Source organism: Rhizobium sp. 01T417 (assembly GCF_056398905.1).
This window is the reverse complement of sequence record NZ_JBFTQH010000039.1, coordinates 56703-112923: the sequence shown is the minus strand read 5'-3', so window position 1 is coordinate 112923 and position 56221 is coordinate 56703. Positions and strand designations below refer to the sequence as shown.

58 protein-coding genes and 4 pseudogenes (1 of these 62 running past the window's edge) are annotated in these 56221 nt (G+C 57.6%); 17 read left to right on the top strand and 45 right to left on the bottom strand.

What is annotated here, in order from left to right; all coding sequences use genetic code 11:
* The 3 genes in view from AC1DPR_RS26445 to AC1DPR_RS26435 are tightly spaced (at most 9 nt apart) and all read right to left on the bottom strand, a layout consistent with a single transcriptional unit that may run on beyond the window.
* Nucleotides 1–376, bottom strand: partial view of an ABC transporter ATP-binding protein gene (locus tag AC1DPR_RS26445; protein WP_477817501.1) — the 5' portion only. The gene continues 296 nt to the left of window position 1, outside the view; the window shows 376 of its 672 coding nt (coding positions 1–376); it begins with the start codon at nt 374–376; the stop codon falls past the left edge of the window.
* On the bottom strand, nt 369–1031 hold the full coding sequence (locus tag AC1DPR_RS26440) for an ABC transporter ATP-binding protein (protein WP_477817500.1): 663 nt from the start codon (nt 1029–1031) through the stop codon (nt 369–371). The genes AC1DPR_RS26445 and AC1DPR_RS26440 overlap by 8 nt, the downstream gene beginning before the upstream one ends.
* Before the next feature lie 9 nt (nt 1032–1040).
* Complete coding sequence (locus AC1DPR_RS26435; protein ID WP_477817499.1) at nt 1041–1643, bottom strand: hypothetical protein; 603 nt, start codon at nt 1641–1643, stop codon at nt 1041–1043.
* Nucleotides 1644–2226: 583 nt separating this feature from the next.
* On the opposite strand from AC1DPR_RS26435, the gene AC1DPR_RS26430 reads away from it, so the two are divergent.
* On the top strand, nt 2227–3072 hold the full coding sequence (locus tag AC1DPR_RS26430; RefSeq protein WP_477817498.1) for a MipA/OmpV family protein: 846 nt from the start codon (nt 2227–2229) through the stop codon (nt 3070–3072).
* Between the two features lie 18 nt (nt 3073–3090).
* On the opposite strand, the gene AC1DPR_RS26425 is transcribed toward AC1DPR_RS26430, so the two are convergent.
* The 10 genes from AC1DPR_RS26425 to AC1DPR_RS26380 all read right to left on the bottom strand — a co-directional run bounded on the left by AC1DPR_RS26425 (nt 3091) and on the right by AC1DPR_RS26380 (nt 11838).
* Nucleotides 3091–3411, bottom strand: coding sequence for an EamA family transporter (locus AC1DPR_RS26425; RefSeq protein WP_477817497.1), 321 nt, complete (start codon nt 3409–3411; stop codon nt 3091–3093).
* Nucleotides 3412–3452: 41 nt separating this feature from the next.
* Entirely contained in the window at nt 3453–4607 is a 1155-nt protein-coding gene (locus tag AC1DPR_RS26420) for a peptidogalycan biosysnthesis protein (RefSeq protein WP_477817496.1), read from the bottom strand.
* Nucleotides 4594–5403 (bottom strand): alpha/beta hydrolase, encoded by an 810-nt coding sequence (locus tag AC1DPR_RS26415; RefSeq protein ID WP_025659640.1) that lies wholly within the window; start codon nt 5401–5403, stop codon nt 4594–4596. Before AC1DPR_RS26415 ends, AC1DPR_RS26420 begins: the two co-directional genes overlap by 14 nt.
* Complete coding sequence (locus AC1DPR_RS26410) at nt 5393–6265, bottom strand: fatty acid desaturase family protein (RefSeq protein ID WP_477817495.1); 873 nt, start codon at nt 6263–6265, stop codon at nt 5393–5395. Before AC1DPR_RS26410 ends, AC1DPR_RS26415 begins: the two co-directional genes overlap by 11 nt.
* Nucleotides 6262–6612 (bottom strand): DMT family transporter, encoded by a 351-nt coding sequence (locus AC1DPR_RS26405; protein WP_477817494.1) that lies wholly within the window; start codon nt 6610–6612, stop codon nt 6262–6264. The genes AC1DPR_RS26410 and AC1DPR_RS26405 overlap by 4 nt, the downstream gene beginning before the upstream one ends.
* Nucleotides 6609–7562 carry an arginase gene (locus AC1DPR_RS26400; protein ID WP_477817493.1) on the bottom strand — a complete coding sequence of 318 codons (954 nt, stop codon included), beginning with the start codon at nt 7560–7562 and terminating at the stop codon, nt 6609–6611. Before AC1DPR_RS26400 ends, AC1DPR_RS26405 begins: the two co-directional genes overlap by 4 nt.
* Before the next feature lie 4 nt (nt 7563–7566).
* Nucleotides 7567–8979, bottom strand: coding sequence for an aspartate aminotransferase family protein (locus tag AC1DPR_RS26395; protein ID WP_477817492.1), 1413 nt, complete (start codon nt 8977–8979; stop codon nt 7567–7569).
* Between the two features lie 13 nt (nt 8980–8992).
* Complete coding sequence (locus AC1DPR_RS26390) at nt 8993–9676, bottom strand: MtnX-like HAD-IB family phosphatase (protein WP_477817491.1); 684 nt, start codon at nt 9674–9676, stop codon at nt 8993–8995.
* A 132-nt stretch (nt 9677–9808) separates the two neighbouring features.
* Nucleotides 9809–11176 (bottom strand): ATP-binding protein, encoded by a 1368-nt coding sequence (locus tag AC1DPR_RS26385; protein ID WP_477817490.1) that lies wholly within the window; start codon nt 11174–11176, stop codon nt 9809–9811.
* Nucleotides 11173–11838, bottom strand: a complete 666-nt coding sequence (locus tag AC1DPR_RS26380; protein ID WP_477817489.1) for a response regulator transcription factor — start codon at nt 11836–11838, stop codon at nt 11173–11175. The genes AC1DPR_RS26385 and AC1DPR_RS26380 overlap by 4 nt, the downstream gene beginning before the upstream one ends.
* A gap of 12 nt (nt 11839–11850) precedes the next feature.
* Between AC1DPR_RS26380 and AC1DPR_RS26375 the strand changes: the two genes are divergently transcribed.
* Together AC1DPR_RS26375 and AC1DPR_RS26370 are read left to right on the top strand one after the other, a co-directional pair.
* Nucleotides 11851–12312 (top strand): aldo/keto reductase, encoded by a 462-nt coding sequence (locus tag AC1DPR_RS26375; protein ID WP_477817488.1) that lies wholly within the window; start codon nt 11851–11853, stop codon nt 12310–12312.
* A 249-nt stretch (nt 12313–12561) separates the two neighbouring features.
* Nucleotides 12562–13572, top strand: coding sequence for an iron ABC transporter substrate-binding protein (locus tag AC1DPR_RS26370; RefSeq protein WP_477817487.1), 1011 nt, complete (start codon nt 12562–12564; stop codon nt 13570–13572).
* Between the two features lie 52 nt (nt 13573–13624).
* Here the strand turns inward: AC1DPR_RS26370 and AC1DPR_RS26365 are convergent, their stop codons facing one another.
* From AC1DPR_RS26365 to AC1DPR_RS26305, 13 genes are all read right to left on the bottom strand, one after another.
* Nucleotides 13625–13921 (bottom strand): hypothetical protein, encoded by a 297-nt coding sequence (locus tag AC1DPR_RS26365; RefSeq protein ID WP_477817486.1) that lies wholly within the window; start codon nt 13919–13921, stop codon nt 13625–13627.
* Between the two features lie 203 nt (nt 13922–14124).
* Nucleotides 14125–15483, bottom strand: coding sequence for an IS5-like element ISRsp18 family transposase (locus AC1DPR_RS26360; RefSeq protein WP_018860159.1), 1359 nt, complete (start codon nt 15481–15483; stop codon nt 14125–14127).
* 246 nt (nt 15484–15729) lie between these two features.
* The gene (locus tag AC1DPR_RS26355) at nt 15730–15948 is read right to left on the bottom strand and encodes a hypothetical protein (RefSeq protein ID WP_477817485.1); all 219 of its coding nucleotides are present in this window, start codon (nt 15946–15948) and stop codon (nt 15730–15732) included.
* Nucleotides 15945–16700, bottom strand: coding sequence for a COG4280 domain-containing protein (locus AC1DPR_RS26350; RefSeq protein WP_477817484.1), 756 nt, complete (start codon nt 16698–16700; stop codon nt 15945–15947). Before AC1DPR_RS26350 ends, AC1DPR_RS26355 begins: the two co-directional genes overlap by 4 nt.
* A gap of 28 nt (nt 16701–16728) precedes the next feature.
* Nucleotides 16729–17772 (bottom strand): ABC transporter ATP-binding protein, encoded by a 1044-nt coding sequence (locus tag AC1DPR_RS26345; protein ID WP_477817483.1) that lies wholly within the window; start codon nt 17770–17772, stop codon nt 16729–16731.
* On the bottom strand, nt 17753–19483 hold the full coding sequence (locus tag AC1DPR_RS26340; protein WP_477817482.1) for an ABC transporter permease: 1731 nt from the start codon (nt 19481–19483) through the stop codon (nt 17753–17755). The genes AC1DPR_RS26345 and AC1DPR_RS26340 overlap by 20 nt, the downstream gene beginning before the upstream one ends.
* A gap of 63 nt (nt 19484–19546) precedes the next feature.
* Complete coding sequence (locus AC1DPR_RS26335) at nt 19547–20548, bottom strand: ABC transporter substrate-binding protein (RefSeq protein ID WP_477817481.1); 1002 nt, start codon at nt 20546–20548, stop codon at nt 19547–19549.
* 92 nt (nt 20549–20640) lie between these two features.
* Nucleotides 20641–21549 (bottom strand): MurR/RpiR family transcriptional regulator, encoded by a 909-nt coding sequence (locus tag AC1DPR_RS26330; protein ID WP_477817480.1) that lies wholly within the window; start codon nt 21547–21549, stop codon nt 20641–20643.
* A 125-nt stretch (nt 21550–21674) separates the two neighbouring features.
* Entirely contained in the window at nt 21675–22463 is a 789-nt protein-coding gene (locus AC1DPR_RS26325) for an ABC transporter ATP-binding protein (protein WP_477817511.1), read from the bottom strand.
* 5 nt (nt 22464–22468) lie between these two features.
* A complete protein-coding gene (locus tag AC1DPR_RS26320; protein ID WP_477817479.1) occupies nt 22469–23506 on the bottom strand; it encodes a FecCD family ABC transporter permease in 1038 nt (345 codons plus the stop codon).
* Nucleotides 23503–24501: a FecCD family ABC transporter permease gene (locus AC1DPR_RS26315; protein WP_477817478.1), complete on the bottom strand. Its 999-nt coding sequence runs from the start codon at nt 24499–24501 to the stop codon at nt 23503–23505. The genes AC1DPR_RS26320 and AC1DPR_RS26315 overlap by 4 nt, the downstream gene beginning before the upstream one ends.
* A complete protein-coding gene (locus AC1DPR_RS26310) occupies nt 24498–25847 on the bottom strand; it encodes an MATE family efflux transporter (RefSeq protein ID WP_477817477.1) in 1350 nt (449 codons plus the stop codon). Before AC1DPR_RS26310 ends, AC1DPR_RS26315 begins: the two co-directional genes overlap by 4 nt.
* A 60-nt stretch (nt 25848–25907) precedes the next feature.
* Nucleotides 25908–26903: an ABC transporter substrate-binding protein gene (locus AC1DPR_RS26305; RefSeq protein ID WP_477817476.1), complete on the bottom strand. Its 996-nt coding sequence runs from the start codon at nt 26901–26903 to the stop codon at nt 25908–25910.
* Between the two features lie 185 nt (nt 26904–27088).
* On the opposite strand from AC1DPR_RS26305, the gene AC1DPR_RS26300 reads away from it, so the two are divergent.
* The 4 genes from AC1DPR_RS26300 (at nt 27089) to AC1DPR_RS26285 (ending at nt 31443) form a co-directional block, all read left to right on the top strand.
* Entirely contained in the window at nt 27089–28003 is a 915-nt protein-coding gene (locus AC1DPR_RS26300; RefSeq protein ID WP_477817475.1) for a LysR family transcriptional regulator, read from the top strand.
* 622 nt (nt 28004–28625) lie between these two features.
* Nucleotides 28626–29639: an ABC transporter substrate-binding protein gene (locus AC1DPR_RS26295; protein ID WP_477817474.1), complete on the top strand. Its 1014-nt coding sequence runs from the start codon at nt 28626–28628 to the stop codon at nt 29637–29639.
* Nucleotides 29640–29727: 88 nt separating this feature from the next.
* Complete coding sequence (locus AC1DPR_RS26290) at nt 29728–30546, top strand: ABC transporter ATP-binding protein (protein ID WP_477817473.1); 819 nt, start codon at nt 29728–29730, stop codon at nt 30544–30546.
* A 15-nt stretch (nt 30547–30561) separates the two neighbouring features.
* Entirely contained in the window at nt 30562–31443 is an 882-nt protein-coding gene (locus AC1DPR_RS26285; protein ID WP_477817472.1) for an ABC transporter permease, read from the top strand.
* Between the two features lie 552 nt (nt 31444–31995).
* On the opposite strand, the gene AC1DPR_RS26280 is transcribed toward AC1DPR_RS26285, so the two are convergent.
* The 4 genes from AC1DPR_RS26280 to AC1DPR_RS26265 all read right to left on the bottom strand — a co-directional run bounded on the left by AC1DPR_RS26280 (nt 31996) and on the right by AC1DPR_RS26265 (nt 35284).
* The gene (locus tag AC1DPR_RS26280; RefSeq protein WP_477817471.1) at nt 31996–33417 is read right to left on the bottom strand and encodes a sensor histidine kinase; all 1422 of its coding nucleotides are present in this window, start codon (nt 33415–33417) and stop codon (nt 31996–31998) included.
* The gene (locus AC1DPR_RS26275) at nt 33407–34075 is read right to left on the bottom strand and encodes a response regulator (RefSeq protein WP_477817470.1); all 669 of its coding nucleotides are present in this window, start codon (nt 34073–34075) and stop codon (nt 33407–33409) included. The genes AC1DPR_RS26280 and AC1DPR_RS26275 overlap by 11 nt, the downstream gene beginning before the upstream one ends.
* Before the next feature lie 176 nt (nt 34076–34251).
* Entirely contained in the window at nt 34252–35007 is a 756-nt protein-coding gene (locus tag AC1DPR_RS26270; RefSeq protein ID WP_477817469.1) for a phosphatase PAP2 family protein, read from the bottom strand.
* 103 nt (nt 35008–35110) lie between these two features.
* Nucleotides 35111–35284, bottom strand: coding sequence for a hypothetical protein (locus AC1DPR_RS26265; RefSeq protein ID WP_477817468.1), 174 nt, complete (start codon nt 35282–35284; stop codon nt 35111–35113).
* A gap of 165 nt (nt 35285–35449) precedes the next feature.
* Here AC1DPR_RS26265 and AC1DPR_RS26260 point away from each other — a divergent pair, with 165 nt between their 5' ends.
* Nucleotides 35450–36223, top strand: coding sequence for a 2OG-Fe(II) oxygenase (locus AC1DPR_RS26260; protein ID WP_477817467.1), 774 nt, complete (start codon nt 35450–35452; stop codon nt 36221–36223).
* Between the two features lie 77 nt (nt 36224–36300).
* On the opposite strand, the gene AC1DPR_RS26255 is transcribed toward AC1DPR_RS26260, so the two are convergent.
* The 10 genes and pseudogenes from AC1DPR_RS26255 to speB form a co-directional block, all read right to left on the bottom strand.
* Nucleotides 36301–36984 carry a methyltransferase family protein gene (locus AC1DPR_RS26255; protein ID WP_477817466.1) on the bottom strand — a complete coding sequence of 228 codons (684 nt, stop codon included), beginning with the start codon at nt 36982–36984 and terminating at the stop codon, nt 36301–36303.
* A gap of 11 nt (nt 36985–36995) precedes the next feature.
* Nucleotides 36996–37286 (bottom strand): class I SAM-dependent methyltransferase, encoded by a 291-nt coding sequence (locus AC1DPR_RS26250; RefSeq protein ID WP_477817465.1) that lies wholly within the window; start codon nt 37284–37286, stop codon nt 36996–36998.
* 50 nt (nt 37287–37336) lie between these two features.
* Nucleotides 37337–37579, bottom strand: coding sequence for a hypothetical protein (locus AC1DPR_RS26245; RefSeq protein ID WP_477817464.1), 243 nt, complete (start codon nt 37577–37579; stop codon nt 37337–37339).
* Between the two features lie 217 nt (nt 37580–37796).
* A complete protein-coding gene (locus tag AC1DPR_RS26240; RefSeq protein ID WP_477817463.1) occupies nt 37797–38060 on the bottom strand; it encodes a response regulator in 264 nt (87 codons plus the stop codon).
* Nucleotides 38061–38209: 149 nt separating this feature from the next.
* A complete protein-coding gene (locus tag AC1DPR_RS26235) occupies nt 38210–39175 on the bottom strand; it encodes a phosphoethanolamine transferase (protein WP_477817510.1) in 966 nt (321 codons plus the stop codon).
* A gap of 60 nt (nt 39176–39235) precedes the next feature.
* Nucleotides 39236–39561: pseudogene (locus AC1DPR_RS26230) on the bottom strand (phosphoethanolamine transferase domain-containing protein); the annotation flags it as partial.
* A gap of 584 nt (nt 39562–40145) precedes the next feature.
* Nucleotides 40146–40793: an amino acid ABC transporter permease gene (locus AC1DPR_RS26225; protein WP_112648713.1), complete on the bottom strand. Its 648-nt coding sequence runs from the start codon at nt 40791–40793 to the stop codon at nt 40146–40148.
* Entirely contained in the window at nt 40790–41458 is a 669-nt protein-coding gene (locus tag AC1DPR_RS26220) for an amino acid ABC transporter permease (protein ID WP_477817462.1), read from the bottom strand. The genes AC1DPR_RS26225 and AC1DPR_RS26220 overlap by 4 nt, the downstream gene beginning before the upstream one ends.
* A gap of 36 nt (nt 41459–41494) precedes the next feature.
* Nucleotides 41495–42280 carry a transporter substrate-binding domain-containing protein gene (locus AC1DPR_RS26215; RefSeq protein ID WP_425349797.1) on the bottom strand — a complete coding sequence of 262 codons (786 nt, stop codon included), beginning with the start codon at nt 42278–42280 and terminating at the stop codon, nt 41495–41497.
* Nucleotides 42281–42338: 58 nt separating this feature from the next.
* Nucleotides 42339–43400 carry an agmatinase gene (speB, locus tag AC1DPR_RS26210; protein ID WP_477817461.1) on the bottom strand — a complete coding sequence of 354 codons (1062 nt, stop codon included), beginning with the start codon at nt 43398–43400 and terminating at the stop codon, nt 42339–42341.
* 300 nt (nt 43401–43700) lie between these two features.
* Between speB and AC1DPR_RS26205 the strand changes: the two genes are divergently transcribed.
* The 5 genes and pseudogenes from AC1DPR_RS26205 to AC1DPR_RS26185 all read left to right on the top strand — a co-directional run.
* Nucleotides 43701–44561 carry a LysR family transcriptional regulator gene (locus AC1DPR_RS26205; protein ID WP_477817460.1) on the top strand — a complete coding sequence of 287 codons (861 nt, stop codon included), beginning with the start codon at nt 43701–43703 and terminating at the stop codon, nt 44559–44561.
* 109 nt (nt 44562–44670) lie between these two features.
* Nucleotides 44671–45030, top strand: coding sequence for a RidA family protein (locus tag AC1DPR_RS26200; protein ID WP_477817459.1), 360 nt, complete (start codon nt 44671–44673; stop codon nt 45028–45030).
* A gap of 1159 nt (nt 45031–46189) precedes the next feature.
* Nucleotides 46190–46663, top strand: coding sequence for a nucleoside deaminase (locus AC1DPR_RS26195; protein ID WP_477817509.1), 474 nt, complete (start codon nt 46190–46192; stop codon nt 46661–46663).
* A 491-nt stretch (nt 46664–47154) separates the two neighbouring features.
* Nucleotides 47155–47442, top strand: a complete 288-nt coding sequence (locus tag AC1DPR_RS26190) for a hypothetical protein (protein ID WP_477817458.1) — start codon at nt 47155–47157, stop codon at nt 47440–47442.
* Between the two features lie 379 nt (nt 47443–47821).
* A pseudogene (locus AC1DPR_RS26185) lies at nt 47822–48088 on the top strand (hypothetical protein); the annotation flags it as partial.
* A 73-nt stretch (nt 48089–48161) separates the two neighbouring features.
* On the opposite strand, the gene AC1DPR_RS26180 reads toward AC1DPR_RS26185, so the two are convergent.
* Entirely contained in the window at nt 48162–48605 is a 444-nt protein-coding gene (locus AC1DPR_RS26180) for a YybH family protein (RefSeq protein ID WP_477817457.1), read from the bottom strand.
* A 443-nt stretch (nt 48606–49048) separates the two neighbouring features.
* Nucleotides 49049–49987 (bottom strand): MBL fold metallo-hydrolase, encoded by a 939-nt coding sequence (locus AC1DPR_RS26175; protein ID WP_477817456.1) that lies wholly within the window; start codon nt 49985–49987, stop codon nt 49049–49051.
* A gap of 321 nt (nt 49988–50308) precedes the next feature.
* Here AC1DPR_RS26175 and AC1DPR_RS26170 point away from each other — a divergent pair, with 321 nt between their 5' ends.
* From AC1DPR_RS26170 to AC1DPR_RS26160, 3 genes and pseudogenes are all read left to right on the top strand, one after another.
* Nucleotides 50309–50728, top strand: a complete 420-nt coding sequence (locus AC1DPR_RS26170; protein WP_477817455.1) for a cupin domain-containing protein — start codon at nt 50309–50311, stop codon at nt 50726–50728.
* Nucleotides 50729–50822: 94 nt separating this feature from the next.
* A pseudogene (locus tag AC1DPR_RS26165) lies at nt 50823–51512 on the top strand (SDR family oxidoreductase).
* A gap of 49 nt (nt 51513–51561) precedes the next feature.
* Nucleotides 51562–51838: pseudogene (locus AC1DPR_RS26160) on the top strand (EmrB/QacA family drug resistance transporter); the annotation flags it as partial.
* A 20-nt stretch (nt 51839–51858) separates the two neighbouring features.
* On the opposite strand, the gene AC1DPR_RS26155 reads toward AC1DPR_RS26160, so the two are convergent.
* Together AC1DPR_RS26155 and AC1DPR_RS26150 are read right to left on the bottom strand one after the other, a co-directional pair.
* On the bottom strand, nt 51859–52302 hold the full coding sequence (locus tag AC1DPR_RS26155) for a Rid family hydrolase (protein WP_477817454.1): 444 nt from the start codon (nt 52300–52302) through the stop codon (nt 51859–51861).
* 45 nt (nt 52303–52347) lie between these two features.
* A complete protein-coding gene (locus AC1DPR_RS26150) occupies nt 52348–52872 on the bottom strand; it encodes an ATP-binding protein (protein ID WP_477817453.1) in 525 nt (174 codons plus the stop codon).
* Nucleotides 52873–53152: 280 nt separating this feature from the next.
* On the opposite strand from AC1DPR_RS26150, the gene AC1DPR_RS26145 reads away from it, so the two are divergent.
* Nucleotides 53153–54661, top strand: coding sequence for a PAS domain-containing sensor histidine kinase (locus tag AC1DPR_RS26145; protein WP_477817452.1), 1509 nt, complete (start codon nt 53153–53155; stop codon nt 54659–54661).
* On the opposite strand, the gene AC1DPR_RS26140 is transcribed toward AC1DPR_RS26145, so the two are convergent.
* A complete protein-coding gene (locus tag AC1DPR_RS26140; protein WP_477817451.1) occupies nt 54633–55862 on the bottom strand; it encodes an MFS transporter in 1230 nt (409 codons plus the stop codon). The two genes, AC1DPR_RS26145 and AC1DPR_RS26140, sit on opposite strands and share 29 nt — an antisense overlap.
* Nucleotides 55863–56221 lie beyond the last annotated feature (359 nt).

Below are 56221 nucleotides of genomic sequence, written 5' to 3'. Positions count from 1 at the left end.
GACCGAAGAAGGACAAAAGCGCGTCGCTGCGGTCGGATACGGAACGCTGTCCGGCGAGGATCGCCGGCAGGTCGAGATTCTGTGCCACCGTCAAGGCCGGAAAAAGGCTGGGCGACTGGAACACGACGCCAATCCGGCGTGGACGAAGCTGTTCGATAGTGCCTAAGCCCGGCCATTCAATCTCGCCACTCGTCGGGTGGTCCAGTCCGCCAAGAATATGCAGCAAGGTGGTCTTGCCTGAACCCGAAGGGCCCGCCAGGACGATACGATCACCTTCCCGGATCTCGCAGTCCACATCGCGCAACACGGACAGGCGCTCGTCGCCGCTTGAAAAGGTCCGGCAGATTTTCCGGCAGATCGTCAGGATGTCAGTCACCCTCCACCCTCCCATCGTGCAACCGGATGATCCTGTCAGCCTTTCGTGCCAATGCGCTGCTATGGGTCGCAAGCAAGGTAGTGAGGCCGTTGCGGCGTCTGGTTTCGAAATGTTCGATCAGTCGCGATTCCGTGTCGGCGTCGACTTCGGCCGTGGGCTCGTCGGCGACAAGGATCGGCGGATTGGCGGCTAGCGCAACGGCAAGACCGGCCCGCGCCGTTTCACCGCCGGAAAGCTGCGTGACGTAGGAATGCGCGCGATGCTGCAGCCCTACCATCTCGACCAACTGACCAACGCGCGCACGATCGGCCTTATCGGCCAATTGCATCTGTAGGTGAATGTTTTGCGACACGTTGAGGTGCGCGAATAGATTGCCCGACTGAAGCAAGATTCCGAAACTCGTGGCGCGGATGCGCGCCCGTACGGCCTCGGATTGCCGGGTCAGGCGCATGCCGCACACCTCAACATGCCCTCCATCGGGCTCGTCCAATCCCGTGAGACATGACAGTAGCGTGGACTTGCCGCTGCCGGAGGGCCCCATCAAGGCTACAAACTCGCCCGGTGACAGGCATAGGGAAACGCCGCGCAGCGCAAACGTCTCGTCCTCGCCTGTGTGGAAGAAGCGGTAAAGTTCATGCGCAACCAGCAAGGACATCCAGGCTCCCTACTTCCACTGGAACGACTGGGACATCAATTGCCACTGATCGACATTGTCCGCGCCCTTCGGTGCGTAGAGTTCGAGTGTGACCAGCTTTCCGTCCTTGAAGTAGAGATAGCGCTCGTTCTCCAGCCGAATCTGCTTGTTGGTCACGGCGTTGGGTTCCGAGTTCGACGTATAGACGATGCGGATCGCTGAGCCCGCCGGCAGCTTCACGGCATTGACCGATGCTACCGTCACAGCTCGCTCGGTGGTCTTGAGATTGGGCACTTCATTTGCCTTGACGTTCTCGACAGTCGGCGCGACGGCGGCCTTCGAAACCTTGACGATCACACCATCCAGCTTATCGACGAAACTCGCGCCGTCGGCGCGATCGGAACGCGCCCAACCTTCAGGGACCTTCATAGCGAAGCCTTGGGACGACGCGTAGTCGATGAAAACCTGCGTATCGGGAATGTCACCCGGGGGGTTCTTTTCCGCCTGAACGGCCTTTTCGGCGGACAAGGCTTGCGAACCGGTGGCAAAGGGTGGAACAAAGCCAAGGCAAGCAGCCGAGAAAAGCACGGCCGCAAGGATCGTCCGGGCCCTATTGGTAGCGATGTTGCTCATGGATGCGATCTTTCATATCAAGGGACGCCCCATTTTAGGATCGCTAGTTTACGGACGGTTCGCTGTATTTATACGAATCTGTAAGCTCTCGTGATAACGCCCCGCGGCTTGATACGCCGCCTGCCTTCGCAGCGCCGGGAAATTGTTACGACCTCAAACCAGCTCTGCCTTCCTCCGGTCCTGTCGCTACGCAATTCATCTAAGCAATGGAAGAGCAAGGTCATGTTCGCTTCACGACGTCGCACGATCGGTGATGCCGGTCAAAATTTACTAATCCGTATAGTTGCCGACAGCTTATCGAAAGGTCTGGGATCCAATATCACGAAACCATGATAACTCGGAGCCACGGTGGAATGCCTACTGCCGCCTTTCACTGAGATTACGAATTTGTAAGCTTGAGGGCATTGAGAGCGCCGCGCAAGCTTCGCGGCGAGCCCTCTTCGCCAACGATATCAACAAGCTCCGCGACGAATAATCCGCCGATAGAGAGCCACAGGCAACCAATGCGCAAACGCAGGCCGTGGCGCGGCTTATGATTGCGCTTGTGAACAGCACCCTTGCGGCAATATGCTGAAACTAAACGATGAAGCGGGTCACAGTTTTGCGTAAGACAGCCACCGGCTTATTCACGGGTGCAACGGCCTTTTGGGCAGTCGTCTCGCAAAATGCCTTTGCCGCCGATGCTTCAGCACCAACAGCCTCGTCTCCATCGACCTTTGTCATCACGCTTGGTGGCGCGGTCGAATATGGCCCCAAGTTTCCGGGTTCTGGTCACGACGCCTTCAGCGCCCTTCCTTCCTTCGACATAAGGCGGTTCGACGAGCCGGACGAAAACAGTGCTCCCGACGACAGCATCAGCTATGGACTCATCGATCTCGGCGGCATTGAAATCGGCCCTGCCCTCGGTTTTCGCGACGGTCGCTCTCAATCCGACGACAGAAGACTTGCCGGACTTCATGATGTTCGTTGGGACGTAGATCTTGGGCTCTTTGCGCAGTATTGGGCGGTGCCCGACCAGTTGCGTTTCAGGACGGAAGCGCGGCAGGCGGTTTCGAACGGAAGCGGCCTAGAGCTCGACCTTGGGGTGGACTGGTTCCAGCCGCTGAACGAAAAATGGACACTGTCGGTCGGCCCACGCGTCTCCTATGGCAACGGGGCGTTCATGCGAAAGTACTTCTCTGTCACCTCCGACGAAGCGGCGCGAAACGGCAGTTTGGCATCGTTTGATGCAAGCAGTGGCTTCAAGTCCGTAGGGCTGTCTGTCTCGGCAACCTACGACTTCAGCCCCACGTGGAGCCTCCAGGTCTACGACCGCTTCGATCGGCTTGTAGGCGATGCGGCGGCAAGCCCGATCACGTCGGATTTGGGCAGCCGCAACCAAAACATCATTGGCGTTTCTCTCAGCAAGTCGTTCAGTGTGAGTTTCTGACAGCGCCGGTGAGTGCTTTCACCGAACGCGACCTGGGTGCGCAACAATGCACCATATTCCCGACAATACAAGACAACTTCCGATGAGTTGCATCGAAGAAACATTCTCCGAGAAAACAAAGAAAGCAACGGCCATGATCAGGACGTAGCTCAAGGCCGAAAGCGGAAATGCCTTGCTGAGCTCCAACTCTGCCAAGACCCGCAGCCACACGAAAAAACACAGAGCTTCAGCGATGACTGCTGCGACAAGCCAGTGCGAAGACAGCATTCCGATGATCCAGTTTGAGGTTGACGCCTGCAAATCTTCGGCCGCTCGCTTGATGAAAAGCTGCTGAAGCACGTTCAGGATCGGAACGACAAGCCAGATGGGCCGAACGCTCTTCAACCGCCACCTCCCTCTTCGCCCGGACTAAGAAGCGCAGCAGCAAGCTGAAGGATCGATTGAACGGCCCGGTTGCGGTGGCGAAACAGCATGACGTTGGACGTTAGCTTGCTGCCCAAACGAACTTTGTTTGCATAATAGGCCTGACCGCTTTGATACCGCCGGATTCCGTGGCGAAGGCAGTATTCGATATTGGTGAACCAGCTCAGATAATAGAGATTGAACGACCTTCCCCGATCCGCATCCATGCAGAAGAACTTGTCCACGAGGGCGTATCCATTGTGGATCAGGAGATTAGCGGCCAGTAGTTCGTCGCCGACAAAATACAGTGCGCAGAATGAGCGTCCTCTCATCTTTGTCAGAACCCCCCGGAAGTAATCCGGCGTAAGCTCTTCGAATTGCCATTCGCTTCGCTCGCGCGTCTGTCGATAAAGGGTAGCCACTCGTTCCAGCACGCCGTCGAGCTCGCTGCGATATTCGATCCGGACGTGTTCGCGCATGCGCAGCTTTCGGCGCATGTCCTTGCGTGTCCCCGAGGAAAGCCGCGCGAGATAGACATCGGTACTGTCGAAATCGATATCGAGGTGTGCCGTTGCCATCCCGCCGGCCATCGCGTAGCCGTGCCCCTTGAGCACATCGTCGACAACAGGATCGAGTGGTTTGGGAATGTCTTTCAGCGCGGTCAAGGAACACCGCTGGGACGCCGCATGGTCATGGAAAGCCTTGAGCAATCGTTGGAGCAGCTCTTCGCGCCCGCCTGTCGGGACGCGCGGGCTGAATCCAATGGCACCCGTCTCCGTGCAGGGTGAACCGAGGCAGGCAAGGCGCAATTTCAGGAAGCCGGGGTAGACCTTGCGGACACGCTCGATAACTGCATGGAAGACACCCGCCGGCAACGTCGTTTCCATGCCGTAATTGCATAGGAACGCCGGCATCGTGGCCATGACATCCGGCCCGTCGTAAACAACGACATAGCACCACGAGAAGCCCTCGATACCAGCGTTCTCGACCGCCTCAAGATAGTCGTATGTTTCGACCTCGTGGGGAAAGCAGGCATTCCAGGCGTCGCGCCCGATTTCGCGAATGCTGTGCGCAACAGTCGCTTTGTATGGATCGCCAGGGTTCGCAGCCACGATTGGGTTAGACGCCAGCATGATTGGCCTCGAAGAAATCAGCGGTCATGGTCACGACCTCGCGGTGTTGGCGATCGACATGAATCATGTGGTAGCTGTCATCAAGCCAGCGCAGCTCGGATGGCCCTCCAAGATGAGCTGCGATGTAGCGCGCGTGATCCGGGCCGCTTAGATCGTCCTGCAGCGAATGAAGGACGAGTGTGGGCGTTTTCATCTTGGGCAGCCTTGCCTTGAGGCTTCGCCCAAGCTCATGCATTTCGATGAGCCCGCGGCCGGGAAATGTTTCCAGCATCCCCTCGCCGATCATGTTGGAGACCATTCGACGCATGCGCTCGTCCTTAATGCCGAGCGACGTGGTTTCACGGAAATTCAGACGATCGATAAACGGAATCAGCGAGATCCACCTGATATGCGGGGAAAAGAGCGCGTAGTAGCGCGGAACATCCCAACCGTCGTAGTGAAAGCAGGGCGAATAAACCGCGACTGCGTCGATCGATCCAGGGTTACGATCCGCAGCCATCATGGCCAGTTTTCCGCCTACGCAGATACCTGCAGCGAAAACCGTGTCCACGGTGGACGCGAGCCAACTTGCGCTTGCCTGGACACTTTCCAGCCAATCTTCCCATCGCGACCGGCGCAGTGCGGCTTCGCTGTCGCCGTGACCGGCCAGCAAAGGTGCAAAGACGCTGTAGCCTTTCTTGTGGAACTGACGGGCCACGAGCCGCATCTCGGCGGGTGCGCCGGTCAATCCATGGATCAGCAACACCCCCTTGCCGTTGGTGCCTTCGAGATGAAAGCTTAACCGATCAGCTGACATGCGTTGTCTCCACGCGGCGATTTTCCCGGGCCATGAAGCCGAGCGCATGACAGGTCCCGATTACGTGCGTTCCCGCCGCGACCTGTTCTGCTCTGATCCGCTCGTGCAGCTCTTTCAGCTTCGTCCAATGTGTCTTGGGCCGATAGTGATGCTCGGCGTGATAACCGTTCCCGAACCAGAGCCAGTTATAGAAGCCCTTGTGGCTACTGACCCCCCAGGCGATCGGCTCGTCGGGATCACCATTCAGATGCTCGTAATAGCCGTTCAGAGCCGAAAGGCAGTTGCCGAAATAGTAGAAGGGCACGAAGAAGAATGTCGCCCGCCAGTCGTAAATCAGCGCGAGCACTACCATCAAGACGAATGCTGCTAATTCAAACCTAGCCCATCGGGCAAACCCCGGCCGTTTGCTGGCAATGGCTCGGTGGATCTCACCGAGATCGTCCCGAAAGAAGCTCAGGAATGTATAGGAAAGCACGTTTTCGGGCTGACCATTCTTGCCGTATTTGTAGATCGAAAGCAGGTCGACAGTGTTGCCCGCATGGTCCGGCCTATCGCTGTTGCCGGAATGATGACGCATGTGTACCCAGTGATAATAGGATTGGGAGAAGCCGATCGTGACCGACTCCAGCAGACTGAAACCATAGTTTATCCATTTAGGCTTGAAGTACGGGGTATGGATGAAGTTGTGCGATATGCTGTTGATGTTCCAGGAAATGGAGACGGCATAAAGCACACCCAGCACAGCGGACATCCACAACATGCGACTTTCAAAACCAATAATGAGATAGAGGTTGAATGCCAGGTGAGCGATTGCCGCGAGAACCGGCATCAGGTCCCACTTCGAATGCGCAAAAATCTTCATAGCCCAGTCACTCCAACGCAAATCACGCCGGCGGTCACAAGAGCGAGCCCAACCGCGCGATGACTATTGATCGGTTCCTTGAAGATGAGCGCCCCCGCCAAGGCAATCGATGCGTAGCTGGACGCCATCAGGGGGAACGCAGTGGACAACGACACATGTCCAAGCACGATCGTCCACATGCCGAGCTCAACGGACCACAACACGAGGCCAAGCCATATGACCGGCTTCTTCAAGGCAGTCGTCAGTTCAGCTGCCGCACCGCATTTGAAGCAGATTTCCCTGCCCGTCTCCGCCACGACGCAGAATGCGATGGCACCGGCCATTGGTAGGCTTAGATCGCCCTTCATTGCATTCCCTCCTCTAGGACTTCCATCAGAGCAAGGTTAGCCGAGCTGTTGATATTCCTGCTTGACTGAAGGTTAGAACGCTGGAGGGGTTGATCAATCAGCGCTTCGGCGCGTTTGATCGCTCTTGCCCACAGGCCACCCCCGTATTTGGGCGCCGAGTAGTCCCCGGTAACGTCCGCGCCAATGATGCGATGGCGCTCAGCAATGTTGCTTATCAACCAGAGGACATACGGCAGCCGCATGGAGCCCTGGTCCCAATTTGTCACCGCGTCGGCCGCGGAAAGAACGTCCTTGTCGATCGTCACATACACGGCCTCGGTCTTGATACGGGCGAGCAACCGATCAAGGAAGTTGGCCTCGCCAAACTCGACGATCGACTTCCAGTGCAGTGAACCACATAGCTGTTCGAAGCTTGGTCCCGATCCATATACGGCTCTCACGCGGCTTGGCGGGTGCGCAAATGGGTAGAGCTCGAGACGCCCATTTGCCAACGGCAAGAGGTTGGCTCCCTTTCGCTCCGGTGAGCGAAGATCGCTGCTGCAGACACCGACCGTTATGACCTTGGCGACCAACGGGTTAGCCAGAGCGCTGTTGACCCACGAACCACAATGGATGCCGCCTTCGAAACGAACCCAATCCGGATGGTTGTCGAGATGAATGACCGTAACCGGCTTTGATTGCTGCTCAAGCGCAAGCCCGAGCAACAATGCCGACACATGATGGAAATCACCCGACCCCATCAAACACAGCCGCGGTTTTCTGCGGCTGTGCGGGTGCGCTATGGCGATGTCACGCCACAGCGCGTCAAGCGATGACTGGCGCCCCCAAAGCCGGACTTCACGCCCGATGGCCTTGTCGTTGAATTCGCGCGCTCCCGCACTCACGCAGCAATCGACAAAATCCGGTTGCAACTCCAGGGCATCGTCGAGATGAAGGAGGAGGAGTTGCAAGACGCTATCTCCGCTCCGCACGTGAGAGGAGCTGTCCCAGCAATTCGATTGCCAGTTCAATTTCCTCATGTGAGATCAGCAAGCTCGGTGCGAGCGTGATGACGTTCTTGTGGTAACCACCGACATCAAGAACGAGCCCGTATTTCCTTCCGTTGGTGATGAGGTCTCCCTTCATGCCCTCGTCGCACATCCAGTCGAGGGTGGCCTTGTCGGGAGTGAACCCATCGGGTCTGCAGATCTCCAAACGCAACGCAAGGCCAAGTCCGTCGACTTCACCGACGATCGAGTGCTGCGACTGGAGATCCTTCAGCCCCTCCAGGAAATGAGCGCCCTTTTGCATCACACTCGTACCGAAATCGGTCTCTTCGACCATCTTCAGTGTTTCCAATGCGACGGACGTTCCCATAGGATTGCTTGCAAAGGTCGAATGAGTGGATCCCGGCGGGAAGATTGTGGGATTGATCAACGCCTCCTTTGCCCAGATTCCAGACAATGGGTTCAGACCATTCGTAATGGCCTTGCCAAAAACCAGAACATCTGGCGCGACGTCAAAATGCTCGATCGACCAGAGCTTACCGGTTCGGTAAACGCCCATCTGAATTTCATCGACCACCAGCAGAATGCCATGTTCGTCCAGAACCTTCTTCAATTCGCTAAAAAAGTTCATCGGTGGAATGACGTAACCGCCAGTGCCCTGAATCGGCTCTATGTAGAACGCCGCATACTCGGACTTACCCGCCTTCGGATCCCACACACCATTGTATTCGCTCTCAAAAAGGCGTGCGAACTTGCGCACGCAATAATGTCCGTACTCCTCCTTCGACATCCCCTTCGGGCCCCGAAAGTGATATGGAAACTCGATGAACTGCGCACGTTCGCCAAAGTGGCCATACCGGCGGCGATAGCGGTAGCTTGATGTGATCGAAGTCGCCCCCAACGTCCGACCGTGATATCCGCCTTCGAAAGCGAACATAAGGCTCTTGCCGCCCGTGAAATTGCGAACGATCTTCAGCGAATCCTCTACCGCTTGCGAGCCACCAACGTTGAAATGGACGCGGCCCTTGTGCCCGAATTTTCGTTCGGCATCCTGAGCAATGAGTGTCGCCAGTTCGACCTTTTCGCGATGCAGATATTGAGAGGCGACCTGCGGCAGGCGATCAAGCTGCCGATGTGCCACTGTATTGAGGCGTTCGTTGCGGTATCCAAAATTGACCGCCGAATACCACATTTGAAGATCAAGAAACGGCGTTTCAGCCGCGTCGAAGACAAACGACCCCTCACAGGATTCGAAGAACTTGGGCTTGTCCGTGTAATGTACGGTATCGCCGTGGGAGCAATATGTTGCCTCCAGTTCCCTTAGCTGTTCCTCTGATGAAACGGCATCGGAATTGGCGGCGAGCTTCAGAGATGAGCGCATAGGTATCCTCTTGTCATGCAGATTGCGTCATCGGCATCCAGAATGGCTGCCTTGACGGGTTTTTGACGATGGCTTCGACAGCGGTGAGAATGTCAGCGAAGTTGTCGTAGGAGGTAAAGGGAATGCGGTTCTGTTCGCAGTAGGTGGCAAGTTTCGCCTTGGCGAAGACGAGGGGCGTTTCTTGCACCGCACAGAAATCGCTGCGGCCATCGCCCACGTAAAAACAGCTGTCGGCCCCATCCAGAACGGCGCATTTGCATACGCCCGCACCGGCTTCACAGCGCGGGCTTGCAAACGGTGTGGCAAGGGAAAAGGACGCCGGTCCCGCTTCGGCGTGGATGACCAGTCGGTTTGCCACAACCTTGACGTCGGACAGACCGTTGTTGGCCAAGACACGCTTGATGAAGTAATCGACGCCGTCGCTCACGATCGTGAGGCGAATGCCGTTAGCGTCGCAGAAGTGTTTGAATGAAGCAAAGTCCGGGTCGACTTCCACGTCGTCGAGTAGCCTGTTGAGACCACTGATTGTCGTACGGACCAGCGCGATCTGGCGGCGCATGCACTCGGCGGAGCTTATGTGCCCCTCTACCCACTCCTTCTCGATGTCCCGCCACTGGGGAGGCGCAAAGCGCTCAAGTACTAAGTCTGTTACGTCTTCACTCGAAATGGTCCCGTCGAAATCGCAGAATGCCTGCATCAGGCTCTCCTTCTATCGTGTGAAGGAGCGTGTAGCGTCGCAAGCTGAAGGCAGGATTAGACCAAGATGAAGCCAAACTGAAATCTGCAGAATTTGCGATTCCCGTAAGATTTTTACGCTTATACTGTGTGCCTAGGGCTTTGGGATCGCCATCTCGAATCGTAATCCGGCACCCCAGGTGGGGACCAGCAGGCTGATCTCAATTTCCAGCCTGCGTGCGATATCGGCGACAATAGGTAGTCCGAGTCCCGTGCCATCTCGATCGCTGGCATGCAGGCGGTTGAAGCGCTGGAATGCCGCCTGGCGTTGCTCGGGGGCAATCCCCGGGCCCTGGTCGCTTACGGAAAGAAGCCAGCGCTTTGGTCGGTCCTCGATCCTTATGTCGATCTTGCTGCCCGTGGGCGAATACTTGATGGCATTGTCGAGCACGTTGTCGATCATCACGCGAAGCAGCGACGCATCGGTGTGAACGAGGGCATGATCGTTGCCGTCCAACTCGAGCGCGAAGCCGCGACTGTCGAGGACACCTCCGAAGTCCGCGACTGAGGAGGCGGTGACGTTTTGAAGGTTGACCGTTTCCAATTGGACCGGCTGATGGCTTACACGCGCGAGCCCCAGCAGTTGCTCGGTCATATGCATGGCGCGCTCATTGCTGGACGTCAGGTCCTTCAGCAGCGCTTGCCGCTCTTCGCTCGAGTCGGCACGCGCAAGCAGCTGAAGCAGCAGCTTGATGCCTGCCTGCGGGGTTCGGAGCTGGTGAGCGGCAAGGTCAGAGAACCTACGTTCCATGGTGAGCGACCGACCGAGCTTCTCCAGGAGGTTGTTCAAGGCCGTTGCCAGTGGCACAAGGTCCTTTGGAAGACGCTGCGTCGAAATGGTGGAAAGATCGTCCGGCGTGCGAGATCTGATCTGACGGACAAGACCGCGAATATTGCTCAGTCCGCTGGCAATACCCAACCAAATCAGAACCGCGATGACGGGGATCAGAACCAGCAGCGGAAACGAGAGGTTCAACAGGATTTTTTCGACGAGCCCTTGCCTGAGACCAATCTTCTCCGCGACCTCGATCGTGATTTTCGCGTCTGGAATTGGCAATGAATAGACGCGCCACAGCTCATTATCGTACTGGTAGTCTGAGAACCCCTCCTCGAACCGCTTGACGGTCTTGGGGAAGGCATTGCTGCTGACAATAGCCAGATCATCCCCCCTCCATGAGCGAAAGGAATGAGCATCGGCGTAATCGTCCGCATCCTCATTCAGCGCGAGCTGATTATCCATGTTGAAATCAAGATCAGGGATCTGGAACGTCGGCTTCTGAGCCGATCGCGTTAACGGACGATTGAGCAGCGACCAGATGACATTGGCGTCATTGATCAGTTGTGCGTCATAGATGTTGCTGATTTCGCGTGTGGCGCTTCTGTATGCAAATACCCCGACAATAGCGATCGTTATGATCACGGTGGGTAGAATTCTCAGGAAAAGTCTTAGGCTTAGCGTCACGGCGTCGTCCGCTCGATCATATAACCCACGCCGCGGATCGATTTGATAAAATCTGTGCCGAGTTTCTTTCGAAGACTGTAGATAGTCACCTCGATCGTGTTGCTCTCCACCGCCGATTCGGCGTCATAGAGCGCGTATTCGATATCGGCCTTCGTGACATATCGACCGCTGCGCTCCATAAGAAGGCGAAGCAGATGAAATTCCTTCGCCGGCATGTGCAAATGCGTTCCGTTCCGTCGGGCAACCATGGCCGCGGGATCGAGCTCAACGTCCGCACATCGGATCGTCGGCTCCACCCGGCCGTCTCGCCGTCGAATGAGCGCGCGCAGCCGCGCGAGCAATTCGTCAAGGTCGAAAGGCTTTATGAGATAGTCGTCGGCCCCCTCGTCCAAACCTTCGACACGATGCTTGACGCCGTCCAGAGCGGTCAGCAGCAGAATGGGAATTCCGTCGCCTCGCGCACGAAGTGAACGCACGACGTCAAAGCCGCTCATCGCCGGAAGATTCACATCCAGCACCATGGCGGCGTACTCGTTGTCGCGCCGCGATAAAAGGCCGGCTTCGCCGTCGCGAAACCAATCGACACCGTAGGCGTGCTTTTCAAACGCACGTGTCAATGACGAGCCGAGAATCTGGTCGTCTTCCACCAGCAATATGCGCAATGTCGTGTTCTCGTGTTGATCTCTGGTCTACTTGTTCGCCCAGATCTGGGCCGAAATCGGACGAAGCACCCAATCCGGGAGCGGCAGACTGGGCGGCTGGCTCAAACCTCCACATCGCCGAACAATGAACGCTCGTCTCGAAGAGCGACGGCCGAACTTGATGCCATGCGCAGCTCGATCCCACGGTTTGCACCTGATGCTCTTGCCGCCAATCAAAGGCTCGTCGACCTGATCAGGGCGATCGGCGAACGACACAACGCGACGCCGGCGCAGGTGGCCCTCGCCTGGCTATTGGCGCAGAAGCCCTGGATCGCACCCCTGTTCGGCACCCGCAAGCTCGAGCGTTTCGACGAGATTATCGGTTCGCTGGATGTTCGGCTGACGCCCGAAGACCTCCACGACATCGAAGCGGCAAAGGTGAAGATCGAGGGTGCACGCTATCCTGACGAACACATGAAGCTCGTGGGGCTTTGAGAGGCCGACGACGAGTGCCGCTGGTGGGACTCAAAGCAAACGAAGGTTCGGATGCCTCCGTTCTCCAGACGCTGTATCAGGAAATCGCGTGAGTGGTCGGGATCGAGCGCTGGCCCCTACCGCAAACCGTTTCCGGCTAATTATCATCTCTTGAAATTAACCTGAGTATGCTTGACATGTTTTGCGGTTTGCCGTCCTTGGTCCAAGGGAAGCAATTGATTTCCAGCACCAACGACATAGGAGTTTGAGATGAACAAATTTGCACGCAACAGCCTAACCGCGGCCGCCTTTTTCGCGGCAACCAGCCTTTCAATCGGAAACGCACTCGCACAGGGCGCTGAAGGTATTGTTGTTTACAACGCCCAGCACGAGAGCCTCGGTAACGCCTGGGTCGAAGGCTTCACCAAGGAAACCGGCATCAAGGTCACAGTCCGCAAGGGCGGCGACATGCAGTTTGCAAACCAGTTGATCCAGGAAGGCAACGCTTCCCCGGCCGACGTGTTTCTAACAGAGAATTCACCCGCGATGGCACTCGTGGATGCGGCTGGTCTTTTCGCCCCAGTCGACAAAGAAACACTCGGGCAGGTCCCGGCGGAGTATCGTCCTGCAAGCGGCACGTGGACGGGCATCGCGGCCCGTTCGACGGTCTTTGCCTATGACAAAACGAAGCTCACCGAGGACAAGCTACCGAAATCCCTCGAGGAGTTGGCTCAACCATCTTGGAAAGGTCGTTGGGGCGGTTCTCCCGCAGGGGCAGACTTCCAGGCGATCGTGGGCGCGCTCCTTCAATTGAAGGGTGAAGCTTCCACCTCTATCTGGTTGAAAGGAATGAAAGAAAACGCAACGCCTTACAAAGGAAACAGCGTTGCGATGAAGGCCGTCAATGCCGGTGAAATCGAAGGCGCGGTAATCTATCACTACTACTGGTTTGGCGATCAGGCAAAGACCGGCGAGAACAGCAAGAACGTCGCTCTCCACTACTTCAAGAACCAAGACCCAGGCGCGTTTGTAAGCGTTTCCGGTGGCGGCGTTTTGAAGTCCAGCAAGCATCAGAAGGAGGCGCAGGCATTCCTGAAGTGGGTTACCGGAAAGGGCGGGCAAACCGTCTTGAAGGACGGCGACTCCTTCGAATACGCGATCAGCGGCGACGCGAACGCCAGGCTCGTCCCCCTCGCAGACCTCAACGCTCCGAAGGTCGAGGCGTCCAAACTCGACAGCAAAAAGGTGGTCGAGTTGATGACGGCCGCCGGCCTGCTCTAAAAATCAACGCGGCCGCCTACTCGGGCGGCCGCCCATTCGCTTAAAAATGCTACTATTCGCAGACGCGAACGCTTTCAGCGTGCCAGCCCCCGTCATAGGCATTCTCGACGCGGCGGTCCTCATACCAACAGCGCGGCTGCGGGGGACCACGATCGACATAACGTGGCTCATTGTTGTTCAGGATCGCACCTCCCACCAAACCACCGATAACTCCGGCGGCGATGCCACCTGCCACTGCGGCTCCAGTGTTATGGTGGTGATGTGATCGAGCGGACGCCGTGTCCACGACACCGATTCCAGTGCTCGCGGCAACTACCGCTACAACCGCTGACAAAACTAGCTTCTTCATTTTCCATCTCCAGAATAGATAAGGTCGGTCCGGCACTTGTTGCGACTCCTTGAACGCCAACTGCCGGTTATTCTGAAGAAGGAACGCACAAAGCCCCCTAAATTGTTCCATGCGATTTTCAGGGAATCGTTAGTTAGGCGTGCAAATTCAATATCATACGAGCGTAACCGAATAGAAATGAGTCGATCGTGAAGAACTCGCTTTCAGGCAGGTTGTTGCGGCATCGGTCGGCTCTGGAACGTGAGGAGGAGTGCGGCGAACAGACACAAAAGTTGCCTGAACCATCGCAGCAGGAGGGAGAAGTTGTATCCGGCGGCGGCCAGAACGGCATTGACGGCATCCCCCTGTTCGCCAGCGAGATAATTCCGGTCCATTCTGTGTTCGCTCTTGAGGTGTCCAATGACGGGTTCGACCGCCGATCGTCGTCGCATCTGGCGCTTGATGGCGGGTGTGAGACGGCGCTTCTGGCCACTGGTGAAGACTCTCAGCTTGTGACTTTCGGGAGCATTATGGCCGCGGTATCCAGCATCGGCCAGAATGCGGGAGAGCTCGTTGCCAATCATCTTTTCCATATCCGGAATGACGGTCGCGAGCGTGTGGCCGTCGTACGGATTACCGGGCAGCGCCGCTGCGTGCAGGGCGAACTGCCCGCCCTTTGAACGGTTCAGTGTTGTGGCCACGGACACCTTCACTCCGAACTCATAGGGCTTGTGCGCCTTGCCTTTACCAATGCACTCGACCTCGTCGGCATGCAGGCTGTAGATCTTGCGGCCACGCTGACGTTGCCGCTGCGCGATGACCGTTTTTGCCTGATAGAGCGACCATTTGAAGATCGCGTCGAGTTGTTCGTCGCCGGCGATCTGACGTTCGACGTCGCGAACGGTCCGGCCGAGATAGGTCTTCAACTTGCGCAGCGCCTTGCCGGCCCGTTTGAATTGCTTCGCATGAGCGTAGCGCTGGTGCTGGATCAGGGCGAATTTACCGACCCGAATATAGGTCTGGCGCAGATCAAGCCCCATTTTCTTCGCCAGCCGCACCAGCCGTTCGCGCGCCCGGTGAATAAGCTTGGCATCCGTCGGGAACATGACGTTCTTCGGTTGAACGGTCGTGTCCACGATCACCTGCCGCGTATCCTGCGGCTTCATCGCGCCTGTCTTGACGGCCACGGCCAGGCTCTCCTGCAAGAGCGCGCCGATCCGTTCCTCGCCCATGCGCTGCCGCCAGCGCGTCATCGAGGAGCGGTCGAACGATAGTTCGTGACGAAAGAACTCCTCGCCGCAGAGGTACTGAAAGTAGGGGTTCTCCACCCAGCGCTCGCACAGCGCCTCGTCCGACAGGTTGAACGTGTGCTTCAGAATGGCCAGCCCCGCCATCAGCCGCGTCGGCAATGGCGGCATGCCAGCTCCGTCCGAATAGACCGTCCCAAAGCGGGCTTCCAACACAGGCCAGTCAATAGCCTGCGCCAGACGCACAAGTTCGTGCTTCATGTTGATGATCTGGTCGAGCCGGGATCGGAATAAATCCTGTTCACCCGTTTGGCGCCGTTCGCGTGGTTTACCCATTCCTGGCTCTCCGATTCACCGCGATAAACCCAGTGAATCACGCTTCGCCAACCAGGGAAACCTCAAACTGATTTGCAAGGAAACAGCCCGTTCGGTGGCTGTTTCCGGCAATTAGAAGATCTGCAGATCCTTCGATTCCTATGTCTAATCAGCAGCTTCCGAGTTCTTCACGGCCGACAAATGACGGTTGGCGCAGAAGGACCGCCCGGTCGTATCGGGCAGGCCCCGCGCCGTTGTCCGATTTCGTTAGCCTTTGAGCTTTCGGCGCGCCGCCCTGGCGACGCTTTCGGCGAGGATGAGTAGGCATCCAACGAAAAGGATGCCCGCGCCGAGTAGTCCGTCGATGCCCGCGTATTTAACGAGCGCCGCGACAAACGCGATCAACAAGATGGCGAGCAGTGCGAGTGCCCCGTCATCAATGAACAGACCAACGGTTTCCGAGAGGATCAATTTCAGGACGTTCATCGTGCAACCTGCTTCGTATGAGTGTTAAAGTACTGCTGGAGCATGCGGACAAGGCCGAACGATACGACGATCAGGACGGCAAGTATGGGTATCAACGACAGGTCAGCTCCCGGCCATTCAGCACCTATGCCCTCGCCCACCCAGAAGATGCCGAACGCGCTGAGGAGCAGGCCCACGACGAACTTGAGGCTGTTCTCGGGAACAGCCGAAAGTGGCTTGTGTACAAAAAGGCCGATGATGAGAACCAGCAGGCAGGCAGCTAATGCTCCGATGCTCGCATACCCGATCATTCCATGCCCAGCACCAGTCGCAATGACGATGAAGACCACCTCCACCCCTTCGAGCAGGACGGCTTTGAAGGCTGCGATCGCGGCGAGGACATTGGCGCGCCTGTCCGACGCCTGACGTCGAAGGTTATCGGTCTCCTCGGCGAAGGCTTTCTCCTCGTCATGGAGGGCTATGAATCCCGACGATCTGAGGATCGCCTTTCGCAACCACCGCAACCCGAAAAGTATCAGCAGGGTCCCGATCACAAACTGCATAAGTTCGATGGGGATCATCCCGAGCAACGGCCCTAGCGCCAGTACCAGGATCGCCAGGACCACGAGCGCGAGGCCCGTCCCGATAAACGCCGGCCGCCAGCTCTGCGTCACCCCGACAGCCAATATGATGGTGAATGCTTCCACGACCTCCACGAGAGAGCCAAGAAATGACGCCGTCATCGTCGAGGTTATGCTTGTTATTGTTGTCATCTTGCTTTTTCCATTCGGATTTTGAATTTCATGCGGGCAAAACGGTGCATCGCTCCGGAGGGAGCGAGAATGCGAGAGGAACACCCGGCTGCTCCCGACGCGGCCAATCGATCCGCACCAAATCAGCTCCGATTTTAACCTGAAGCCGCCAACAGCGACCGTGGAAGGCGCTGTCCACGACCTCCCCGGTTAGGTTGTTTTCCGGGTAATCGGCCGCAGGTCGACCGTCTTCCGGCCGGACCACAAGCATGGCAGAACCGTTGTGTCCGGGCGAACTGTGCTTGAGGACTGTGCCATTGCCGACGGCGAACCTAAGTTCTCGAGCCGTGCCGTGGATCAGGGAAAAGCCGCCGAGGAAGCGCGCGACAAAAGCATTCGCGGGAGCTGCATAGATGTCCTGCGGCGCAGCGAACTGCACGATTGAGCCGCTATCCATAACCGCCAAACGGTCGGATACGGCCATTGCCTCGACCTGGTCATGCGTGACGTAGACGGCGGTGATGCCCTCGATTCGAATGAGGCGCATCATTTCCGTGCGGAGGTCATCTCGAAGCGCGGCGTCAAGATTGCTGAGCGGCTCGTCCAGCAGCAGCAGGCGCGGCCGCATCGCGAGGCAGCGGGCAATCGCCACACGCTGTTGCTGGCCGCCTGAGAGTTCACTGGGGCGTCGCTCGGCCAATGGACCGAGTTGCGTGATGTCAAGGGCGCGTTCCACTCGCTCAGCAATCGCGGAGCGCCGCAGCCCCCTAACCTCCAGTCCGAAGCTCAGATTCTTCCGGACGGTCATGTGTGGCCACAGGGCGTAGTCCTGGAAGACAAGCCCAACGTTGCGGTCTTCGGGTGGCACCGCAGCATCTCGCGACCATACCGTTTCGCCTTGTATCCGGATGGCACCGCCATCCGGGGTGACGAGCCCGGCAATCGACCTAAGCAATGTCGATTTTCCCGAGCCGCTTGCCCCGACAAGCGCCACGACCTCGCCCTGTCGCACGCTCAGATCGAGCGACTTCAGGACGGGTTTGCCGCCAAGGGATTTTGAAAGCGAGAAACATTCAAGAGCGGGCTGGTTCATCATCAAGCCTCCGATCCGTTTGCAGGTTGTCGATTATTGACCAGATCGCTGCAACCGCCGAGACAGCGACGAGTGTGACCAATGCCAGCGCGCATGCGACAGCGTCACGATCCTGTGTGAAATCATTGACGATCAGGGCGGCAAGCGACGGCCCGGCGCTCGGCATCAGGAACTGCGCCATCGGAAGTTCGAAGACCGACCTGATCAAGGTCACGCCGAACGCCACAGCAACGGCCCGGCGGATGAGCGGAACCACAACGCGTCGAAGATGCTGCATCGGCGTCGCGCCTGACAGCCTGGAGGCTTCGCCCAGCGACGGTCCCAGTCGGTCCAGCGCGGCCAATAGGAAGATCAGGCAGTAAGGGAGAGCCGCGGCGGCATAGCCGACAACAAGGAGCGCTCGTGAACCGTACAGCCCTGTATCCCTGAACCCAATCAGTCGGTTATAGAGAAGGATGTAACCGAACGCCAAAATGATACCGGGGATCGCGACCGTTACCATCGCCATTCCTGCGGAAATCAACCTGGTCGCCCGCGATGACAGAGAGATCCGGTAGGCAAATATCGTAGCAAAGGCGACTGCGAGGCACGCAGCCAAGAAGGCGTACGCAAAGCTCCAAACCAGGGCTTGCCCGGAGGCAGTACCGGTGTCGAACACCGTCCGTAGTGCGTCTAACGAGAAGTTGCCAGGATTCAGGGCCGCAGCGAGCGATACCGTGAAGGCCCTTAGTGTAATAGCAATGAGTGGCAGGGCTGCTGCTGCGATCGTCAGGCTGGCGAGCAGAAAGACGACCAGTGGCTGCCATTGGCCAAGGCTGTATCTCGATAGGTCCCTATTGCGGCCGGTCAGAAACCTCGTGTCCCGGGCACCACCGCTAAATGCCGTGGCTACGATGGAACCAGACACGAGAAACACGAGAAGCAACGCTTGCGCACCCGCTGCGGCGAAGTCCACCGGAAAGCTCGCCGTGGCCGCGTAGATATTGTATGTCAGGAGGCCGAAGTTCATGGACCGGGCGATCGTGTTGGCAATACCGAAATCACCTACAATCTCGGCGAATGTCGTTAGCAGTGCCAAAGCAATGGTGGGCAACAACATCGGGATCACCACTCTTCTGATTGCCTGAAGCGGACGAGCGGATGCCATACGTGCTGCATCGAGAAACTCGCCTCCCATCCCCTGCAGGCGCGAGCGTGCGATGAAATAGGGAACCGGAAACAGAGAAAAAGCCAACACCATCAGCAGGCCGACCGGACTGAAAAACGCGGACGCCTGCTCGGACGTAAGTACGCCAAGATAAACTACGTATCCACCGGGTGACATCAACAGCACCCAAGCGAGACCCTTGAGATAACCCGGCGTAGCGAAAACCACCCAAGGTACGAGCTGCCAGAACTTGCGCCCCTTGACGTTCGTTAGCGTCAAGACGACGGCTAATGCGACTCCGAGAGCAGTGGAAACAATTGCGCCTATAAAGCCAAGCACAACGGTATTGATGATGCCTCTAAGAAGCCGGGGCGAGGAAACTAGCCGGGTCAACGCGGCGATCGAGGGCTCCAATGTCGGCGATACCGGATCGAACATTCGGGGAGTGACGGCCTGTACCAGGACAAGAAGCAGCGGCAGTCCCACCAGCAAGAATGCAATCGTCCAAAGTATCGGCGCTCGCCCTCCCCAATGAGGCTTGTGCAGGCGGAGTTGCACGTTCATGTCATCATTCTCGTCTTTGCGCACGGGAGAGAGGCGCGGCTGCCGTCGCGCCCCTCGATGTCGTCAGGGAACGAATTGATCCCGGAACCATTGCTTCCACTCAACCTCGTTAGCGGATGCAGCCTTGTCGTCGAGAACACTCCAGGTGGACGTATTGTCGACCCGGGCCCCACGACCCGTGACGTCCTTGATGACCGGGGCAAAGTAGCCGTCACCGCCTTCGGTCTTCAACATGGCGGTCTCGCCTTCCTTCGTAAGCAGGAACTGGATGAAGGTCTTCGCCTGATCTTCGTGCTTTGAAACGGCAGCAATGCCAGCACTTGCCGGAATCGCCACAACGCCGTCAGAAGGATAAACGACCGAAACGGGTTCCTTCTTGTCGATCAGCGCGTAAATCGAATTGTCCTGCTGGATTGCAAGTGCCGCCTCGCCGGTAATCAACGACTTGTTCACGGCACCACCACTTGGGATACCGCTGAGCGACTTGTTTGTCAGGATGTTCTGGAGTTCAGACTTTCCGGCGTCCACTCCCTTGGCTTCGAAGTAGCCCGCGAGCCATTGGAAGGCCGGGCCAGAAAGGTTGGGGTCCTTAGCCGCCACCTTGCCCGCGAAGGTGGTCAAATCGGTCCATGATTTCGGGGCCGACGCACCGTTCAGCTTGGCATTGTTAACTGCGATCGCCGTCGTGGAGACACTCACCGGGAAGTATGCCTGGCTTTCCGGTACGAGCTTGCGGCCGAGTTCGGTGTATTCCGCGTTGTCGGCCAAACCGGGCTCTGGCTTGAGGATGCCCTGCTCCGCCAGGCGGTTCATCACAGCAGACCCTTCGACCCAGAGAACGTCGAACTTGGGGTTGTTGCCTTCCGCTGCTACCTTGCCCAGCAATTCACCGGTCGAAAGGCGGACGAGGTCTACCTCGATCCCTGTCTTCTGAGTGAATGCCTTGCTCGCGCTGTCGACGGTATCAAGCGCCGAATAGACCACTAGCTTCTCGGCGGCGGTGGCTTCATCAGCGGCTGCCAGCGCGCCGACAGAAAGACACAATGCGACTATATTTTTGATCATCTGATGGTTTCCCACGAATAGTTTATGATTTGCGCAGAGCGCTCTCGAATTCTATCATTTTTATATTTCGGTATTATTTCAGGATTGACTTTTTACTTGCTGTCGGAGGGGTTGTTTACGCCCCTCTTCTGCCAGAGCTTGTCAATTGATCCTCGGAGCTCGGCGAAGTTGGCGAGTGATTGAAGCGCGGCAGATCGATCATGCGCTGCCATAGCGACGATCATCGCTTCCACGAGGACCAATGTCGCGCCATGCATTGAAAGGTGATCCGCTCGCCCACGGGGCGTGGGGAGGACTTCGGCTGTTCGCTTCCTGATATAAGGCCCGAGCGTATCTCCGACCAATACAACTGGAACTTCGCGCTCTTCCGCGTAGTCGAGAATGACGGAAACTTCACGGTAGATCGGGGCATTGGCGATCATCATCACCGCGTCGCCGGACTGCAACCCCAAAAGGTGGTCAGCAAGGCCAATCCCGCTTTCCGTCAACGCGACTGTCGACAGCCCCAACCGATTGAACTGTAGCGCGGTATAGCTCGCCAGGTGGCCCGAGGGACCGATACCAAATACAAAACGACGCTTAGCGGCGGATAGAATGCCAATTACCCGATCGAAACCCGCAGCGAAATCCGGCTGCGTCATCGCCTCGATGCTTTCCTGATGGACCTTGAGGACGTGGCCAAGTGCCCCGCCCGCCGTGCTGGCCACATCTGCAAGCGTCCGGCTCAGGCGTCCTTCCGGACTGGTGGCCGTCAGATCGGCTAGGATCGCCTCACGTAATGAGAAAAGGCCGTCAAAACCGAGCGATTTGGCGGCGCGGACGACAGTTGCGTCACTGGTGCCAGCCTTCTCGGCGATCTCGGCCGCCGAGTTCAACAGAACGGCTTCCTTCTGGGTACGGAAGAAGGACGCCATCTTCTGCTCTGCCGGAGAAAGGCCGGCAAAGTTGGCTTCAATCCGCTCGTCCAGGGAGATATCGGCTGGCGCTGCTACTTCAGTCATCGGTCATCCTGTCGTAAACACTACAAGCGCATCTTATGCGTAGTGTTTGTTTCAGGAAAATGACAAAGCTGCGATCACCGTCACATCGTGTGGCCGGGAATGCCGATCGTTTGCGGAACGCGAAATCAGCACGTTGGTGGCGCAGCAGATCTGAAAGTACCTATTTCAACCTCGAAGTGTCGTCCAAGGAAGCCGCCTCTGACGTTGAACACGGATTCGATCAGTCCGCATTGAGCAAGTTCGGCGGGTTCGCCTTGGAACCTCATAGCACCAGCTTCCATAAGCAGTATCTTGTCGGCTATGGCGATGGCCTGGTTTATATCATGCATGGCAATGACCACAGCCACGTGACGCTGGCGCGCGAGCCTGCACAGCAATTCGAGAACCTCGACCTGATGCCCGATGTCCAGAAACGACGTTGGTTCGTCTAGCAATAAGATTGACGCTTCCTGGGCAAGCGCTGCCGCGATCCACGCTCGTTGCCTTTCGCCACCCGACAATTCCGAGAGATTCCGGTCAGCATGTCCGACGAGACCCGTCTGCTGCAGCGCCCAGGCGACGGCACTGCTGTCTGATGCCGAGTAGCGGCTAAGCAACCCGATGTGTGCGAACCGCCCTTGCTTCGCCAACTGCTCGACGGTCATTCCTTCCGGTGAGATCGGAGCCTGGGGCAGGAATGAAAGGCGCTTTGCGAGTTCCCTGCGGGACCACCTGGCGATGGGGCGCCCTTCGATAGTTACCTCACCACCGTAGGGTTTGTTGAGGCCTGCCAGCGCGTGCAGCGCCGTGCTCTTTCCGGAACCGTTGGGGCCGATGAGGGCTACGACCTCCCCCGGGTTAACGTCGGACTCGAAACCGTGGACCGCGACCCGCTTGCCGTACTGCACCGATATATTTTTAGCTGACAACAACATTGTGCTCACTGATACCGTCTGAGAAGGGCAACGAAGAAAGGCGCTCCGGCGAAAGCCGTCACAACCCCGATTGGGATTTCCTCTGGGCCGCCGATCAGTCGTCCAACAAGGTCGCCGCCTGTGACTACGGCAGCCCCGAGCAAGGCGGAAAGTGGAAGCACGAGATGTCGGTGTTTGCCCGCGACAAAGCGGCTGATGTGCGGCACGACGAGCCCGACGAACGCAAGCGGACCGACGACCCCGACTGCGCTCGCGGCGAGCAGGCAGGCGACGGCGAGTACGATGCTGAACCAGAATCCGTGTGCGAGCCCGAAGGAACGCGAGGCGTCCTCCTGGACGCTAAGCAGCGCAACAGGGCGATGGATGAACGGGAGTATCGCCAGTCCGACTGCCGTGAAGGGCACAAGGAACCGGACATGCTCCCAGCCACGCGCATAAAGGCTGCCCGAGAACCACTGCATGACGATCTCGATGCGAGCACTGCCCCATCCGACAATGATGCCCATGGACAACGCATGCAGGAATGCACCGATGGCGATTCCGCTGATCGTGAGCTGTAATGCACTCAACTGCCTGCGGAGCGTTAGCGCGTACACCGCCAGCCCACTGACCAGTCCGCCGACGCAGCCGATCAGCGGTAGCCACCGGATCGGGAGGGCGTACAGGGTATTGGAATCCGAATTAAAGCGGTAGACCGCGAAAAAGAGGAAGACGGTGATGGCGAGCGTCGCCCCTTGGGAGATACCGAGTATCGTCGGATCGGCCAACGGGTTTCGCGTGATCGTCTGGAGCAGCGCTCCGGCAACCGCAAAATGCACGCCAACGAGAACCCCCGTGACGATCCTGGGGAGGCGAATGGTCGCGATGATCAGGTTGCCCTCGTCCGATCCCCTGCCCGTCAATACCGCGAAGATTTCCGAGCGAGGCAGGTCGACGACGCCAAGAAAAATCGACAGCACAAACAGGCCGACCGCCGCGCAGGCTAACGCCGCGATTTTGCTGCCGCCAATTTCCTTCCTCTCGGTAGCCGTCTCGTAGGTCATGTCGCCGGTCCCTCGATCGAGATTTTCCGGCGTTGTGTCATGTAAACGAGGACCGGCCCGCCGATGAGAGCGGTGAAAAGGCTGACCGGGATTTCCCTGGGTGGAGCGACGGATCGCGCCAGAACGTCGGCTGTAATGAGCAGGAGACCACCGAGGGCAATGTTGAGCAGGAGGGACCAGAACGCGCCGTCGGGACGAAGCAGCCGGACCAGGTGCGGTGCCGCCAGCCCGACGAAAGCGATTGGTCCGGCCACCGGCGTGACGCCCGCCACCAACGCTATCGCCGCCACGAGGACCACAGGCTTCCACACAGCAAGGTTTACGCCCATGCCCGCGGCTGCATCGTCTCCAAGCGCTAGTAACCCGATCGCCCGGTTGCTGACGAGGGCTATTGCGAGACCCGCAAAAAGCCAGGGAAGCATATAGCCAACCTGGGGCCAAGACCGACCCTGGAAGCCGCCAGATAGCCAGAAAAGAACGGAGGGAGACTGCGGTCCACCCCTGAGCAAGACATAGGTCGTTACCGCATTGAGGAATAACGCAATCGTAATGCCGCCAAGTGCCATTTGAAGCGGCGATCCTCGACCGCCGCGGTTGATCCAGATCGTCATGCCTGCGGCGACCAGTCCGCCAACCATCCCGATGGGCGGATAATAGAAAGACGAAACTGCAGGGAAGAAGATGAAGGTGGCTACTATCGCCGTCACGGCCCCAGCAGAGACCCCCGTTAGGTCCGGCGCTGCGAGTGGGTTTCGCGTGATCGACTGCAGGAGATACCCGGAAACGGCTAGCGCGCCGCCGGCAACAAAGGCCGCAATGCTTCTTGGCATTCGCAGTGTCCAGACGATGATGCCATCGGTGCCAACATTTGGGGACATGAGGGCCCGAATGGCCTGATAATACGTCATCGGCTTGGCACCGACCAAAAGGCCGGTCACCATCACGATAACTCCTGCCAACGCGAACGTAACAACGAGGCCAGCCGAGCGTATCATGGCAGCGCCTCTCGCGTTGGAGCAGTGCCGCCGGCGCTCTCGAAGAGAGCCACCAATCCCGCGGCGGCAGCAATCAAGCCCGCTCCCATTCCGATCCAGACGCCAAGCACGCCGGGAAGCAAGTGGAACCCGACCAACCAGGCCGTCGGAGCCCCCACCAGCCAATAGCTGCCAATGGTTATCCAGAACCCGACCCCAGCACGACCGACCGCCCGCACTGCACCGATGGCAATGTTCTGGGCGAAGTCGAAGACCTGGATCGCCGCTGCGAGGAGGAGGAGACCCCTTGCGGCCTGGTATGCGGCTTTGTCGTGGTCCGGTGTCACCGAAAAGAAGGCAAGCACTCGGTCGGGAACGGTTAGGAAAATGGCCGAAAAGGCGAGCACGACAACCAGTCCGAGGAAAAGTCCGGCCCGGCCCGCCTTAACGGCAAGCGATGCTTCGCGCGCTCCAACAGCCTCGCTCACACTTATCGAGGTCGCATGCGACAACCCGATCGAAATCATGAAGACGATGTAGACCAGCTGGTTCACAGTGGCATGGGCAGCCAGTGCCGATGTACCGTACACTCCGGCCATCAAAGCTATTAGCGTCGTGAAGCCTGCTTCCGATCCATACGAGCCAGCGGTCGGGAGTCCAATCCTCATTATGCGGTCAATCGTGCCGGGTAGCGTAATGCCAGCCTGATCCGAATTGAAATGAGATGTGCGGTGGGTAATCGCCGCGATAGCCAGGAATTGCAGGAGGTACGAGATCGAACTGGATGCAGCCACCCCCGGAACTCCGAGAAGTGGCAAACCCAACCTCCCGAACAGGAATCCGTAGTCCAGCACCGCGTTCACGACGACTGTACCGAGGGTGATGAAAAGCAATAGCTTGGCCCGTCGCGTTCCTACGACCACCCCGCGATAGGCGTAGAACCAAAAGAGCGGGAACATCCCTGGCGCGATATAGGCGAGATACTCGGTCGTCCCCTCGACGATGAACTCATCTTGACCGAACCATGGCAACGTATAGCCGGCGGCGAGAAGCGCTGCCGCCGCGACAGCCGCGGCACCCGTTGCCACCAGGAAAGCCGCGTGAAGATGTACACGGAACAGGCCGAAGCTTGCGCGCTCCGCAACGATGTTGGATGTGCCGACGAGCAATCCAAATCCCATGGTTCGCAGGAGATTGAAAATGGTGAATCCGAGAGCGCCGACGGCAAGCGCCGTTCCCCCCGACCAGCCCAGCATGACCATGTCAGTCGTGGAAATAGCGACCTGCGCGAGTTGTACTGCGGAAAGCGGCGCGGCGAGCGCGGCGATCCGCCGGGCTTGAGTGAGGCCAGGATAGATATGCGACACAGAGTTGATCCTGAGATTTCAGGCCGAGCCGGGACGATATCCGGCCCGTCTCGACAAGATTCAATTGACGCTTGCGGGTATCATCCTCCGGGACTCCGCTTTCACGTCGACAGCGGGAAATGCGTCCGGGTAGAGATGGTGGGCGGCTTCGCGCAGGACCATCTGGCGGCCGATCGGCCCATGGGCTTCCACCCAGTGGTCGCCGACGTAGTAGACCCGGCCGTTCTTGACCGCCGAAAGCTGCGCCCAGATCGGATTGTTCTCGTGAGGGCGATCCGGACCGTAGTCATAGACGAATATCACCTCCGGGTCCTTCTCGAGCATCGTCTCGAGGCTCAGTTCCACGCCCCAATTGTCCGGAACCGAAGGCGTCGGGTTTTGCCCGGCGATGTTTTCGCCTCCCAGTGCGACGAGGATCGCGGCTGTCATGTTTTCCGAACGGAAGACCCATGGGGTCTCTCCACCCCACATCACGGCGAAGCGCGGGTGTTTATCCTTGGGAGCCTTCTCACTAAATGCGTCCAGGTCAGCCTTGAACTCTGCGTTGAGTTCCTGTCCCCGCTTTGGTTCCCCGAGGATGGTAGAAAGCTGGGCGATCGTCCGGTCGCTGTCGGCAAAGAGTTCGAGGCTGTAGGCCAGGTACGGAGCGACTTTTTGATACTGTTCCGCGTTCCCCTCCGTGTAGCGGCGGATGGCCACGATCACGTCGGGTTTCGACTGCGCCAACAGTTCGAGATTCGGGGTGGCGCGCTGACCGATTTGCTTTACGTCAGAAAGATACCCACCCAGAAAATCCGGCGTTCTACCCTCAACCATATAGGTTGTCGCGACAGGCTTGATCCCGAGCGCAAGTGCAACGTCGGCTCCAAAGTACGAAACGGACGCAATACGCTTGGCCTTTTGGGGTACAGCTACTGCTGTGCCACGGTCATCGATAACCGTGAAGGTACCTTCCTCGGCAAAGGCCGGCGCGGCCACCGAGGTCGCCATGGTGATACCCGCGGAGAGCACGGTTTTCAGGACCGTTCTTCGTGAAGCCTTCGGAAGTTCGAACATTGTCAATTTCCCCTCTCATGGTCTCAGGCAATTCGTCGGTCAGCTTAGGTTGCACGCAACTCAAGCTAGCCGTCGGAATGGACGGCACGCGCCGCGCTGGTTGGTCCGCCATGGAAACCAGCGCGGCGAACCCTTCCCCGGTATTGCCGCCCCGAGGGAAATGTGGATAGATATACTCCACTTAAATGCAAGCGAAAGATTTTCACGCCCGCATGAGAAACGCTCAAGCCAAGCAGTTCAGGTTCCCGCCTTTGGCGACCCTTCCCGCATTCTCGGTGGTCGCGCGAACGGGGAGTCTCACGATGACCGCCGAGGAGTTGCACCTGACGCCCGGCGCGATCAGCCGACAAATGAAGTCGCTGGAGGACGCTCTTGAAATCCAACTATTCCGGAGAACTCATAACTCGATTGCACTCACCGACGCCGGGCGGCAGTACCTTGCCCACGTCAACGCCGCACTGGCGACCATCGAAAACGGAACGCGCGCTTTGCAACCGGATCGTGCTGAGATCGTCATCCAAGCTCCCATAACCTTGGCGCGGCGATGGCTCATTCCCCGCCTTGGCTCTTTTCGGCATGAGCATCCAACCATCGATCTGAACATCCAATCACTCGCGCTGGGAGCGAGCCAGGCGCCGAATATTGTCATGACCTATAGGCGGGGTTTGACGGAAGGCGAATTCGAACACGCGTTCCTCCTCGATAGGACAATCGCCGTTTGCTCACCTCTTCTCGTAAACGCCGCCTCACAGGGTTCACCGCAATCCGTTCTCGACCTGCCGATCTTGCTGGACACAGCTGATGCTTGGTCCTGGCGAACCTGGAGCGCGGCTGCGGGTCTGGAGTTCAGGGCGCGAGGCGGCACCATAGCCTTCGATACGGACGAGGCGTCCATTGATGCCTGCATATCTGGACTGGGCATCGGCCAGGCGAGCCCGTCCCTTGTCGAGAAGGAACTCAGGGAAGGCCAACTTCTTGCTCTTTTTTCAAGTATCCAGCCGATAGTTGGTGCCTACGAGATCGTCAGCTCGGACGTCACAGAGGCGGCGGATGCATTCAATCGTTGGCTTATATCCTGGCGTGATGCCGGCAATCCATAGGATCCCGCCGGACCATTTGATGCCGCACAAAGGCGAGTCTGGGCCACCGCCTAACGGCCGGCCGCATTCGTATACTGCCATTTCGACACCTAGATCGCCTAGTCGAGAAAGCGTCGGAGCAGTGCCCTGCCCCTTGCGTCCCCCCGCTCAATTCGACCGCCAGGTCGTCGGGCTCGTATGCTGGAAGGCTATCAAGCGGAATGCCCCGAACAAATACTAGAGCTTGGCCCGTCTACCGCCGATACCCTTTCAAAATCGAGTCCGATATGGCTGAGAAGAAATGCCATGCGTTTTCCTCGATCCGTTGACCGAGGTTGATCAGAAAGGTTCGGGGCTGGCCGGCACATGCCGGGCTTGCAATGTTTTCTGGGCGGGAACGAAATTCATCGAGGCCTCGGGGGTCGTGGGGATCCCAAAGAACGTCGGCCCTTAAAATCTCCGCACTCTGTCCACGATTGTATGCTTTCGTAAGATTTTGCTTTTCTACGAAGGCCCTATCGCGCTAGCCGAACCACTGAAAGCTAGTTGAAAGCTTCGAGCGGCTACCAACGAGCTGCATCGTGGAGGAAGCACTTGTATCGTGATGACAGGCGATGCGTAACTCATACTGGAGGAGACCTTAATGCGTTCGTCACGCAGTCTTTTTAATACCATCGCTGTTTCCGCGATGATCGCCGCCGCGTCGTTTGGTGCATCCACGGCCCGCGCCGCTGACAAGATCACCATCATGGTTGGCGGTTACGAAAAGCAAATCTACCTGCCCGCAAAGCTCGCCGAGTCCCTCGGATACTTCAAGGATGAAGGCCTGGACGTCGAGCTTCTGAATGAAGCCGCAGGCGTCGACGCCGAGAACCAATTGCTAGCCGGTGCCGTCCAGGGCGTTGTTGGTTTCTACGACCATTGTGTCGACCTTCAGGCCAAGGGCAAGTTCGTCGAGTCCATCGTCCAGTTCAGCCAGGCACCAGGCGAAGTTGAACTCGTCTCCACGAAGCAACCGGACATCAAGTCGCCGGCAGACTTCAAAGGCAAGAGCCTTGGCGTAACGGGCCTTGGCTCGTCTACCAATTTCTTGACCCTCTACATGGCCTCGAAGGCTGGGTTGCAGCCCGGCGACGTCGTCACCATCCCCGTAGGCGCAGGCGCGACGTTCATCGCCGCCATGCAGCAGGATCAGATCCAGGGTGGGATGACGACCGAGCCGACGATCTCGCGCATGTTGAAGACAGGAGAAGCAACTGTCCTCGTCGACATGCGAACCGTCGAGGCGACGCGACAGGCGCTTGGCGGCACCTATCCTGCGGCATCGTTCTACGTCGAAACCGCCTGGGCGGATGCTCACAAGGACGACGCCCAGAAGCTGGCCAATGCGTTCGTGAAGACACTCCGCTACATCAACACGCACTCGGCGGCCGAGATCGCTGACAAGATGCCGAAGGACTTCTACGTCGGCGACAAGGACGGGTACGTCAAGGCACTCGACCAGGGCAAGGGCATGTTTACACCAGACGGCGTGATGCCGGAAGACGGTCCCAAGACAGTCCTGGCGGTCCTTTCGGAATTCTCGAAGAACGTCAAAGGCAAGCAGATCGACTTGTCAAAGACTTACACGACTGAGTTCGTAAAGAACGTAAAGTAAGTCACGTTGCGCCACTTCCGTCCAGTCGGAAGTGGCTCCCACCCTGGGCATCGCGTGTGCGCCCTCAAAACCACGCACAGGTATCACCATGAATCAGGACAACAAGCAGATCCCCGCGATCGAGCTGATCAATGTTAGCCGTCGCTTTGTTTCCCCGACCGGAAAGTCATTGACGGCACTGCGCGATTTCAACATGACGGTTGGCCGTGGAGAGTTCGTTGCAGTCGTCGGCCCAACGGGTTGCGGCAAGTCGACCACTCTCAATCTGGTCACAGGTCTTGCAAAGCCCAGTGCAGGTGAAGTTCGCTTGATGGGCGGCCCAATCAACGGCATAGACCCTCGTGTTGGCTTCGTGTTCCAGACCGACGCTCTCTTCCCCTGGAAGAACGTCCTCGACAACGTCATGTCCGGCCCGCTCTTCCGTGGCAAGTCGCGGGCTGAAGCCGAGAAAGGCGCAAGGGATTGGCTCGCACGCGTCGGGCTATCCAAGTTCATCCATCACTATCCCCATCAGTTGTCCGGTGGAATGCGAAAGCGCGTTTCGCTCGCGCAGACGTTCATCAACGAACCTGAAATCCTGCTAATGGACGAGCCGTTCTCGGCCTTGGACGTCCAGACCCGCACTGTAATGCACGAAGAACTCCTGAAGCTTTGGGCGGATCGGAAAGCGTCGGTCATTTTCGTCACCCACGACCTCGAGGAGGCCGTCGCGCTCGCCGACAAGGTCTACGTGCTGACCGCAGGTCCGGCGACCGTGAAGTCGGTCTACACGATCGACCTGCCCCGCCCGCGCGTTGTCTCCGAAATCCGTTATGACCAGACCTTCATCGACTACTGCAAGACGATCTGGGACGACCTGCGGCAAGAGGTCGAGACCAGCTATCGGCGCGCAAGCGAAGCAGCGTAAGGGAGGAAATCAGACATGGCACACACGACTTTCGGGGCCGCAACCGCGCCAATCTTCTCCGCCGGCACCTCCGATGCCGAAATTGAAGCTACTGCGCTGAAAGCCATAAAACGCCGGAAGAACCTCGTTCTCTTCTGGCAGGTATTTATCCTGGTAGCTGTCGTCGGCATGTGGGAGCTCTCCTCCAACATGCAGTGGATCGATCCGTTCTTCTATTCAAGTCCCAGCGAGGTGATGGCGAGGCTCTACGAATGGGCGACGCAGGGGACCACTGAAGGCTCGCTCTGGTACAATCTCTGGGTCACAATGGAAGAAGCCCTGATCGGATTCTTCGCGGGATCGATCACCGGCGTGTTCGTAGGCATCGGCCTTGGCCGCAACAAGTTCCTGTCGGACATTTTCTCGGTCTACATCAAGGCGATCAACTCGATCCCGCGTGTGGTCCTCGCGCCAATCTTCATCATGATCATGGGCCTTGGGCTGCCGTCCAAGGTCGCTCTCGCCTTCATCATGGTGTTCTTCGTGGTGTTCGCCAACGCCTTCCAGGGCGTCCGCGAAGCAGACCGGAACATGATTGCAAACGCTCGCATCCTCGGCGCGTCCGACTGGCAGGTAACGCGAACCGTCGTCATCCCGTCTGCCATGAGCTGGATCTTCGCCAGCCTGCACGTATCCTTCGGCTTCGCGATCATTGGTGCAATCGTCGGCGAGTTCGTCGGTGCGCGGTTCGGCATCGGCCAGCTGATTTCAATCGCAAAAGGAACATTCGATGCTGCTGGAATGTATGCCGCGATCCTGCTTGTGATGGTCGTTACGCTTTTTGCCGAATTCATCATGACGCTGATCGAAAACAGGCTTGCCAAATGGCGTCCGCAACAGCACATCGACACGCAATAAGCAGCTAGTCCTCCCAAGGACCACGGGGCTGGGTTCGTACGGACCCGGCCTCATCTATTTCTTGCGTCAACCGAAGTAACATATTGATTTAAAGCAATAGATGGCCACCATCAGGCACCTGTAAACGCCCAGCAATTAGAATCAAAGCTACGGGGGCCCCGCCCACTGATCCAGCGTCGCTTATCGTCAACGCAGCGCCACCATTGAAAAACAGGATGGAGCGATGCTTACCTATGCGTGTTAGTCGGCTGCGCAGAGTTGCCCAAAGATGGATCCGGTCCATTGCTTTGTCGACAAAATGCCCGTATATGTTGTGCAGTCGGTGGTTAACGTGGGTAACACCTCCCATCCCATGCACCGACCGTTCCCCTCTGGAGGTTTTCAAACCTCCACACCTTGGGCCTCGACAATCGATGGCCCTATTTTTTTGGTGCTAGCATCTGTTGCGACAGTCCAGCCTCCAGGGTTCATGGAAGGCCTTTCAGCTTGAAGACCTTGCCCTGTCAGCCTGGTTTCTTGCGAGGCTGAGCATCTTGGGGCCCGCTAACGCGCTCAGTGTTTGGCTCTTGCAGGCAGCCGAACGGTTACCACCAGTCCGCCACCCTTGGCGTCATCCAACCAAAGGGTTCCACCGGCACCCGTCGCAACCTCAAGAACGATGGCTAGCCCCAAGCCGCTTCCCTCCTCTTCGGTGCCCATAATGCGATAGAAGCGCTCGAGGACGTGCTCGCGCTCCATTGGGTGAATTCCCGGCCCGTTGTCCTCGACACGAAGCACGGCTGTCCCATTTTGTCGCGTTACGGCCACAGTGACCCGGCCAGGCGCAGGCGTGTAGCGGATGGCGTTGTCAACGAGGTTTACCAGCATCTCCCGCAGCATGGTGCCGTCGCCCTCAACGTCGACGGAACCATTTTCCTCCAGCCCGATGTCGATGCCACGGCGCAGCGCTTCCTCGGCTTGCGTGCCGAGTACCTCCCTTGCAACGGTGACGAGATCGACAACGTCTGTCCGTGGCCGTCTGCTTCCAGGCTCTGCGCGGGACAGGGTCAGGAGCTGACTGGCAAGCCGCGATATCTGCTGCGTGCTGTTGCGAAGCGCCTGTAGGGCCTCATCGCGGCGCTCTGTATTTTTCTCCCTTGCCGCAACGCTGGCCTGCGTTGAAATGAGCGCAAGGGGCGTGCGGAGTTGATGTGCTGCGTTCGAGACAAATCGCCGTTGAGCGGCCATTTGGTTTTGGACCCGCTCCATATGGTCGTTGAGCGCGAGAACCAGTGGGCGCAGCTCGGATTGCACCATCGACGGTGACAAAGGGTCGAGCCGATCTCGACCTCTCTCACGAACCGCATCGCGCAATCTAAGCACGGGAGCGAGCCCCCGCTGGAGACCAATAATCGTGACAACACCCGCGAGGAGCACGAGGACAACCTGCTTCGTGAAATCCGAGAACCACAGACGGCGCCGCAACGCATTCTGAGCGTTGTGGGTGACCGCAACCGTCACGGCGATTTCGCCGTCTTTGGGGAGCCCAACAACCGGGTGGTTCAGCGTCAGCGCTCGTACCCCGGCGTTACGAAAGGCACGATCCTGCCCTACCCGCTCGACCGTCGGCAATGGCAGTTCGGGATATCCCGCGACTAGATTTCCCCAAGCCGTAATGACTTGGTAGAAGACTTGATCCCCGTATCCAGTATCGAACATTTCGATTGCCGCAGGCGGGACATCAACCTCAACGGTACCTCCTGCGTCAACGCGAACCGCTTCCGCGATGACGCGGGCCGAGGCAAGCAGCGTATGGTCTGTAACAAGCTTCGACGCGGCGTCTGCGGTTCGGAAGCTGTCGTAAATATTGAAACAGATCGCGCCGAAGAGCGTCAGGATCACCCACGCAAGCAGTTGCGCTCGCAGGCTTTCGCGAAGCCGCCCGAAAACCGACCGCGGATAGTTGTACCACGCCAGCCGCATATCACTGTGCATCTCGGAGCAGATAGCCTAGACCACGCAACGTCGCGATCTGCGCTGAGCTTCTCTCAAGCTTCTTGCGCAGACGGTGAACATAAATCTCGATTGCAGTCGGGTCGGCCTCGTCATCGAAACCGAATACGCTCTCGGACAGCGTGGCCTTTGACACCGTGGTCCCCACCTTCATAACCAAGTATTCCAGCACCGCGTGTTCGCGCGGAGTAAGGGCTAGCGGTTCACCGCCGATGAAGAACTGACGCGTTGAGCCAGCAAATCTCAGATCGCCCACCATGATTTCGGGCGCGGCCCTGTCTTGCCCGCGTCGTACGACCGCTCTGATCCTGGCTTCCAGTTCCGCGATTTCGAAGGGCTTCGCGAGGTAGTCGTCCGCGCCGCCATCAAGCCCGGCTACCCGACCGTCAAGGCTGGCATTGGCCGTCAAAATAATCACGGGCACCTTCTCGCCGCTTTGACGGATGCGTTTCAACAACGTCATGCCATCGATCTTGGGAAGGGAGAGGTCAAGAATGACCACCGAATAGCTCGCGACTTTGAGCATCAACTCGGCATCTTCGCCGTCGAAGGCGATGTCCACTGCATACTGGGCTTGCCGAAGCGCCTTGCCGAGCCAATCGGCAAGTTCTTTGTTGTCTTCAACGATAAGGATTTTCATAGTCTGTCCCTAGCACATGCGAGCCGTTTGTTGAATGCGAGAGAGCTTCAATAAAAACCCCATGTGTGCGAGATAGCTCGATATGACCATCGATTGTCGGCAGCGGTTAAGACGGGCTTTCGTGCGAACCCGCCAGAACTCCTGGATTAACACGCCGCGCCGTATAGGCTGGGCGATCACCGCGGCCAGCCGACTTTCAGCTTGTCGGCAATCCGGGCTTCGACAATCAGAAATGCCATGAAGAGAATGATCGCCAATAGCCAGCCAAGCAACGCATCAGACGCGTAGTGTGCACCCACTGCGACACGCAAACCTGCCATTATCAACGAGCCTGCGACCAATGGCGGTCCAACCCACAGGCGAATACGGGACGGCAGCAGGAAGAGAAGACAGAGCAGCCACCCTGCCCCGGAGGCTTCGCCAGAGACAAAGGAACAGTTCTTGGCACACTCGCCAACGAACGTCCCGGCTGCTGCAAAATCGAAGGGGCCGCCGAAGAGGCTCGTCTGTACAGGCCGAGGTCTGCCCGAATAGGATTTCAGAAACCCGTTTACAATTAGTCCCGGCCCCAAGCAAAGGCTTACGATCGCAACCACCAGCCTGCCCATCGGAATGCGATTGCGAATTTCCCTTGAAAAAAAGCCACTCGCACCGACCACGACAATCAGCGCTGCTGCTGCGTATGGAAGCACGTACAGGATCTGCCTCACGTGTTCGACGACCTGCAGTCGACGAAGTGGGAAGTACCCGCAGACAAAATCTGGAAGAGCTGCCTCACAGAGTGGGCCGGTGAAGAAGAACGAGGACACCTCGACGTCAAGGGAAGGATGGAGATAGAACGCGGCCAGCAACGCGAACCATGCGACGATCAGTGCGAGTACCGCCGTAGCCGGAGGGGCTGGCGTATAAGAGGACTGGCCCACGTGCGCCATATTCAAATCTCAACGAATGAAGCCTGAGATTGTCACGTATCCCTCATCAGCCTGACAAACACCTGAACCGGCAAATCATACCGACGATTACCTTTTGCGACAGTTAACGGGTTGCTTCTGTCGGCTCGCTCGAGCTTTGGGACAGCGTCATATAGATCACGATAGCGACGACCAGCCCGAGGAAGAGCAGGCTCGTGTAGGTCGTCCCGAAGCCCAACCCGCCGCCTGCTGCAGGGCAGTCAGGGGTAAGGTTCGCGCGCTGGAATCGATGCTGCATATGCTGATCACCAGTGAATGAGCCGAAGCCTCACCGGCAACAGCAGCAATTCTGAGTCGGCGCGAGCAAATCAACATCCTACGACGCCCCCTTCAGGCTCGGGTCAGCAATTTACGCAATTTTTGAAGTACCGGTTTGGGGAAAGAGGCAGCGGAGGGGCATTCCATGAAGGGGACCTTTATTGACTACGAACTGCTGCGGCGGTTCGACCTTGACGCGTTCAGGAAAAGGTCCCCCTTTCCTTGGGAGAACATTGGAGGCTTTTTGACCCAGGAGGGATTTCAGTCCCTCTATACCAACTTCCCATCGCTTGAGCTGTTCGAATACCACAACAATATACGTCGATCTCATGGTCAGCGCCCGCACAACCGCCACTATCTGGCCTACGAGAACTCGATCTATCATAGAGACAGGCCAGCGGAAGCCGGTGGCGTTGTCGGTCGCGAACAACTGCCCACGGCCTGGCAGGGTTTCTTGGACGAACTAGAGACGAGCGAAGAATACCAACGTTTCATTCGCCGTGCGCTCGGAGTTTCCACATTCATCCCGCGCTATGCCTGGCACATTGGCTCGCGGGGATCCGAGGTCTCGCCGCATCTCGACACCCCAACAAAGATCGGGACGCATATTCTCTATTTCAATACGAGCGATGATTGGAACCCCGAGTGGGGTGGCGCCACGCTGGTACTCGGCGGCAAGAAGATCGAAGCTATGAATCCCGATTTCGCGGATTTCGAGACCAGCGCTGCAGCTTGCATCACCGACAACCACAGCTTTCTCTTCAAGAACACGTCGTCGGCCTGGCACGGCGCTACAGCACTTACCTCTCCCGACGACAGCTACCGCCGCCTCTTCAACATCATTTTTGAAATCCCGAGACGCTCCGCCGGGCGCAAGCTGGTCGATCGTGCACGCGCGCTGTTCAAGCTACCAGGTTAGTAGCACCACACTGGGCACTTATACGTTCCTTCGCATTTCGGCTGCCCCGAACCGCACAGTTACCGTCACCCAGGGGGTTACCATATGTGAAGCCGTTCACGACAGAACACCTGGCAGGCAGAGAGCTCCTGATCCGATATCGAATCGGCCGCCACCCGGTAGAACTCGGTGGCCAACAGCGCGATCAGCGTCGACGACATCGTCGAGTAGTCCTTGGCAATAACGCGCCTCATATTGAATGCCATTCCTTCCGTGGATGCCGAAAATGCACTCAGCTTCAGCCCCCACCTGGGGACGTCCCGGCAGTACGCACTGTAGGCCTCCCCGAACTTGTCAGCCAGGAACGCCTCTTCGGCGTAAATGATGCACTGGTAGATAAACCCGAACAACAAGCATCCGACGGCAACGACCACTGGATTACCGTGGAACAGGAAGAGCCCGGAGTAGATGAGCATGTTCCCAACGTACAGCGGGTTGCGGCAAACACCGAACATGCCTTCCGTGACCAGGTCCTTGGCATAGACCCGCTTATTCAGGCCGCCACGCTTGATRTAGGCATAACCGATCACGGTTGCGCGCAGTATCAARCCCGCCGATACGATGAGCAGTGCGGCGGCGTCTTTCCACCGTTCGAGCGTCGCACTGCCCAGAACCGTCGYGGCCGGCGGTGTAGCAACAAACAATGCGACGATGATGAGCGGAAACGCCTGGTTTCGATATTTGAAAAAGAAATTCCCGATCGACAGCATGAGATTCTTCATGGAATTTTGTCTCACTTAACCGCGACGATGCCGCAGAAATTATACCAACGGAAGAACACTTCCGTGCTCTTGAAGCCCACCTCCTTGAGCAATTGGGTGTTCTCCTCGAGGCGGTAAGGGATGAGAACGTTTTCCAACGCCTCCCGCTTCTTTGATATCTCGATCGAGGAATASCCGTTACGCCGCTTGAAGTCGTAATAGTGGTCGATGAAAAGCCTGTTGAAGGTCGTGTCCTCGCTGGTCAACTTCTCGATCAGCAACAGGCATCCGTGTTCGTTGAGACCGTCGTAGATCGTTTTCATCACCCGCTCGCGGAAGAGCGGACGTACAAATTGCAAAGTTAACAACATCGTCACGACGCTGGCGTTTTCCACGGAGAAGCCGGGTTGGACTGAGGCTGGGCAAAGTCCCGGGCCAACTCGCAAACCATCCGCTGCATCTCTCCGTAGAACGGGACAGAGCGGCTCACCATGTCATCGAAGACATTCGCGACGGTGGAGTTGAACGAGAAATCCTCAACAGCATTGCGTTCGTCGGCAAACACCTCGTCACGCGAACTTGTATGCAGCACAAGACGGCTAGACTTATCGGTCATATCCGCTCCAAATGTATAGCAATGTCAAATGGGCGTGCGTTTCCCCTGCACACCCGGCGCGCCGCGATGTTGTCACAGTATTCTGACGGCTACCTGAAGGCAACGCCATTGACACCGCTGGCGAAATGCAACGCCTGAAGGCGATCCAGCACGCGAACGCCCAAAGAGCCGCGCGCACCACACGTACTAAGCTGGCACATTGCGTGATACGCCCGCCTCATCGCCCGATCTTCTTCAATCGTGCGGAGAGTTCGGCCAGGTCGAAAGGTTTCACGAGGAAATCGGTTGCCCCACCCTCAATTCCCGCCAGTCGATCGCTGTATTGGTCCTGCGCCGTCATAATGATAACCGGGGTTTTGTCACCTTCCCTTCGGATAGCTCGCAGGAGGGATAGGCCATTGCCGTCCGGCAGCCACAGGTGCAGAAGCACCAGATCATACTTCTTCGATCGCAGTCGACAGGCAGCGTCCTTCAGGTTCACACACCAGTCAACGCAATGCCCATCAGCCACGACATGAGACGAGCGTCCCCGATGTCGACGTTGTCCTCGACGACAAGCACATTCACCCGATCGCGCCTCCTATCTGTTGGTTGCTGTCGCGTGGAAACGATGTTCACGAATTTCGACTCCTACACTTTGCGAATACGTCGAGCCGCTTGTCGTAAACCGACGTCTCCACGTTCATCATACCGAGCACGCTGTGGAACAGGTTGTCGTGAGACGTCGCGCCAAGTACCTCTCTTCGGAGGCAAGCCGTGTCCAGATCCATCGAACTTACCGAAGTCGTTGTCAAACCACGTCAGGAACGGCACGTTTGGCTGCTGCGAGGGAGCAAACATGTACGGTGTTCCATGAAGGTAGAGGCCCGTCTCCATCTTGCCCGAACGGGACTTGAGGCGGTCGATGATGGTCGCGATGAAGTCGTCCGTATAGAGGATCGAATTGTCATAGGCATTGACGATCTCCCCGGTCGAACACTTGCCAAGCTCCGGGGTACGGCAGTCGGGAACGAACCTACCTTGATGTTCGGGATATCGTAGATAGTAAGCGGGTCCGTGGCTGCCCAGCTGATGGAGTACCAGAACGCTATCGCCTTTGACATGGTCCAACCAGCCATCAAGCTTGTCCAGGAAGATGCCGTCCAGGCACTCGCCTCCCTGGCAAAATCGCGGATCTTTCGAATTCGCCAAGTCGAGGTATTGGACACGATCAGCAACGCCCTTACTGCCCGTATTGTTGTCGAACCAGGCAACGTCAATTCCTGCATGAACCAGCACGTCTGGAAGTGATTCATTCGCCATAGCCTTTGCGTGGGTGAAAACCGCACGAGTGAACCGCGAAAACATGCAGGGAACAGAGGTCGCGGTAGCCGTGCCGCAGCTGGTTGTATTTGGAAAATAGATGACATTTGCGGCCTTGAGGCGCGGATTGGTTTCGCGCGAATATCCACCAAGCGAAAAATTCTCCGCGCGTGCAGTCTCGCCGGCGACAATTATCGTAACCCGCGGCTTGTTGATGGGCGGTTCTGACGGTTTGACCGTGGCGTCGGCACCGACGGGCTGAACAACAAGCGATGCCTCTTTCCCTGCGTTCAAGACGTAACGAACCGTGCTGACAATCGGCGCGACGGGATTGACGCTCTTTGCGATGTCCCGCCGTTGCCTGGCGGCAGCGGTATACTCCCGCGAGTAGGTCACGCCACAGATTCCGAAGATCGCGAGTGAGGCGAGGATTGCAGTCAGAGAGATGGCATGATCCCGAAGATGGCAACGTGAACAATGAATTCGGACGTGATCAGGTGCCGCGCTTCTGCAGGCGTTGTCTCCATCGCGTTGCGGATCATGTCACTGTCGAAAAGCGCCCCAAACGTGTCTGTGAAATGGGACGCCACGGCGGCGACGAGGATCAGGAAGATCAAAAACGGCTTGACGAGGTACTTGGTCGAAAATGGAGTAATTACAGCGACGAACAGGGCCCGCATCGCGAGGTACAGTGCCCATAGCGAACCGCTTCCGCTTCCGAGATAGTCGGTTGCCTTCCGCCAGAACGCATTGTTGCAGAATAGGAGGATGTAGCAGCTTGTCAGTATGCAGAGCGCGATGCTTCCGATCCTCGGCCGCAGCGAGCTCATATGTCCGGGGATTTTCGTCAATTTCACCACTCCACTGCAAACGCGCGTTTTGGAGAGGGTTGCTGACAGTAACCTGAAGCGGAAAAGACGACGGTGATCCGATTGTCGCGGCGACCATCACGGGAGCCCTTTGCGTCGCTCAACGGCAATGTCGCCAAGGGGATGAAACGGACACAGATGGTCTGTATCAGAAATTGGCTGACGGCGACGCCTGCCCCCATATGGACGCCGTCATAAATGCCTTGCGATACGTTCGATAAGGCGAGGAGCCGCGATCGCCAAAATGCTGCCTGAGTTGAGCGTGGAGGCAAAGTCAAGGCCGGCAAAGTCAAGGCCGCCAAAATGGAGCCCGGCAGGAAGCCCAGCTAACGGATGGTCCCAATCTATGGCTGGTGCGATGCAGGAAATCCGTAAGGTCTCTCCCTAAGCCGTTATCAACGAATTGGGGCGTCTCTCTCGAGCTTTCGCGCGTACTCAGTCAACGGATAGCACAGGGCAAAGAAGATTGCAGCAACGAGGCCGTAAACCTTGAAGGGCTCGAATGTCGCATTGTTGATGGCATTTGCTGTCCTCATCAGCTCCTCGAAGCCGAGAATGGACGTCAAGGCGGTGCTCTTGATCAGCTGCACCAGAAACCCGACGGTCGGCGCGCGAGTTATCCGGAAAGCCTGTGGTAGGATGATAAGCCGAAGTTCCTGCAAGCGGTGCAGACCAAGGCTTGCGCCCGCGTCCCACTGGCCACGTGGAAGTGCCTCGACACCGCTGCGCCATATCTCGGCCAGATAGGCACTGGCATAAAGCGTCAGCCCGCACACGGCAGCCGTCCAAGGCTCAATCCGGAATCCCAACATGGGCAATCCAAAGAACATCAGGAAAAGCTGCATGAGCAGAGGTGTACCCTGGAATAGCGCTATGTAGCCCGACGCGAGCCGCCGTGGCCAAAAGGACTGCGATATCCGAGCAAAGAGGATTGCCATGCCCACCGTTGCCCCGCCGACAAAGGCGGCGATCGACAAGAGAACTGTCCAACGCGTCGCGAAGGCAAGATTGCGCAAAATATCCCAGAACGTGAACTCGATCATGATATTCCCGCTCCAAGAAACCGACGACCACCAGCGATCAGCAACCGCCTGAGGCTTGCCGACATGGCAAGATAGATCATGGTGACGACCAGATAAGTCTCAAATGAACGAAACGTGCGGGCCTGCAAAAGATCGGCCTCCTGCGCCAGTTCCCGAACGGAAATCTGCGAAACCACGGCTGATTCCAGCATCATGATGACGATCTGGCTTGTCAGGGCCGGGAAGATAACCTTTAGCGCTTGAGGCAAGACGACTTTAAAAAACACGTGTCTCGGTTTCAGCCCCAGCGCCAGTGCCGCTTCGCTTTGCCCTTTCGGGATCGCATCCAGGCCGGCGCCTATGACCTCGGTCGTATAGGCCGCCATGTTGAGGGTCATGGCGAGTATTGCCGCTGTTACAGGATTGAGATGGATTCCAATGCTTGGAAGGCCAAAGAAGATGAAGAACAGCTGGACGAGAAACGGAGTGTTTCGGATCACTTCAACATAGATGCCAACTGCCCGTCGCAACCAGCCGAACCGACCTCTTCGCGCAGCAGCACCAAAGACACTGAGCCCCGTCCCTAAGACGGTGGTGCAGGCAATCAGGAAAAGCGTCATGCCCGCACCATATGCGAGCGCTCCCGCACCGCCCCAGAGCCAGTCGAAGCCAAGGCTATAGGACATCGCCAATCCTTTCACGGCGGGGAGCACTCATTTCGATCAATCCTTGAGATTTTCAGGGTTGAGGGGCGTCTTCAACCAGGCCTTCGAGCTTGCGTCGAGTTTCCCCTCGGAGATCATCTTGGCAACTACGTCATTGACGGTGCTCTTGAGACCCTCCTCGCCCTTGCGGAGGGCGATGTGCGAAGGCGACGTCAAGAGCTGGAACTTTTGCTCGGGTTTCAACGCGTCCTGGCGTGCGAGGACCTGCGCTCCAACATCGTTTCCGACCACCATCAACTCGGTTTGACCAGAAATGAAGGCCTGTATGACGGAATTGTAGTTTTCGAAGCGCTGGATCGTTGCCGATGCCGGTGCTGCAGCCGTCAACGAGGTGTCTTCGAGCGTGCCACGGTTAACCGCAATTGTCTTGTCGGCGAGGTCATCCTTGCCTTTGATCGAGACAGCTGCCGGGCCTATGACCGCGATGTAGTACGGGGCGTATGCAGCAGCAAAATCGATGACCTCGGCACGCTCCTTGGAAAAGCCGACGCTCATCAGAATATCGACGCGCTTGTCGTTCAGATAGGCAATTCGGTTTTGTCCGGTGACGCTTACGAGGTTGAGCTTCACACCAAGACTGTCGGCAATGCTCTGGGCGACATCGACATCATATCCCTTGAGGCTCATGTCGGCGCTGGCCGACGAGAATGGAGGGAAATCAGAGAAAATGCCGACACTGATTTGGCCGGCGGCCTTGATGTCGGCGAGGTCGTCGGCATGTGCCGACAGTCCGACCAGAGTGAATGCGGCAGCAGCGGCGATGGTTCTTCCTAGTTTGCTCATATTCATTTTATGTTCCCTTTTTCTTGGTTCTGGATTTTTGACGACATGTCCGACTGTTTCAGGCGGCCAGCTTGCGTGCGGACGGACTGAACGTGGCAAGGCAAAGCAGTTCGAACAGCACCTGTGCTGCTATCTGGGCAGTATTGGTAGTCGCGTCATACTGCGGTGCGACCTCCACCACGTCGCCGCCGACGAGATTAACGCCTCGGAAACCGCGCAGCATGGCGAGAACTTCTCTCGGAAGCAATCCACCAACCTCCGGTGTTCCAGTTCCCGGCGCAAAGGCGGGATCCAGGCTGTCGACATCAAAACTGATATATGTCGGGCCGGAACCGACAACCTCGAGGGCGCGCGCGATGACGGCCTTGATGCCCATCTCAGCGACTTCCTCGGCGTGTATAACCGTCATGCCCGAAGCGAAAGAGAATTCCCAGAGGTATTCGGCTCCGCCTCGAATGCCGATCTGGATAGTTCTCTTGGGGTCGAGGACACCGGCGAGGACAGCTTCCCGGAACGGTGCGCCGTGATGGAACTTGGATCCTTCATATGGCCCGGCCGTATCACAATGGGCATCGATGTGGATCATTCCAACGGGAGTACGGCTTGCAAATCCCTTGAGGATCGCGCCGGAAATGGAATGGTCACCCCCCACGGACAAGGGGATCACTCCGGTACTGGCAACCATGCGGTAGCAGGCCTCGATGTCGGCGTGGCAACCGGCGAGATCAAAGCGGCTTCTCATCGCAACGTCACCGACATCAGCGACCTTGAGCTTGCCCATCGGCGCGACCCGAAGAACATGCTCGTAGGGTCCGACACGTTCGATCGCCCGGACAGCCCTCGGGCCCAACCGTGATCCGGCTCGATTGGTTACGCCAAGGTCCATTGGCACGCCGATAAGAGCTACATCAAGGGCCCCCAAAACCTCCGGCCTGATGCCGTTCTCGATGAAGGACGCGCCAAGGAAGGTCGCCGGATCGGCAAACGGCCATTTGCGGCTGTCGCCATCCTTGAAGACGCTTGCCGCAACTTCGCGAAAATGTGGATCCTGCATTTCACCGCCGGCGGCATTGCCGAAGCGACGGCGCAGGCCCTCCAGAAAATCCTGGTCAATCGTCAAGATAAGCTCCCCCGTTTGATCCGAGATGCCATCATTCGCCGAGCCAAAAGGCTTTACAACCTTGATATTTCGTGAGGGCCTATAACGATTTCTGATACTCAAGTCGCTCCCATTGCAGCATTCAGCAGCGAGTCCGTTCAGAAAACCTTATAGGGCTGGGCGTGGGGGGCGATTATGACATTACCGACGACGGCAACGCTTCTGGCCGTTGCGCATGAACTTCAGATCGTACAATGTCCAGCTTAGCCGAAGACGGAGACCGTCGCACGGCTGGTTTAACGCAGACGAAGAACCCGCCTAATGCTTGATCTAGATTCATATTTGTTGCGGGCGTTCCTGACGGTCGCCGAAATCGGCACGGTCAATGGCGCTGCTGCCAAATTGCACCGAACGCAAGCGGCAGTGAGCATGCAGATCCGCAAGCTCGAGGAGCTCGTCGGAGTAACGCTCTTTTCCCGGTCGTCCAAGGGACTTGAGCTCACCGCTCACGGCCAGATCATGGTGGCCTACGCCCGAGAGATCGTGGTCCTTTCCGACGAGGTCGGCCGCAGGCTCACCGGAAAGATACTTCTAGGGCGCATCCGTCTCGGAGTCGTCGAGGACTTCGCCGCCAGTCGACTGATAAATATCCTTCGTGACTTCAGGGCTCAGAACCCCAAGGTCGACATCGACATAATCGTCGAGCCCAACCGGCGTCTGGCAGAGATGTTTGATGAAGGGAAACTCGATATCGTTGTTTGCGATATCACCGTCCTCAATCGGAAACCCATCCTGATCTGGACCGAGTATCTCACCTGGGTTGTCAGATCGGATTTCGTGGTCGACGCAAGCAGGCCGCTCCCCGTGATCATGTTTGATGAGAGCTGCCCTTGGAATGTCCGCACCATCGCGACGTTGTCGCAGCGGAACATAAAATGGAAGACGGCATGCGTTGCTTCCACGTTGGTCGCGATGGCAACGGCGGTAAGGGTCGGCATTGGCGTCGGTCCTATGCTTGAAGCCACTATCCCCGAGGGGTGTCGTGCGCTGGACAAGGCCGCCGACCTACCTGGCGCAGTGCGGATCGAGATTGGATTCTATGCCCAGTCCGAGGCATCCGAGGGCGTCCGTTATCTCGTCGAGTTCGTGTCACGACACACCGCCATGGCGGACCGCCCATAACGACCCGTTATAGCCGCGAAAAATAAAACAGCCTGTTCAACTGGCGCGATGGCTGCAATCTGACCTTCGGCAGCAACCGGCATGCCAAGTGAAACAAGGATACCGGCCGATGGCTATCGCGCACTCGTCCGTGGACGAGGAAACGCCACTCCAAACAGTCCATATAGTCGGCCAGATCGCCAGCTCCGCCGCGGGAGACAGCGTAAGTGCGCAGATGACCGAAATTCTTTATCGAATTGATGCCCTTCTCAAAGAGGCGGGCACCGATAGGGACGAACTGATTCAAGCAAACATCTGGCTTCGGGATCTCATGGGTTTTGACGAAATGAATGCCGTTTGGGAAGGATGGGTAGCTGCCGGCACGACACCTCGGAGAACCACTTTTGAAGATCGGACTCTGCCACCCTTGTGCGATATCCGCATAGACGTGATCGCTTGGCGGAAAACCGGAGAGTTTGTCTCGCCATGAAGCCGTTGACGGTATGCTTATTGCAGTGACAGTCGTCGCGACTTGCGCCAACGTGACAATGCTGGTCGAGGAAGCGCCTGAGAAGCGGCCAACCCTTGCGTCCCGCTCATTCAACTCAGCAACCAGGCTGTCCATGGTGGGTACCGGCAGGCCATCGAGCGCAACAACCCGAACCGGGCCGGTCACCTGAAAAGGTGCCAATCATTGCCCCACCGCCGTTTGGTGAACGTGTTCTCGAGCCATGTTGCTTTTTATCCATCGGTCGGCATGGGCAAAACGTAGATTAAAAAAAGCATCGGGACACAGTCGATACATGGGCTCAGCTGCGGACTAAATTTGCTGACTGTTCTTAATCAGTAGTGACACGCGTGATCGTGCGTGCCTGTAGGAACAAACGACGTGTAACGCCATTTACCTTCTATCAATGGAGAAAATGCAATGCCCTATGATCCTAATTCTGAGAAAGGCCTCGATCTTCGCACGACGCCACTTGAACGTCGTGGTGGAGCCTGGGGTCCCTGGATTGCTCTCGCCGCCATCATTTTGGTGGCTGCATTTGCATGGATCCAGTGGGGTGGCACCGCAACCGACCCAACTTCAACTGCATCCACAACGCCCCCGATTTCTCGATCTATTCCGAAGCCAGCGGTTCCCGCAAGCCCGCCGGCCGCCGCTCCGGCAAATCCGTCAACCGGTACTCAGCCGTAAGGGCGCGACGATGGAATGGCAGCTTGGAACCATCGTGGCAGTTTGCTCGACCTTCCACTTCAATTAAACCGTCGTCATTCGTCTGCCAGGAGTGGCCTTGATGGCGGTGACTTTGCCATCAGGCGATTAAAGTGAAAGCTCAAGAAAACAATTCAACCCGATATGACAATGGGCAAAGGAATACGCGGTTAAAGAGAGCTTGACGTGATGGGGCATCACGTCGGCATGTCTTTTACTCTCGGGGGGAGCGGAGACCAAAATCATCGACAACATGCGGCCTTGGCAACCTCTCAAGGAGAGCATGGTGGGTATCGGCACCCGTTACCCGCCCACGGTGTCGCCGATCTCGAAGCGCGGAGGCCAAATTATCCGCCAGGATCATCAGCAGCACCTTGGAAATCCCTTCGATTCAAGGCAAATTCAAGCCGCTCTAGTGTTTGGGGAGGATTCGATGGAAAGCCACGATCCATTTTTGCACGAGGCAATTGCACTTTCGAAATCCGCGGTAGAACACGGCGACGAACCGTTTGGGTCGCTGCTGGTCAAGGACGGCGACATAATCCTGCGCGCTGAAAACAGTGTCTATAGCGGCCACGACATGACCAACCACGCCGAGATGAATCTGGTTAAGCTGGCGGCGAAGCACTACGATACTGCTTTTCTCGATCACTGCACGATTTACACCAGCACGGAGCCTTGCGCGATGTGCTCGGGGGCAATTTACTGGTCGGGTATCGGGCGCATGGTGTTTGCGTGCTCGGAAACGCGGCTTGGCGAGATCGCTGGGATCGGGTTGAACGTGCCGAGCCGGTCGATTTTGCAAACCGGCGCGCGCGTCGTCACCGTGGTTGGTCCGACGAACCTTCAAGACGAAGCCGCAAAAATACATCAGGAATTCTGGCCGAAGCATCTTGGCAGGGCATAGCTTCGTTAGGTGGTCATGATCCAATGTCGCAGACGGGCCGCTTGCGGTCGATGACCCTGCGGATGACGCCAATAGTTGCGACAGTGGAAAAGTTCGCGCAGCTTCAAACGGCCAATTGAGAACGCGATGCGCAGCAAGGATGATGCGGCAAGCTAACAGCGGAAAGCAGGCACCCATCATCGAAGCGACACGGAAATACACCGTCAAGCTGCAAATTGATGGCAACGTCCTATGTGCATTTTTCAGGTTTGGGAGGCGCACTGGGAGGTTGTCACTATCATCGGTGTTTTCGGCACCTTCTATCTCAGGCACCAGTTTAGAATGGTGCTGGCTCGCGGGTGCGGTTGGATCGATTTTTCAGGTAATCCGTCGCACGCAGGACGCCCATGCTTTCGACTGTGCACGGCCGCAATGATTGGGAAAAAGCTGGGCGTGCAAAGCCAATGGATTGTGTTAGGACGACGTCTTCAAACGATACAGGTTCCCTAAACATGATTGAGCTTACCCCATCGCAGATTGCCGCATTGAAACTCGCCAAGGACGGAGATCTATATCCGCAACCGTCGAGTAAATGGACGCACCAGAATGCAACGGTGACTTACGCGAAGTCTGACCGCTGGAAGGAACGGCCCCAGAAAGTGAAGTCCGTAACAGCTAAAACTTTGGATGAGCTAAATGGACATGGCTTCCTAGAGCGGCGGCATCTCGACGATGACAACTCGAAAGACGTCTACGGGATCACGATGGCCGGGAAGGTCTGGCTACTTAAGAACAAGTAAGGCGCAGAGCGCCAGGCGACGACCGGTGTACCCGAGCGAGCAAGCATCACCTGGTAGGGACACCTTACGAATGCGTCCCGTCCCGAGAGGCTGCGATTGAATTACCTCCGGCCCTGCGCACTCTCGGCCTCTGGAACCAATAACCGCGTGATTCGTTTCGGCGGATGGAACGGCAAGATATTCCGGTCTCCGCTGTTCCATTTTTCAAAACTGTAAACTGCCTAGGTGCCCCGCTTGTCAGCACTCCTGCGGGGCACTTATTTTTGTCCCGCGCGACTGGAACATTCCCCAATTCCAGTGTTATGGCGGGTTCCTTCCCGCTGTTTCCTAGCGTCGAAACGTCCGATCTCCTCAACGACCCCGCTCTCCCCAAGGATACCGCGATTGGAATCTGATCATGGTGGCCCGTGAAGCCGGAAAGAATAACGACATCCTCGCAGTCGTTGGCACCGTCATCGCCGTGAAGGCTTTCCGCGACGGCACCCTCCCATTTCCGGACGAAACGATGATTGCGCGTCTGACATATGTCTATAAGTCATCTCCTGAGATCGACGCCGTATTTCCGACCGATCAAGGGACTTCGTGTTCAGCCACTACTCGCTATTCCGACAGTATCGACCAGATCATTCAATGGAGGCAGCAATGATAGCTCGCTACAATACAAGCGCGGATTGAATCCCTCGGAAAACCCTTTTGTGGAGGAGCTCCTTTTGGCTCCGTCAGGGCTTCAGATCCAGCAGAGCGCGACCGCTGCCATCCATGGCGAACGGAACAGACTCATGCTGGTGGGCAACCAACCAACGGCCATTGCGCTTCACGAGCCCGAGCGTCTGCCGGAACCAGAGATCAACGTTTGTCCCCTCCGTCTTCGTACCCGTCATATGGACCAGCCCGCTCCAAAAGGCTACGTCTACGCCGATTGTCAGCTTTGCATCCTCGACCTCGCCGCCGATCGGACCATCCCAGGTGTCGAACCACGCTTGGAGACCAGCCTTATCCTTTCCGTGATGAACGAGGGGCGGCGCCAGCGAGAACTCGACAGAATCCTCAGCGTCATAGGACAATGCATCCTTGGCGTTTCTTTCCCTGATCGCGGTCGCGCGCATCATCAGCATCGCGGCAATTGCTTCTTCGTCGCTGGTGGGGGCTTTTTCATCGTTCATTCTGGATCCTCCTCTTTCTCACCAAGGACGAACAAGAGTCGAGCTATCCGACACCGGCATTAAAGATTTATGGGATCGTGTGTGCGCGTCCTAGGCATGAGCGATCGAAAAGTGCAACTACAGCTACTCGTCACTCATAGCGCGGGCAGATGCGTCGGTGCACCAGTGGCGGAAGATGGCGCGTTGACGCACGTCGCAGCCAGCCCGACATAGGTATCGATCAACGTCGTCCCCGTGTCGTAGTATGTCAGAAATCGGAAGGTTGAGCGCGAGGTTGATTGTCGTTGAGGTCAAGCGCAAATCAATCATGCCCCACGAGTGCCGCCCTTGCTCCGAACAACGCCCGCTTTAGCCGCAGATCAAGCGGGCGTTACAACGAGCCAGGATCGAGCCACGAAAGCGGAATCAAACACGGCAGCTATCGAGTTAATGCGCTTCAGCCGTCAGAAATCCCACCACACCGGAACCCAGCGAAATAGATCGTTAGCCGCCGCCACCCGGCCAACAGACGGGAATGGCAAATGCGTGGAGACAAGCCACGAGCCGTTCGTCGCAAGCTCGCGCATAAGGCGAAGCCGAACGCGGGTTGCTTCCTCTGGATCGTGTTCGAAGCCGTTATGCCATTCCGGGTGTTCGAACGAAACCGGGAATATGGCGTCGCCCGCGAACATCAGTCGTTCGCCACCTGACGTCAGGCGGACAACGCTGTGTCCTGGAGTATGGCCACCCGTGCGAGTGACGACGACGCCCGGTGCTACCTCGGCCTCGTGGATAAATGTTCGAAGGTGACTGCTGTATTCACCCAAGAATTCGAGAGACGCACGCCGTGCGAGTTCCACAAGTGGCGGCGGCATCGCCGTACGAGAGAAGTCGGGTGACTTCCAGAATTCGGCTTCTGCGGACGACACGTGAACCCTCAGGTCCGTGCGCAGCCGTTCCTTCACGCCTTCAGCGAGCAATCCGCCAACGTGGTCGAAGTGCATGTGGGTGAGGACGACGTCGGTCACGGCCGCAAGATCGATTCCAGCCGCCTCCAGCCGCTGGACGAACAAGCCCGCCCGCGGGAAGTCCGGATATTCCTCCCCCAGACCGGTGTCTATCAGTATCGTCTGGCTGCCACTGCGCACGACAACAGCATTCAAAGCCCAGTCGAAAGCCTCTTTCGACAAGAACATGTCGCCCAGCCAAGCCGAACGGGTCGCTGGGTCGGCGTTGGTGGCCATTGACTCGGCCGGCGGCGTCAGCACGCCGTCGCTGATCACAAGTACGTCGATGTCGCCGACGCGCACTGCATAGCGCGAGGGGACCAGCTCGTCCTGCGGGTTACCTAGCATTGCACCGGGGATCGACGTGGTAGTTTGTCTTGCTTCTACCGTTGACATGATAGGCTCCTGATTGGGTTGTTGAGAGCTGTCGGTCATAGGTCGCGATCGGAACCCTAGATCGGGGACGAGATGTGGTCGAGGTATGCTTAGGTTTGGGGGCTCATTTGGGCGACCGAGCGCAACGGCCTCAGAGACCATGCTTTCCTACAGAACCCACTGGCTGCCAAAGCCTTCGTCCCGCGTGACCAAAGGCAGGCGTTATCGACTGTCCTTTTCCCGACCGCTGTTACTAACCTTGGTATATCTATTTTTCCTCCTCGTAGGTCGCATACGATCCCTGCCGGTCATAGGCAGGATCAAAAGCGAAGGAGAAGCATGATGCGAAAGCTTGCGACCTTTTTGTTTTGCTCAGCGCTGATTGCAGTACCGGCCGTCGCGGCGGACAAACCTCACAACGCCAAAGTCTCCGTGGTCTTCGACCACTCCCTCCCCAACGTGCCCGGTAAGAGCATGCGCGGCGTGCTCGTCGAATATGGGCCGGGTGGGCATAACCCGTCACATACCCATGCCAAGAGCGCATTCATTTACGCCACCGTCATCGAGGGCGAGATCAAGAGCCAGCTCAACGACGGTAAAGTGACAATCTACAAGACCGGCGAAAATTGGATCGAAGTCCCCGGCGACCACCACCAGGTCAGCGCCAATGCCAGCGATACGAAGCCTGCCAAAATTCTCGCTGTCTTCGTTGTCGACACTAGCGAGACGAAACTTACAATACCCGACGGCGCTACCGATTAGGGTTACGAGCGTTACGGCTCAAACCGACTCTTCTCTGATCGTGGGCGGCCACATCCGAACTTTGATGTGCCGCCCCCAAACAAGGTATGGCCCCATGAAAATCGTCATCATCGGAGGCTCCGGCCTGATCGGGACGAAAGTTGCCGAGCGCGTGCGAAAGCGCGGGCACGAGGTAGTTCAGTCCTCTCCGTCTACTGGTGTCAACACTCCACGGGCGAAGGTCTCGACGGCGCGCGCGCTGGCGCAAACGTCGTAATAGACGTCACAAACTCCCCCTTTTGGGAACCGAGCGCCGTGCTTTCGTTCTTCGAGACATCAACGACCAATCTGCTCAAGGCGGAGCGTGCCGCCGGAGTTCGCCACCATGTCGCGCTCTCCATCGTCGGGATCGAGCGATCTCCGGAGAACGGCTACTTCAGGGCGAAACTCGCACAGGAAGCGCTTATAAAGAAGGATGGCGCTCCCTATACGATCGTGCGGTCGACGCAGTTTCTCGAATTTCTGGGAGGCATCGCTGATAGCGCTACGGTCGACGGAACCGGCGACCGCTACCGCCGAGAACCGAACGATAGAAATCGCCGGACCTGAGAAAAAACCGATGAGTGACTTCGTGCTCGAATATCTCGCTTCCATCGGCGATAGTCGGAAGGTTCTTGTCGATCCTCAGGCGCGGTACTTCAGCACACTGGTCGATGACCGGGCACTGGTGCCGTTAGACATCGCCAAGCCCGGAACGCTCGACTTCAGGACGTGGCACGCGCAACGCTCACAAGCCGCGGCCTGACTCAGATAAATCCTGCCGCCGGGCGCGTAAGACCGTGACCGACGGCGGCTCCAACATCCTGACGAACTCCATCAGCGCTTTCGCCGAGACATTCCGTAGCCGTATTGCCAAGCTGGCGGCCCACTACATGAACCACGGGTCAGCGACCAAGCCGCTGCGACGCACAAGGCTATCGTGACCATCGCCCTCAAGGTCCGGCAGCAGGCAACCAACATGACGTTCAGCGATACGTTTTTTCTGTGGGAGCGGCGCTCGTCGCTGCATTGCTAGCGTCGCTCCTGCTGAAGAAGCCAGGCCAGCTTTCCGCGGGTGGTGGAGCACACTGACGCGCCTCGGCCGAAATAAGTCAGCCAGAGGCCAAAACTGCACGAAACGTGATTTCGATGAGCTGCTCGGGGAAGGCGAGCCGTGAAATTCCGATCAGGTTGCTGGCGCACTGCGGCTGCTCTGTCGCGTACACTTCTTTCCGGACGTTTCCGGCAACCGCGAAGGCAGCATCGACGTCCAGAACGAACAGGGTTTCCTCGACCACATCGGCAAGCGTAGCTCCGAATTTTTCGAGGAGTACAGCGGCGTTGGCGTAGGTTTGCCGCATCTGAGATTCCATATTCGAAAAATTCAAAGGACGACCGGATGCATCGAGTTTGGCAGGAGCGACGAGGTTGCCGTCGCTGTCGTGGCTGAGCTGCCCGGAAAGATAAACGATATCCTTGACTTGGATCGCTTGGCAGTAGCCATAGGCCGATTCCCACGGAACTCCGAAGTTGACGGTCTTCTTAGACGGTTTCATGACATCTCTTTCTCATTTCCGGGAATTGGGCCATCGCTTAGAACACTATCTCGCTGGCCCGCCCGACAGAGGCAGGAACAGTGTTGCGCGCGTACCGATGCCCAGCTCGCTGTGAAGATGAAACCGTCCTCCGATTTCATCAGCAAAATGACCGACGATCGTCAGGCCGAGGCCCCCAAGTCCAGTAGCTTTCGTAGTGAAAAACGGCTCGACAGCACGCCGGAGGGTCTCGCGTTCCATGCCAATGCCGTTGTCGACAATTCGAAGTTCCACGACTCTTGCGTCGGAACGATGGTTATTCGAAGCTTCGATTGAAATCGTTCCGCCCGCTGGCAATGCTTCGCGGGCGTTCGCTAGTAGTTGGATAACGGCGTCGCGAAGTCGGTCGCGCGAGCAACCCACGCGGGGAATGGCTGAGCGTGCAACGATATCCAGCATGATATCTGGACCCATCATCGTTTCGACCTCCAGCGCGACTTCCGTGAGAAGTTCGGCGACCTCCCACTCCCCCGGTTCGATGCCGGGTAAAGAAGAGATCAGGGAAGCCGAGTTGGCGGGATTGTTGTCCATCTCCATAACCTCTTTCAGGAACCTCCATATCGCGCCGCTTCGAGCGACTGTGATATCCTTCGTACGGCGGGGGCGCGGCCTCAACAAGTAAACTGAAGTTGGGGTATTCTCCTTCCGAGGTTTGGAAGCGGCACACCATAAGGACGCTTTTTCATGCGGCACGGCTGGCGGATTGAAGAAGCGTTCCTTCAGCGTATAATACGCCATCCCTTCAACAAGTCGCCTGATCGCCAAACCGAGCGAAAGGTGGGCTTTAGTGTTTTTTTGACCGGAGGAGCCAATGTCTGAAGGCAAGGCGCTGTCGAGGGTTGATTTATCCGGAAGCGAGCGCGATTTTGCGGAGCTGCGCGACCTTGTGGAAGCGTTGCCCGGCCATGTGTGGTCAACGGATTCGGCTGGCCAGTTCACTTATAGCAACCCCAGTATGCAAGAGTACTTCTCGGTCGGGTCTTCGAACGAAGAGTTTGACTGGCTGTCTCGGGTCCATCCGGACGACCGCGAGGCCGCGGCCGCCAAGTGGCGACATTCGCTGCATACCGGTGACATTTTCGAGAGCGAGCATCGTTTGCGGGGCGCAGACGGTGAATATCGATGGTTTCGTACCGAGGGACGGCCATCGAGGGACACATACCACCGGGTAACGGCATGGCACGGTCAGAACGTCGACATCGAGGATCAAAAGGCTGAGCTGAAGGCGCGTACGCTCGAGCTATCCTTACTCGTCGATATGGTTCCAAGCCATTTGTGGCGGTTGACGCCTGACGGAACGACGACCCTGGTCAACAAGCGCATGGCCGATTTTCTTGGCCTTGATTTGTCCAACGTAAGTTCTCTCGAGTCCGTTATGGACACAATTTTCCATCCGGATGACGTCGAGGCCGTTGGTACCGAGCTTACCCGCTGCCTGGCATCCGGGGACAGATTCTCAATGAGGTATCGTCTTCTTCGCGCGGACGGCGCTTATCGATGGATGTCGGGTCGAGCGGAACCCTTGCGGGATCAGGACGGCAATATAGTCCAATGGTTCGGCCTATGCCACGACATCGAGGACCAGGTACAGGCGACGGCGGCGCTGCGCCGATCAGCGGAAAAGCTGGCGCAGGCAACGCAAGCTGCCAACCTGTCACAGCTTTCGGCGTCTATCGCCCACGAAATCAATCAGCCGCTTGCAGCGATCGCCGCTGATTCCGAGGCCTGCTGGCAATGGCTGTCGATCGACCCACCGAACGGAGAGAGGGGCAGGCGTGCTGCGGAACGTATCACCGCGGACGTTGGCGCGGTCACGGATGTCGTCGGTCGAATCCGCGCCCTGTTCGAGCACAGGCCCCAAACGCGAACAGTCGAGGACTTGAACCATCTGATCGACGAGGTTTTGAGTCTCATGTCGGACGAAATTGCCGCCACAACAACCCGTATCGATACTGAACTCGATCCGACGCTTCTGCAGGTTTTAGTCGATCGCGTCCAGGTGCAACAGATTTTGGTGAACCTGATCCGGAACGGAATTCAGGCGATGGACAGCACGAACCCCTTGAGGACGTTGAGGATAAAAACAGATCGAGATGGTCCCAAGGCCGTTGTCATCTCCGTTGAGGATTCCGGGAGCGGATTCAGCGATCCTGATCGCGTTTTCGAACCGTTCTTCACGACGAAGAGCACGGGGATGGGGATGGGACTCCCGATTTGCCGCTCAATGGTGGAATCCCACGGGGGCCGTCTTTGGGTAAAAAACAACGAGACGGTGGGCGCGACTGTCGCGTTCACTTTGCCGATCGAGGTGTTCGACTAGACAGGTCTAATGCCACCGAACTTGGCAGGTGCTCGGGAAGATTCCGACCGTTGTACCCGCGTCCTATTGTGTACATGGCCAGCACCCAGGCGGCAGCGATCATCGCGCCGGAAACCGCCGCCAAGCTCGCATAGCCGGAAGCCCCGATCACGACACCCGCAACAACAGGACCTGCTGCAAATCCGAGGAGATTTGCAGAACCTGCCGCTGCCGCCCACCGTCCGCTGGGATCGAGCGCGGCAGCCAGGCCGAATAGATACGGCAGCGAGAAGTAGTAAAGGACGGCCGATACAATGACCGCGGCACTGTAGGCCACCGGGTCAGGCCAGAGGCAGAGTGCCAAAACTACGAGGATGTAACCAACGCAGAACCCCGTGATGGGAATTGCCCTGCCCCAGCGGACGTGAAGCACCGTGGCCGCACCTGCTCCCACCAGCCCAACGAGTGTGGACGCAGTCAGTATGTATCCGACCGCGCTGGTATCAAGGCCGACCCGTTCGCCCAGTGGTCCGCTAAAAGCGAACAGCCCGGCGGAAACGGCCACGTACAGAACGATTGCGGCAAAAAGCAAAACTCCGAGCAGAGGCTTGGTTGCGGCAACACTGGTACTGCCGTCCTTCACTGCGCGGACACCGGGGACGAGCAAAAGTGGCGGTGCGAATGCAAGGGAAGTTGCCGCAAGGAGAGTGAAAATGCCACGGTGTGCGAACGCGGCGGTGACTTCACCTCCGACGCTGAAGAGCGCAGCGCTTCCTATCGCCCAGACAAGTTGGAAGTAGCCGAAAATCTTTTCGGGGTTCCGGGAGTGAGAAGCTACGATACTGAGCGAAATCGCGTAGAGAACCCCCTCCCCGATGCCCGCCAATCCACGCAAAAGCAAGAGCCAGCTCCATCCGGCGGCGAAGATCGATGCGCCTTGCGCAGACAGCGTTAAAACAACCGCGAATAGGCTGGTCCGTCTATAGGAAAACCGCGACAAGAACGGTGCGATCAAGATCGCGGCAGTCGCGAGAGACAGCAATTCGACGGACGCAACGAAACCCGCATCGCGCTCCGACAGCGAGAGACCGTCGATCAATCCAGCGACAACAAATGGCGACATTTGAGGGACGAGTCCGCCGATGATCTGGGCGGCTGTCGCGCCGATCACCAGAGAGGCAGAATCGCGAGATGTGGCGGCATCGCCTGAAACATCGCCCATATTCGGCGGTTCCCCGACCGCGTCTGTTGTCGGCCGGCACCCTACCCCGTCATTGGGCAGGTGTAAATTAGACGACCACACCGTTGTCAGCTCGTCGGCGTTTTCCCGATCTGCACATCCATATCACTGGTCTCTGTCGCCGCCCCGAATGCCCTTTCTAAATGCGCATGCACTGGTTTCATGAATTGACCGGAGGCCTCCGATCGACTATCTCGCTGCCGCCGTGCTCATATGCCCCGAGGCGGCAATTGGAGGGTCCGGCCACCTGTGAAGGTCGGACCCTTGCTACTTGCGCCATTTCACCATGATCCGGTCACCAGCCGATGAAGAGTGAACCGACGATGCCCCATCCAGCCATC

Excerpts from the sequence above, each read along its gene's own strand:
- AC1DPR_RS26260 (WP_477817467.1), top strand. The coding sequence starts at position 35,450 with ATGAAGGGGACCTTTATTGACTACGAACTGCTGCGGCGGTTCGACCTT.
- AC1DPR_RS26220 (WP_477817462.1), bottom strand. The coding sequence starts at position 41,458 with ATGTCCTATAGCCTTGGCTTCGACTGGCTCTGGGGCGGTGCGGGAGCG.
- AC1DPR_RS26405 (WP_477817494.1), bottom strand. The coding sequence starts at position 6,612 with ATGAAGGGCGATCTAAGCCTACCAATGGCCGGTGCCATCGCATTCTGC.
- AC1DPR_RS26370 (WP_477817487.1), top strand. The coding sequence starts at position 12,562 with ATGAACAAATTTGCACGCAACAGCCTAACCGCGGCCGCCTTTTTCGCG.
- AC1DPR_RS26145 (WP_477817452.1), top strand. The coding sequence starts at position 53,153 with ATGTCTGAAGGCAAGGCGCTGTCGAGGGTTGATTTATCCGGAAGCGAG.
- AC1DPR_RS26440 (WP_477817500.1), bottom strand. The coding sequence starts at position 1,031 with ATGTCCTTGCTGGTTGCGCATGAACTTTACCGCTTCTTCCACACAGGC.
- AC1DPR_RS26275 (WP_477817470.1), bottom strand. The coding sequence starts at position 34,075 with ATGAAAATCCTTATCGTTGAAGACAACAAAGAACTTGCCGATTGGCTC.
- AC1DPR_RS26355 (WP_477817485.1), bottom strand. The coding sequence starts at position 15,948 with ATGAACGTCCTGAAATTGATCCTCTCGGAAACCGTTGGTCTGTTCATT.
- AC1DPR_RS26365 (WP_477817486.1), bottom strand. The coding sequence starts at position 13,921 with ATGAAGAAGCTAGTTTTGTCAGCGGTTGTAGCGGTAGTTGCCGCGAGC.
- AC1DPR_RS26245 (WP_477817464.1), bottom strand. The coding sequence starts at position 37,579 with ATGACCGATAAGTCTAGCCGTCTTGTGCTGCATACAAGTTCGCGTGAC.
- AC1DPR_RS26435 (WP_477817499.1), bottom strand. The coding sequence starts at position 1,643 with ATGAGCAACATCGCTACCAATAGGGCCCGGACGATCCTTGCGGCCGTG.
- AC1DPR_RS26340 (WP_477817482.1), bottom strand. The coding sequence starts at position 19,483 with ATGAACGTGCAACTCCGCCTGCACAAGCCTCATTGGGGAGGGCGAGCG.
- AC1DPR_RS26215 (WP_425349797.1), bottom strand. The coding sequence starts at position 42,280 with ATGAGCAAACTAGGAAGAACCATCGCCGCTGCTGCCGCATTCACTCTG.
- AC1DPR_RS26350 (WP_477817484.1), bottom strand. The coding sequence starts at position 16,700 with ATGACAACAATAACAAGCATAACCTCGACGATGACGGCGTCATTTCTT.
- AC1DPR_RS26300 (WP_477817475.1), top strand. The coding sequence starts at position 27,089 with ATGCAAGCGAAAGATTTTCACGCCCGCATGAGAAACGCTCAAGCCAAG.
- AC1DPR_RS26330 (WP_477817480.1), bottom strand. The coding sequence starts at position 21,549 with ATGACTGAAGTAGCAGCGCCAGCCGATATCTCCCTGGACGAGCGGATT.
- AC1DPR_RS26430 (WP_477817498.1), top strand. The coding sequence starts at position 2,227 with ATGAAGCGGGTCACAGTTTTGCGTAAGACAGCCACCGGCTTATTCACG.
- AC1DPR_RS26150 (WP_477817453.1), bottom strand. The coding sequence starts at position 52,872 with ATGGACAACAATCCCGCCAACTCGGCTTCCCTGATCTCTTCTTTACCC.
- AC1DPR_RS26175 (WP_477817456.1), bottom strand. The coding sequence starts at position 49,987 with ATGTCAACGGTAGAAGCAAGACAAACTACCACGTCGATCCCCGGTGCA.
- AC1DPR_RS26200 (WP_477817459.1), top strand. The coding sequence starts at position 44,671 with ATGGCTATCGCGCACTCGTCCGTGGACGAGGAAACGCCACTCCAAACA.
- AC1DPR_RS26280 (WP_477817471.1), bottom strand. The coding sequence starts at position 33,417 with ATGCACAGTGATATGCGGCTGGCGTGGTACAACTATCCGCGGTCGGTT.
- AC1DPR_RS26155 (WP_477817454.1), bottom strand. The coding sequence starts at position 52,302 with ATGAAACCGTCTAAGAAGACCGTCAACTTCGGAGTTCCGTGGGAATCG.
- AC1DPR_RS26190 (WP_477817458.1), top strand. The coding sequence starts at position 47,155 with ATGATTGAGCTTACCCCATCGCAGATTGCCGCATTGAAACTCGCCAAG.
- AC1DPR_RS26410 (WP_477817495.1), bottom strand. The coding sequence starts at position 6,265 with ATGAAGATTTTTGCGCATTCGAAGTGGGACCTGATGCCGGTTCTCGCG.
- AC1DPR_RS26420 (WP_477817496.1), bottom strand. The coding sequence starts at position 4,607 with ATGCTGGCGTCTAACCCAATCGTGGCTGCGAACCCTGGCGATCCATAC.
- AC1DPR_RS26305 (WP_477817476.1), bottom strand. The coding sequence starts at position 26,903 with ATGTTCGAACTTCCGAAGGCTTCACGAAGAACGGTCCTGAAAACCGTG.
- AC1DPR_RS26270 (WP_477817469.1), bottom strand. The coding sequence starts at position 35,007 with ATGGCGCACGTGGGCCAGTCCTCTTATACGCCAGCCCCTCCGGCTACG.
- AC1DPR_RS26360 (WP_018860159.1), bottom strand. The coding sequence starts at position 15,483 with ATGGGTAAACCACGCGAACGGCGCCAAACGGGTGAACAGGATTTATTC.
- AC1DPR_RS26395 (WP_477817492.1), bottom strand. The coding sequence starts at position 8,979 with ATGCGCTCATCTCTGAAGCTCGCCGCCAATTCCGATGCCGTTTCATCA.
- AC1DPR_RS26170 (WP_477817455.1), top strand. The coding sequence starts at position 50,309 with ATGCGAAAGCTTGCGACCTTTTTGTTTTGCTCAGCGCTGATTGCAGTA.
- AC1DPR_RS26415 (WP_025659640.1), bottom strand. The coding sequence starts at position 5,403 with ATGTCAGCTGATCGGTTAAGCTTTCATCTCGAAGGCACCAACGGCAAG.
- AC1DPR_RS26140 (WP_477817451.1), bottom strand. The coding sequence starts at position 55,862 with ATGGGCGATGTTTCAGGCGATGCCGCCACATCTCGCGATTCTGCCTCT.
- AC1DPR_RS26325 (WP_477817511.1), bottom strand. The coding sequence starts at position 22,463 with ATGTTGTTGTCAGCTAAAAATATATCGGTGCAGTACGGCAAGCGGGTC.
- AC1DPR_RS26390 (WP_477817491.1), bottom strand. The coding sequence starts at position 9,676 with ATGCAGGCATTCTGCGATTTCGACGGGACCATTTCGAGTGAAGACGTA.
- AC1DPR_RS26335 (WP_477817481.1), bottom strand. The coding sequence starts at position 20,548 with ATGATCAAAAATATAGTCGCATTGTGTCTTTCTGTCGGCGCGCTGGCA.
- AC1DPR_RS26225 (WP_112648713.1), bottom strand. The coding sequence starts at position 40,793 with ATGATCGAGTTCACGTTCTGGGATATTTTGCGCAATCTTGCCTTCGCG.
- AC1DPR_RS26320 (WP_477817479.1), bottom strand. The coding sequence starts at position 23,506 with ATGACCTACGAGACGGCTACCGAGAGGAAGGAAATTGGCGGCAGCAAA.
- AC1DPR_RS26315 (WP_477817478.1), bottom strand. The coding sequence starts at position 24,501 with ATGATACGCTCGGCTGGCCTCGTTGTTACGTTCGCGTTGGCAGGAGTT.
- AC1DPR_RS26285 (WP_477817472.1), top strand. The coding sequence starts at position 30,562 with ATGGCACACACGACTTTCGGGGCCGCAACCGCGCCAATCTTCTCCGCC.
- AC1DPR_RS26205 (WP_477817460.1), top strand. The coding sequence starts at position 43,701 with ATGCTTGATCTAGATTCATATTTGTTGCGGGCGTTCCTGACGGTCGCC.
- AC1DPR_RS26265 (WP_477817468.1), bottom strand. The coding sequence starts at position 35,284 with ATGCAGCATCGATTCCAGCGCGCGAACCTTACCCCTGACTGCCCTGCA.
- AC1DPR_RS26290 (WP_477817473.1), top strand. The coding sequence starts at position 29,728 with ATGAATCAGGACAACAAGCAGATCCCCGCGATCGAGCTGATCAATGTT.
- AC1DPR_RS26195 (WP_477817509.1), top strand. The coding sequence starts at position 46,190 with ATGGAAAGCCACGATCCATTTTTGCACGAGGCAATTGCACTTTCGAAA.
- AC1DPR_RS26295 (WP_477817474.1), top strand. The coding sequence starts at position 28,626 with ATGCGTTCGTCACGCAGTCTTTTTAATACCATCGCTGTTTCCGCGATG.
- AC1DPR_RS26180 (WP_477817457.1), bottom strand. The coding sequence starts at position 48,605 with ATGAACGATGAAAAAGCCCCCACCAGCGACGAAGAAGCAATTGCCGCG.
- AC1DPR_RS26345 (WP_477817483.1), bottom strand. The coding sequence starts at position 17,772 with ATGAACCAGCCCGCTCTTGAATGTTTCTCGCTTTCAAAATCCCTTGGC.